The sequence below is a fragment of the Micromonospora sp. LOL_021 genome, from assembly GCF_048060215.1.
Classification (GTDB): Bacteria; Actinomycetota; Actinomycetes; order Mycobacteriales; family Micromonosporaceae; genus Micromonospora_E.
Genome location: NZ_JBHMIN010000024.1, coordinates 1 through 56097, shown reverse-complemented (window position 1 = coordinate 56097; position 56097 = coordinate 1). Strand labels below are relative to the sequence as shown.

Annotated in this window: 50 protein-coding genes, 2 tRNA genes, 1 pseudogene and 1 riboswitch (1 of these 54 only partly in view); of the genes and pseudogenes, 24 read left to right on the top strand and 29 right to left on the bottom strand. The window is 70.9% G+C overall.

From position 1 onward, the window contains the following. Positions 1 to 933, top strand: partial view of a cation:proton antiporter gene (locus ACFHWT_RS17220; protein WP_416595659.1) — the 3' portion only. 297 nt of this gene lie to the left of the window's left edge; only the last 933 of its 1230 coding nucleotides appear in the window; its start codon lies beyond the left edge, outside the window; its stop codon occupies positions 931 to 933. A 117-nt stretch (positions 934 to 1050) separates the two neighbouring features. Then, on the top strand, positions 1051 to 1482 hold the full coding sequence (locus tag ACFHWT_RS17215) for a hypothetical protein (RefSeq protein WP_416595658.1): 432 nt from the start codon (positions 1051 to 1053) through the stop codon (positions 1480 to 1482). Positions 1483 to 1928: 446 nt separating this feature from the next. Here ACFHWT_RS17215 and ACFHWT_RS17210 read toward each other — a convergent pair whose 3' ends face one another. The 4 genes from ACFHWT_RS17210 to dnaK all read right to left on the bottom strand — a co-directional run bounded on the left by ACFHWT_RS17210 (position 1929) and on the right by dnaK (position 6755). Beyond that, positions 1929 to 2396, bottom strand: a complete 468-nt coding sequence (locus ACFHWT_RS17210; protein WP_416595657.1) for a heat shock protein transcriptional repressor HspR — start codon at positions 2394 to 2396, stop codon at positions 1929 to 1931. 7 nt (positions 2397 to 2403) lie between these two features. Next, positions 2404 to 3624, bottom strand: coding sequence for a molecular chaperone DnaJ (gene dnaJ / locus ACFHWT_RS17205; protein WP_416595656.1), 1221 nt, complete (start codon positions 3622 to 3624; stop codon positions 2404 to 2406). Between the two features lie 181 nt (positions 3625 to 3805). Next, entirely contained in the window at positions 3806 to 4759 is a 954-nt protein-coding gene (gene grpE, locus ACFHWT_RS17200) for a nucleotide exchange factor GrpE (protein WP_416595655.1), read from the bottom strand. A 67-nt stretch (positions 4760 to 4826) separates the two neighbouring features. Further along, positions 4827 to 6755, bottom strand: coding sequence for a molecular chaperone DnaK (gene dnaK, locus ACFHWT_RS17195; RefSeq protein WP_416595654.1), 1929 nt, complete (start codon positions 6753 to 6755; stop codon positions 4827 to 4829). A 344-nt stretch (positions 6756 to 7099) separates the two neighbouring features. Between dnaK and ACFHWT_RS17190 the strand changes: the two genes are divergently transcribed. The 3 genes from ACFHWT_RS17190 to ACFHWT_RS17180 all read left to right on the top strand — a co-directional run bounded on the left by ACFHWT_RS17190 (position 7100) and on the right by ACFHWT_RS17180 (position 11958). Further along, positions 7100 to 8836, top strand: coding sequence for an ABC transporter (locus tag ACFHWT_RS17190; protein WP_416595653.1), 1737 nt, complete (start codon positions 7100 to 7102; stop codon positions 8834 to 8836). After that, positions 8833 to 10593 carry a GTPase gene (locus tag ACFHWT_RS17185; protein WP_416595652.1) on the top strand — a complete coding sequence of 587 codons (1761 nt, stop codon included), beginning with the start codon at positions 8833 to 8835 and terminating at the stop codon, positions 10591 to 10593. Before ACFHWT_RS17190 ends, ACFHWT_RS17185 begins: the two co-directional genes overlap by 4 nt. A 135-nt stretch (positions 10594 to 10728) precedes the next feature. After that, positions 10729 to 11958: a hypothetical protein gene (locus ACFHWT_RS17180; RefSeq protein WP_416595651.1), complete on the top strand. Its 1230-nt coding sequence runs from the start codon at positions 10729 to 10731 to the stop codon at positions 11956 to 11958. 14 nt (positions 11959 to 11972) lie between these two features. Here the strand turns inward: ACFHWT_RS17180 and ACFHWT_RS17175 are convergent, their stop codons facing one another. Beyond that, positions 11973 to 12749, bottom strand: a complete 777-nt coding sequence (locus tag ACFHWT_RS17175; protein WP_416595650.1) for a hypothetical protein — start codon at positions 12747 to 12749, stop codon at positions 11973 to 11975. A 449-nt stretch (positions 12750 to 13198) separates the two neighbouring features. Here ACFHWT_RS17175 and pdhA point away from each other — a divergent pair, with 449 nt between their 5' ends. The 6 genes from pdhA to ACFHWT_RS17145 all read left to right on the top strand — a co-directional run bounded on the left by pdhA (position 13199) and on the right by ACFHWT_RS17145 (position 21217). Next, positions 13199 to 14377 (top strand): pyruvate dehydrogenase (acetyl-transferring) E1 component subunit alpha, encoded by a 1179-nt coding sequence (gene pdhA / locus ACFHWT_RS17170; RefSeq protein WP_416595649.1) that lies wholly within the window; start codon positions 13199 to 13201, stop codon positions 14375 to 14377. Further along, on the top strand, positions 14374 to 15363 hold the full coding sequence (locus ACFHWT_RS17165) for an alpha-ketoacid dehydrogenase subunit beta (RefSeq protein ID WP_416595699.1): 990 nt from the start codon (positions 14374 to 14376) through the stop codon (positions 15361 to 15363). The genes pdhA and ACFHWT_RS17165 overlap by 4 nt, the downstream gene beginning before the upstream one ends. A 6-nt stretch (positions 15364 to 15369) precedes the next feature. Beyond that, positions 15370 to 16800, top strand: a complete 1431-nt coding sequence (locus ACFHWT_RS17160) for a 2-oxo acid dehydrogenase subunit E2 (protein WP_416595648.1) — start codon at positions 15370 to 15372, stop codon at positions 16798 to 16800. Positions 16801 to 17022: 222 nt separating this feature from the next. Beyond that, positions 17023 to 17160, top strand: coding sequence for a hypothetical protein (locus tag ACFHWT_RS17155; RefSeq protein WP_199758042.1), 138 nt, complete (start codon positions 17023 to 17025; stop codon positions 17158 to 17160). 335 nt (positions 17161 to 17495) lie between these two features. Next, positions 17496 to 19385: an LppU/SCO3897 family protein gene (locus tag ACFHWT_RS17150; RefSeq protein ID WP_416595647.1), complete on the top strand. Its 1890-nt coding sequence runs from the start codon at positions 17496 to 17498 to the stop codon at positions 19383 to 19385. Then, on the top strand, positions 19382 to 21217 hold the full coding sequence (locus ACFHWT_RS17145) for an NHL domain-containing thioredoxin family protein (RefSeq protein WP_416595646.1): 1836 nt from the start codon (positions 19382 to 19384) through the stop codon (positions 21215 to 21217). The genes ACFHWT_RS17150 and ACFHWT_RS17145 overlap by 4 nt, the downstream gene beginning before the upstream one ends. A gap of 7 nt (positions 21218 to 21224) precedes the next feature. On the opposite strand, the gene ACFHWT_RS17140 is transcribed toward ACFHWT_RS17145, so the two are convergent. From ACFHWT_RS17140 to ACFHWT_RS17130, 3 genes are read right to left on the bottom strand one after another with little or no spacing between them, the layout of a single operon-like run. Continuing rightward, on the bottom strand, positions 21225 to 21974 hold the full coding sequence (locus tag ACFHWT_RS17140) for a LamB/YcsF family protein (RefSeq protein WP_416595645.1): 750 nt from the start codon (positions 21972 to 21974) through the stop codon (positions 21225 to 21227). Beyond that, on the bottom strand, positions 21949 to 22818 hold the full coding sequence (locus tag ACFHWT_RS17135) for a biotin-dependent carboxyltransferase family protein (RefSeq protein WP_416595644.1): 870 nt from the start codon (positions 22816 to 22818) through the stop codon (positions 21949 to 21951). The genes ACFHWT_RS17140 and ACFHWT_RS17135 overlap by 26 nt, the downstream gene beginning before the upstream one ends. Further along, positions 22815 to 23552 (bottom strand): 5-oxoprolinase subunit B family protein, encoded by a 738-nt coding sequence (locus ACFHWT_RS17130; protein ID WP_416595643.1) that lies wholly within the window; start codon positions 23550 to 23552, stop codon positions 22815 to 22817. Before ACFHWT_RS17130 ends, ACFHWT_RS17135 begins: the two co-directional genes overlap by 4 nt. Before the next feature lie 96 nt (positions 23553 to 23648). Between ACFHWT_RS17130 and trhA the strand changes: the two genes are divergently transcribed. Next, complete coding sequence (gene trhA, locus ACFHWT_RS17125) at positions 23649 to 24326, top strand: PAQR family membrane homeostasis protein TrhA (protein WP_282232933.1); 678 nt, start codon at positions 23649 to 23651, stop codon at positions 24324 to 24326. Positions 24327 to 24435: 109 nt separating this feature from the next. Here the strand turns inward: trhA and ACFHWT_RS17120 are convergent, their stop codons facing one another. Further along, the gene (locus ACFHWT_RS17120) at positions 24436 to 24723 is read right to left on the bottom strand and encodes a DUF6458 family protein (protein WP_416595642.1); all 288 of its coding nucleotides are present in this window, start codon (positions 24721 to 24723) and stop codon (positions 24436 to 24438) included. A gap of 116 nt (positions 24724 to 24839) precedes the next feature. On the opposite strand from ACFHWT_RS17120, the gene ACFHWT_RS17115 reads away from it, so the two are divergent. Further along, entirely contained in the window at positions 24840 to 25340 is a 501-nt protein-coding gene (locus tag ACFHWT_RS17115) for a SixA phosphatase family protein (protein WP_416595641.1), read from the top strand. 61 nt (positions 25341 to 25401) lie between these two features. Here ACFHWT_RS17115 and ACFHWT_RS17110 read toward each other — a convergent pair whose 3' ends face one another. The 4 genes from ACFHWT_RS17110 to ACFHWT_RS17095 all read right to left on the bottom strand — a co-directional run bounded on the left by ACFHWT_RS17110 (position 25402) and on the right by ACFHWT_RS17095 (position 29952). Then, positions 25402 to 25662: a DUF6458 family protein gene (locus ACFHWT_RS17110; protein WP_123606537.1), complete on the bottom strand. Its 261-nt coding sequence runs from the start codon at positions 25660 to 25662 to the stop codon at positions 25402 to 25404. 102 nt (positions 25663 to 25764) lie between these two features. Next, positions 25765 to 27624 (bottom strand): acyl-CoA dehydrogenase, encoded by a 1860-nt coding sequence (locus tag ACFHWT_RS17105; RefSeq protein ID WP_416595640.1) that lies wholly within the window; start codon positions 27622 to 27624, stop codon positions 25765 to 25767. Between the two features lie 357 nt (positions 27625 to 27981). Then, positions 27982 to 29112, bottom strand: a complete 1131-nt coding sequence (locus ACFHWT_RS17100) for a PP2C family protein-serine/threonine phosphatase (RefSeq protein ID WP_416595639.1) — start codon at positions 29110 to 29112, stop codon at positions 27982 to 27984. Between the two features lie 201 nt (positions 29113 to 29313). Further along, entirely contained in the window at positions 29314 to 29952 is a 639-nt protein-coding gene (locus ACFHWT_RS17095) for a septal ring lytic transglycosylase RlpA family protein (RefSeq protein WP_416595638.1), read from the bottom strand. A gap of 175 nt (positions 29953 to 30127) precedes the next feature. On the opposite strand from ACFHWT_RS17095, the gene ACFHWT_RS17090 reads away from it, so the two are divergent. Then, on the top strand, positions 30128 to 30721 hold the full coding sequence (locus tag ACFHWT_RS17090) for a phosphoribosyltransferase family protein (RefSeq protein ID WP_416595698.1): 594 nt from the start codon (positions 30128 to 30130) through the stop codon (positions 30719 to 30721). Between the two features lie 19 nt (positions 30722 to 30740). Here ACFHWT_RS17090 and ACFHWT_RS17085 read toward each other — a convergent pair whose 3' ends face one another. Next, positions 30741 to 31184: a hypothetical protein gene (locus ACFHWT_RS17085; RefSeq protein ID WP_416595637.1), complete on the bottom strand. Its 444-nt coding sequence runs from the start codon at positions 31182 to 31184 to the stop codon at positions 30741 to 30743. A 74-nt stretch (positions 31185 to 31258) separates the two neighbouring features. On the opposite strand from ACFHWT_RS17085, the gene ACFHWT_RS17080 reads away from it, so the two are divergent. After that, a complete protein-coding gene (locus tag ACFHWT_RS17080) occupies positions 31259 to 32038 on the top strand; it encodes a glycosyltransferase family 2 protein (protein WP_416595636.1) in 780 nt (259 codons plus the stop codon). Between the two features lie 338 nt (positions 32039 to 32376). Here the strand turns inward: ACFHWT_RS17080 and ACFHWT_RS17075 are convergent. Then, positions 32377 to 32447, bottom strand: a tRNA-Gly gene (locus tag ACFHWT_RS17075). Between the two features lie 146 nt (positions 32448 to 32593). Further along, positions 32594 to 33109: a pyridoxamine 5'-phosphate oxidase family protein gene (locus ACFHWT_RS17070; RefSeq protein WP_416595635.1), complete on the bottom strand. Its 516-nt coding sequence runs from the start codon at positions 33107 to 33109 to the stop codon at positions 32594 to 32596. 129 nt (positions 33110 to 33238) lie between these two features. Between ACFHWT_RS17070 and dcd the strand changes: the two genes are divergently transcribed. Next, positions 33239 to 33817, top strand: a complete 579-nt coding sequence (dcd, locus tag ACFHWT_RS17065; protein WP_416550984.1) for a dCTP deaminase — start codon at positions 33239 to 33241, stop codon at positions 33815 to 33817. 160 nt (positions 33818 to 33977) lie between these two features. Here dcd and ACFHWT_RS17060 read toward each other — a convergent pair whose 3' ends face one another. Together ACFHWT_RS17060 and ACFHWT_RS17055 are read right to left on the bottom strand one after the other, a co-directional pair. After that, positions 33978 to 34916 (bottom strand): NlpC/P60 family protein, encoded by a 939-nt coding sequence (locus ACFHWT_RS17060; protein WP_416595634.1) that lies wholly within the window; start codon positions 34914 to 34916, stop codon positions 33978 to 33980. A gap of 98 nt (positions 34917 to 35014) precedes the next feature. After that, positions 35015 to 35157, bottom strand: a riboswitch (cyclic di-AMP (ydaO/yuaA leader). A 257-nt stretch (positions 35158 to 35414) separates the two neighbouring features. Continuing rightward, on the bottom strand, positions 35415 to 36374 hold the full coding sequence (locus ACFHWT_RS17055; protein WP_416595697.1) for an NlpC/P60 family protein: 960 nt from the start codon (positions 36372 to 36374) through the stop codon (positions 35415 to 35417). A 316-nt stretch (positions 36375 to 36690) separates the two neighbouring features. Here ACFHWT_RS17055 and ACFHWT_RS17050 point away from each other — a divergent pair, with 316 nt between their 5' ends. Next, entirely contained in the window at positions 36691 to 37422 is a 732-nt protein-coding gene (locus ACFHWT_RS17050) for a GOLPH3/VPS74 family protein (RefSeq protein WP_416595633.1), read from the top strand. Here ACFHWT_RS17050 and ACFHWT_RS17045 read toward each other — a convergent pair. From ACFHWT_RS17045 to ACFHWT_RS17035, 3 genes are all read right to left on the bottom strand, one after another. Continuing rightward, a complete protein-coding gene (locus tag ACFHWT_RS17045; protein ID WP_416595632.1) occupies positions 37419 to 38003 on the bottom strand; it encodes a VanZ family protein in 585 nt (194 codons plus the stop codon). The two genes, ACFHWT_RS17050 and ACFHWT_RS17045, sit on opposite strands and share 4 nt — an antisense overlap. Positions 38004 to 38013: 10 nt before the next feature. Beyond that, complete coding sequence (locus ACFHWT_RS17040) at positions 38014 to 40272, bottom strand: heterodisulfide reductase-related iron-sulfur binding cluster (RefSeq protein ID WP_416595631.1); 2259 nt, start codon at positions 40270 to 40272, stop codon at positions 38014 to 38016. Between the two features lie 265 nt (positions 40273 to 40537). Beyond that, positions 40538 to 40801, bottom strand: a complete 264-nt coding sequence (locus tag ACFHWT_RS17035; RefSeq protein WP_123606549.1) for a cell division protein CrgA — start codon at positions 40799 to 40801, stop codon at positions 40538 to 40540. Positions 40802 to 41032: 231 nt separating this feature from the next. Between ACFHWT_RS17035 and ACFHWT_RS17030 the strand changes: the two genes are divergently transcribed. From ACFHWT_RS17030 to ACFHWT_RS17015, 4 genes and pseudogenes are all read left to right on the top strand, one after another. Beyond that, complete coding sequence (locus tag ACFHWT_RS17030) at positions 41033 to 41845, top strand: DUF881 domain-containing protein (protein WP_416550977.1); 813 nt, start codon at positions 41033 to 41035, stop codon at positions 41843 to 41845. Positions 41846 to 41955: 110 nt separating this feature from the next. Beyond that, positions 41956 to 42996: pseudogene (locus tag ACFHWT_RS17025) on the top strand (class E sortase); the annotation flags it as partial. Between the two features lie 3 nt (positions 42997 to 42999). Then, on the top strand, positions 43000 to 43332 hold the full coding sequence (locus ACFHWT_RS17020) for a hypothetical protein (RefSeq protein WP_416595630.1): 333 nt from the start codon (positions 43000 to 43002) through the stop codon (positions 43330 to 43332). Positions 43333 to 43346: 14 nt separating this feature from the next. After that, entirely contained in the window at positions 43347 to 43997 is a 651-nt protein-coding gene (locus tag ACFHWT_RS17015; protein WP_416595629.1) for an aminodeoxychorismate/anthranilate synthase component II, read from the top strand. A 35-nt stretch (positions 43998 to 44032) separates the two neighbouring features. Here ACFHWT_RS17015 and pknB read toward each other — a convergent pair whose 3' ends face one another. The 7 genes from pknB to ACFHWT_RS16980 all read right to left on the bottom strand — a co-directional run bounded on the left by pknB (position 44033) and on the right by ACFHWT_RS16980 (position 53159). Continuing rightward, the gene (gene pknB / locus ACFHWT_RS17010; RefSeq protein WP_416595628.1) at positions 44033 to 45868 is read right to left on the bottom strand and encodes a Stk1 family PASTA domain-containing Ser/Thr kinase; all 1836 of its coding nucleotides are present in this window, start codon (positions 45866 to 45868) and stop codon (positions 44033 to 44035) included. Next, a complete protein-coding gene (locus tag ACFHWT_RS17005; protein ID WP_416595627.1) occupies positions 45865 to 47379 on the bottom strand; it encodes a protein kinase domain-containing protein in 1515 nt (504 codons plus the stop codon). The genes pknB and ACFHWT_RS17005 overlap by 4 nt, the downstream gene beginning before the upstream one ends. A 1-nt stretch (position 47380) precedes the next feature. Beyond that, positions 47381 to 48889 (bottom strand): penicillin-binding transpeptidase domain-containing protein, encoded by a 1509-nt coding sequence (locus ACFHWT_RS17000; RefSeq protein ID WP_416595626.1) that lies wholly within the window; start codon positions 48887 to 48889, stop codon positions 47381 to 47383. Next, on the bottom strand, positions 48886 to 50328 hold the full coding sequence (locus tag ACFHWT_RS16995; RefSeq protein ID WP_416595696.1) for an FtsW/RodA/SpoVE family cell cycle protein: 1443 nt from the start codon (positions 50326 to 50328) through the stop codon (positions 48886 to 48888). Before ACFHWT_RS16995 ends, ACFHWT_RS17000 begins: the two co-directional genes overlap by 4 nt. A gap of 73 nt (positions 50329 to 50401) precedes the next feature. After that, positions 50402 to 51874 (bottom strand): PP2C family protein-serine/threonine phosphatase, encoded by a 1473-nt coding sequence (locus ACFHWT_RS16990; RefSeq protein WP_416595625.1) that lies wholly within the window; start codon positions 51872 to 51874, stop codon positions 50402 to 50404. Next, positions 51871 to 52353: an FHA domain-containing protein FhaB/FipA gene (locus ACFHWT_RS16985; protein ID WP_278172744.1), complete on the bottom strand. Its 483-nt coding sequence runs from the start codon at positions 52351 to 52353 to the stop codon at positions 51871 to 51873. The genes ACFHWT_RS16990 and ACFHWT_RS16985 overlap by 4 nt, the downstream gene beginning before the upstream one ends. 2 nt (positions 52354 to 52355) lie before the next feature. Continuing rightward, positions 52356 to 53159, bottom strand: coding sequence for an FhaA domain-containing protein (locus ACFHWT_RS16980; protein ID WP_416595624.1), 804 nt, complete (start codon positions 53157 to 53159; stop codon positions 52356 to 52358). A gap of 248 nt (positions 53160 to 53407) precedes the next feature. Between ACFHWT_RS16980 and ACFHWT_RS16975 the strand changes: the two genes are divergently transcribed. The 3 genes from ACFHWT_RS16975 (at position 53408) to ACFHWT_RS16965 (ending at position 55506) form a co-directional block, all read left to right on the top strand. Then, positions 53408 to 53493 (top strand) — tRNA-Leu (locus ACFHWT_RS16975). Between the two features lie 136 nt (positions 53494 to 53629). Next, positions 53630 to 54703: an NAD-dependent epimerase/dehydratase family protein gene (locus ACFHWT_RS16970; protein WP_416595623.1), complete on the top strand. Its 1074-nt coding sequence runs from the start codon at positions 53630 to 53632 to the stop codon at positions 54701 to 54703. Beyond that, complete coding sequence (locus ACFHWT_RS16965) at positions 54700 to 55506, top strand: WecB/TagA/CpsF family glycosyltransferase (RefSeq protein ID WP_416595695.1); 807 nt, start codon at positions 54700 to 54702, stop codon at positions 55504 to 55506. The genes ACFHWT_RS16970 and ACFHWT_RS16965 overlap by 4 nt, the downstream gene beginning before the upstream one ends. A 158-nt stretch (positions 55507 to 55664) precedes the next feature. On the opposite strand, the gene ACFHWT_RS16960 is transcribed toward ACFHWT_RS16965, so the two are convergent. After that, the coding region (locus ACFHWT_RS16960; protein WP_416595622.1) for a transposase at positions 55665 to 56097 on the bottom strand (433 nt) is incomplete at its 5' end.

Sequence of the window (56097 nt, the reverse complement as noted above, 5' to 3'; positions counted from 1 at the left end):
AACGCGGTGCCCGGCGCGGCGTTCGCCCTGCTGCTCGGCTGGGGGCCGACCGCCGCCGTGGTGCTCGGCGGGATCACCTGGATCTCGTCGTCCGGCGTGATCGCCAAGATGCTCGGCGACCTGGGCCGGCTGGGCAACCGGGAGACACCGGTCATCCTGTCGATCCTGGTCGTCGAGGACCTGGCGATGGCGTTCTACCTGCCGGTGCTCAGCGCGGTGCTGATCGGCGCCGGGCTCGCCGCCGGCAGCGTCGCGGTCGCGGTGGCGGTCACCACGGTCACCGTCGTGCTGCTGGTCGCGGTCCGGTTCGGCCACCGGATCTCCGCCCTGCTGTCGGTACGCGACCCGGAGGCGCTGCTGCTCGGCGTACTCGGACTGACTCTGCTGGTCGCCGGGATCGCCGCCGAACTGCAGGTCTCCGCGGCGGTCGGCGCGTTCCTGGTCGGCATCGCGTTGTCCGGGCCGGTGGCGCACAGCGCAACCGAACTGCTCACCCCGCTGCGGGACGTGTTCGCCGCGGTCTTCTTCGTCTTCTTCGGGCTGGTGACCGACCCCCGGGACATCCCGCCGGTGCTGCTGCCGGCCCTCGGGCTGGCGGTGGTGACGATGGGCACCAAGGTGCTGACCGGTTACCTGGCCGCCAAGCGGGCCGGCATCGCCGCTCCCGGTCGATGGCGGGCCGGGCTGGCGCTGATGCCGCGTGGGGAGTTCTCCATCGTGATCGCCGGCCTGGCGGTCGCCAGCTCCGGTATCGAGCCGGCGCTCGCGCCGCTGGCCACCGCGTACGTGCTGATCACGGTGGTAACCGGACCGGTGCTGGCCCGGATTCCGGATTCCCGCTGGTTCAAGCATCGGCTGCGGGGGCGGCCCGCACCCCTCGCGGCCAGCGGAGATCACCTGACGGGAGCGGACCAACACGTACCGGCTTCGTGAAAGGCATTACCAGGGACTTCCCCGATCACCCTCCGACACGCTACCGTGGCGCGGCAGTAGCTAGTGGTAGGCCCAGGGCCGGCTGTGCCCTGTCGGCCGCGAACGGGAGGGTCCCCGTTGAGCGTGCAAGAGTCGGCGTTCCGCGGCTTCGCCAACCCGGTGGACCCGTCGCCCGCCGAGCTGCGCGCCTGGGCGTACCAGCCGGACTCGGTCCCGCTGCAGTCGATGCCGCAGGACTGGGACCTGCTCGTCTCCGGTGACCGGCTGATCACCACCCTGTTCGACCTGGCGATGGATCCGACCTGTCCGGCCCGCCGGTTCGCGCTGCACTGCCTCTACATCTACGCGGCGGACGGCATCCGGACCAACTTCCGCGCCCACCCGAAACGGCGGCTGCGCAAGCTGGTCGAGCAGGCCGAGCAGGACGGCGACGAGCTGATGTCGGTCTGGGCGCACAACACCCGGGTGCTGCTGGCCAAGCCGCAGCTGTTCGACTACCACGACTGGTGCGAGGGCGGCCTGGTCCGCAAGTCCCGCCGGCTGAGCTAGCATCCGCGAGTCCCGCGACCGCCACCGGCGAGCCGGGTGGCACCGCCGGCGAGGCTGCCGGTGCCACCGGCAGCTGACCGGCGTGTGGGCGCCACGTCGAGCGCCACCGGCTGGCGTACGCCGTCGGTGCGACCGTGCTGCTACTCGTCGTCACCGCTCCGGTGTTCACGCTGCGGCTCGGCACCCCGGACGACGGCAACCAGCCGGCGCACTGGCCGCAGCGGCAGGCGTACGACCGGGTGGCCGCCGCTTTCCGGCCGGGCTGGAACGGGCCGTTGGTGCTCGCCGTACCGGTCCCGGCGGCGCTGCCGGCGACGGAGGCGGCCGACGTCGGCCGGCACCGGTCGGGTGACAACCGCCGCGGCGACGATCATGGCGGTGGTCTTTCTCAGCTTCGTGTGGATCGACGACACCCTGGTCAAGTTGGTCGGCATCGGGCTGGCCGGCTAGCCGGTCTGCTCGGAACCTGGGCGGGCCGGCCGGTCCCGGCGCTGGGGCCGCCACACCACCAGGGCGGTCGAGGTGCGGCTGGTCGGGACCAGGTCACGTCGCGGGTACGGGCCGACCGACTCCAGCTCGGCGATCCGCTGGTACGCCTCGGCCAGCTCGGCGCGCAACCCGTCGACCTGCTGCTGCAGGTCGCCGACGAGCTGCCCCAGCCCGATGATCCGCTTGATGCCGGCCAGGTTGACGCCGTCGTCCTGGCTGAGCCGCTGGACCTCGCGCAGCAGCACCACGTCCCGGACGCTGTACCGGCGGCCGCCGCCAGCCGCCCGGCCGGCCTGCACCAGGCCCAGCCGGTCGTACTGGCGCAGCGTCTGCGGATGCATGCCGGCCATCCGCGCCGCCACCGAGATGATCAGAACCTTGGCGTCGGAGGCGGCCTCGAACGTGATCAGCAGCTCCTCGTCCACCCCTCACTCACCTCCCGTCTGTCCCTCGCCGCGACCCGGCGGCCTGCTCCTCGTTGCGACGCAGCCGGGCGGCGAGACGTTCCCGGTCGGCAGCGGGGGTGTGCTCCGCGAAGGTCCGCAGGGCGGCCTGTGCCGACTCGTCCACGGTAGCCGGAACAACGACCTCGACGGTCACCAGAAGATCGCCGGCGGTGCCGTCCCGGCGGGGCACGCCCTTGCCACGCGCCCGTAAGGTACGCCCACTCGGCGTACCTGGTTGCACCCGCAACGTCACCGCCCCGTCCATGGTCGGGACCCGCAGGTCGGTGCCGAGCACCGCCTCGGCGTAGGTGATCGGCACGGTCAATGTGAGATCGTCGCCGGTCCGCCCGAACAGCTCGTCGTTGCGGACCTTGACCAGCACGAACAGGTCACCGGCCGGGCCGCCCCGGTCGCCCGGCTCGCCCCGCCCGGCCAGCCGGATCCGCTGGCCGTCCGCCACGCCGGGCGGGAAACGGACGTTCAGCGTCCGGGTCTTGGTCACCCCGCCGGAGCCATGACATTCCGGGCACTTCTCGTCGACGATCGTGCCCACCCCCTGGCAGTCCCGGCACGGCTCGGAGAAGCTGAACGACCCCTGGTTGCGGGTGGTCAGCCCGGACCCGGCACAGGTCGGGCAGGTCCTCGGCACCGAGCCCGGCTTGGCACCGTTGCCGTGGCAGGTGTCGCACACCCCGGGTGCCCGCAGGCTCAGCGGCAACGTCGTGCCGCGTACGGCGGCGCCGAAGTCCAGCACCACCTCGGCCTCGACGTCGCGGCCCCGGGCCGGTCCACGGGTACGCATCCCGCTCCCGGCCCCGCCGCCGGAGAAGATCGAGCTGAAAATGTCGGAGAACCCGGCCCCACCGAACCGACGGTCCCCGGCACCGCCGGCACCGGCGAAGCCACCGAACAGGTCGGCCGGGTCGAAGCCCGGCCCGCCGCCACGCGCCCCCCGGCGGAACGCACCCGAACCGAACAGCGAGCGCATCTCGTCGTACTCCTTGCGCCGCCGATCGTCGGCGAGCACGTTGTACGCCTCCGACACCGCCTTGAACCGCTCCTCGAAGGCCGAGTTGCCGGGGTTGTGGTCGGGATGCAACTCGCGGGCCAGCTTGCGGTACGCCTTCTTGATCTCGTCGGCGGAGGCTGTCTTGGGCACCCCCAGCACGGCGTAGAAGTCCTTTTCCAGCCAGTCCTTGGAACTCACCCTGTCCTCCTCCTGTCCGTCACCGGACCCCGACCCTGACCGCCCTGGTGCCAGGTGGACGGCCGGCCGTCCACTGCGGGCCCGACCCACGCGCGGCGGCCGGTACCGCGGTGCCGGCGGCGGGACGCACTCCGCGTCCCGCCGCCGGCCGTGATGTGCGCCGGTGGACCACCGGCGGCGGTCATTCCGGGTCTGCGACAGCGACCAGTGCCGCCCGCAGCAGCCGGTCCCCGAGCAGGTAGCCCCGCCGCATCACATCGACGCAGGTGGGTTCGGTGACCTCGGCGGAGGTCAGGTGGGCGACCGCCTCGTGCTGGGTGGGATCGAACGGGTCGCCCTTCTCACCGAACGCGGTGAGCCCGAACTTGCCCAGCGCCGCGCCGAGTTGCTCGGCCACGGCACCGAACGGGCCGACCAGGTCGCCGTGCTCCCGCGCCCGGTCCAGGTCGTCCAGGATCGGCAGCAGCGCGGCGAGAACCGCACCGGTGGCCTGCTCTGCGGCGACCCCTTTGTCCCGCTCGACCCGCTTGCGATAGTTGGCGTACTCGGCGGTCACCCGCTGCAGGTCGCGGGTGCGTTCGTCGAGATCGGAGCGAAGCGCCTCCAGCTCGGCGCCGAGCGGACCGGAACCGGCCGCGCCCCCGGCCGCCTCCTCGGCGTCCGACTCCGGCACCTGCTCCACCACCTCGCCGACCACCGGCTCGTCGACGACGGCGGTGTCCGACGAGTCGGGCTGAACGGCCCGGTCGCTGTCGGACCCGCTGCCGGTCGCCGACCCAGTACTTCTCGCGGATCGGCTCTCCGTCGCGGACCGGGTCGGCTCGTCCTTTCCGGTGTCGCTGGCGGCCGACCTGTCAGCGGACCTGTCGTCGGCTTTCCCGCTCACTGGCTCCTCCTCCGTGCCCGACCGGGCGTGCCGCCCGGTCGGACGATGGTCGGTGGGGGGTGCCGCACCCGTCGGCTCGGCCGCAGCGTGCCGCGCGGTCCGGGGCCGCGTCCCGGTCGGGTCGATCCGGCGTCTGTCCCGGATCACCAGGCGCTCGGTGGTTTCACCGTCAGCCTGCCCGGCCGGTGCCGAACGGCGTCGCGGCCGGCCGGTGCCGTCCGGATCAGCGGCCCGTGACTTCTCCGTCATGTGGCTACCTCGCTCGGTGCGGCAGTTCGAGGGAAGATCATCGCTGGTCCTCGGCCTCGACGGCCAATCACTTCTTGTCGTCCTCGATGATCTCCGCGTCGACCACGTCGTCCGGGCCGCCAGCGGCACCACCCGACGCGGACGCCCCAGCGGCACCCGGCCCGGCGGCACCCGGCCCGGCCTCGCCCGGCCCGGCGGCACCCGGCCCGGCGGCACCGCCCGGCTGACCCGGCTGCTCGGCCTGCTGGGCGTAGAGCTGCGAGCCGGCCTGCTGCGAAACCTGAGCCAGCTTCTCGTGTGCGGACTTGATCGCCTCGATGTCGCTGCCGGCCAACGCGCCACGCAGTTCGCCCAGCGCGTCGTTCATCTGGTCGCGGGAGTCCGACGGCAGCTTGTCGCCGCTCTCGGCGAGGAACTTCTCGGTCTGCCACTGCAGCTGCTCGGCCAGGTTGCGGGTCTCCGCCTCCTCGCGACGCCGCTTGTCCTCGTCGGCGTGGTCCTGCGCGTCGCGCATCATCCGCTCGATGTCGTCCTTCGGCAGCGCCGAGCCGCCGGTGATCGTCATCGACTGCTCCTTGCCGGTGCCCAGGTCCTTGGCGTTGACGTGGACGATGCCGTTCGCGTCGATGTCGAAGGCGACCTCGACCTGCGGCACGCCCCGCGGCGCCGGCGGAAGCCCGGTCAGCTCGAAGGTGCCGAGCTTCTTGTTGTACGCGGCGATGTCCCGCTCACCCTGGAAGACCTGGATGAGCACCGACGGCTGGTTGTCGTCAGCCGTGGTGAACACCTCGGAACGCTTGGTCGGGATGGTGGTGTTGCGCTCGATCAGCTTGGTGAAGATGCCGCCCTTGGTCTCGATGCCCAGGCTCAGCGGGGTCACGTCGAGCAGCAGGACGTCCTTGACCTCGCCCTTGAGCACACCGGCCTGCAGCGCGGCACCGACCGCGACCACCTCGTCCGGGTTGACGCCCTTGTTCGGCTCCCGGCCGGTCAACTGCTTGACCAGGTCGGAAACGGCCGGCATCCGGGTGGACCCGCCGACCAGAATGACGTGGTCGACGTCGGCCAACTTGACGCTGGCGTCCTTGATCGCCTGCTCGAACGGGCCCTTGCAGCGGTCCAGCAGGTCCTGGGTCATCCGCTGGAACTCGGCGCGGGTCAGCGTGACGTCCAGGTGCAGCGGCGCCGACGGGGCACCGTCCGACCCGGCCGGGCCGGCGGTGATGTACGGCAGATTGATGCTGGTCGTGGTGGCGGCGGACAGCTCGATCTTGGCCTTCTCTGCGGCTTCCCGCAGCCGCTGCATCGCCATCTTGTCCTGGGCGAGGTCAACGCCGTGCTGGCCACGGAACGTCTTCACCAGGTGGTCGATGATCCGCTGGTCCCAGTCGTCACCACCGAGCAGGTTGTCACCACTGGTCGACTTGACCTCGATCACGCCCTCGCCGAGCTCCAGCAGCGAGACGTCGAAGGTGCCGCCACCGAGGTCGAAGACCAGGACGGTCTGCTCCTTGGAGCCCTTGTCCAGGCCGTACGCCAGGGCCGCCGCGGTCGGCTCGTTGACGATCCGCAGCACGTTGAACCCGGCGATCTCGCCGGCTTCCTTGGTGGCCTGACGCTGCGCGTCGTTGAAGTACGCCGGGACGGTGATCACCGCGTCGGTGATCCGCTCACCGAGGTAGGCCTCGGCGTCCCGCTTGAGCTTCATCAGGGTACGGGCGGAGATCTCCTGCGGCGTGTACTTCTTGCCGTCGATGTCGACGGTCCAGTTGGTGCCGATCTCCCGCTTGACCGACCGGATCGTCCGGTCCGGGTTGGTCACCGCCTGCCGCTTGGCGACCTCGCCGACGAGCACCTCACCGTTGCGGGCGAACGCGACGATGGAAGGAGTGGTCCGGGAGCCCTCCGCGTTGGCGATGACGGTAGGCTCACCACCCTCCAGCACACTGACGCAGGAGTTCGTCGTGCCCAGGTCGATACCGACCGCACGTGCCATGGTCGCTTCCTCGCTTCGTTCGTAGAGCAGGTGCCGGGGCACCGCCCCGCCGTACACCCACCACAAGTTGAGTGGACTTGGCTCAATACTGCCACGATCGCAGCCACCGTCAAGTCAGGTTGAGTCGGAGTCGCGCAACTCATGCCCCCACCAGCACCGATACCCCCTCCGACCCCGTCGCACACAGTGTCATCGGCAGCCACGCCGGGCCGGTTCAGGTTGTCTGGCATGCATTGATCAGGCACGCTTTACCCGTGACCACGCAGGGCGGACCGGCCGCGCCCAACCCCGGCGCACCCGAACTTCCCGCTGCGCTCAGACGACTACGCTCCGCAATTGCGGCGATGGCGTACCCCCTGGTGCTGCCCTCAGCCGAGGAGGGCCGCGAGGTCGGTGCCGGCCTGATCGCCCAGTTGGACGACTATCTACTGCCCCGGCTCGCCCGACTCGACGCACCGCTGCTGGTGGTGGTCGGCGGCTCCACCGGTGCGGGCAAGTCGACCCTGGTCAACAGCATGGTCCGGGCCCGGGTCAGCGCCACCGGCGTACTGCGGCCCACCACCCGGTCCCCGGTGCTGGTCAGCCATCCGGCGGACGCCAGCTGGTTCCGGCAGGGCGAGCTGCTGCCCGGCCTGACCCGCACCGCCGGCCCCACCGACGCGCCGGACGCGCTGCAGCTCGTCGCCGCGCCAGCGCTACCCCCCGGGCTGGCCTTCCTCGACGCGCCGGACATCGACTCGGTGGTCGACGCCAACCGGGCGCTCGCCGTCCAACTGCTCGCCGCCGCCGACCTGTGGCTGTTCGTCACCACCGCCGCCCGGTACGCCGACGCGGTCCCCTGGCAGCTGCTGCAGACCGCGCAGCTGCGCGGGACCATGGTCGCGCTCGCCCTGGACCGGGTGCCGACCGAGGCGGTCGACGAGATCACCGCGCACCTGCGGGAGATGCTCACCGACCACGACCTCGGCGACGTACCGATCTTCGTGGTGCCGGAGACGGTGGTCGGCGGCCAAGGGCTGCTGCCGGAGATCGTCGCCGCGCCGCTGCGCGAATGGTTCGGCCGGCTCGCCGGGGACGCCGCCGCCCGTGCCGCGGTGATCCGGCAGTCCCTCGACGGGGCGCTGAGCGCGCTGGCGCCGACCGTCGAAGGACTGGCCGTCGCCGCCGACGACCAGCTCGACGCGGCCCGCACCCTGACCGACCGGGTCCGCGCCGCGTACCGCAGCGCGAGTCGCAACGCCGAGCAGGCGGTGCAGGACGGCCGGCTGCTCCGCGGCGAGGTACTCGGCCGCTGGCAGGACTTCGTCGGCACCGGCGAACTGTTCCGTTCACTGGAGGCCAGGGTGGGGCGGCTTCGCGACCGGGTACTCAGCGCCGTCACCGGGCGGCCGGCACCCGCCAACCAGCTGCGGACCGCGATCGAGTCACAACTGGTCACCCTGATCAAGGGCGCGGCGACCGAGGCCGCCGACGCCGCGCACCTCGCCTGGCGGACCCACCCGGCCGGCGCCGCGCTACTCACCCCGGACCTCGCCCAACCCTGCGCCGACCTGCCGGAGCGCGCCGAGCGACTGGTCCGCGACTGGCAACGCGACGTGCTCGAACTGGTCCGGGCCGAGGCCGGCGACAAGCGGTTCGTCGCCCGCACCGCCGCGTACGCGGTGAACGCCACCGGGCTCGCCGTCATGATCGCCGTCTTCGCCTCGACCGCCTTCATCCCGACCGGGCTGGAGGTCGCCGCCGCCGGCGGCACCACCGTCGCGGCGCAGAAGGTCCTCGAGGCGATCTTCGGCGACCAGGCGATCCGCAACCTCGCCAACCGGTCCCGGGAGGGTCTGCTGCGCCGGATCCGGGAACTGCTCGACGAGGAGGCCGGACGCTACCTGCGGCTGATCGAAGCGGCCGGCGTACCGCCGCAGGCCGTCGACGCCACGGCCACCGCACCCGGCGACCTGCTGCGCGCCGCGGCCGTCGAGGTCGAGCAGGCCCGGGCGGCCGCCGGGTTGAGCGGCGGTACGCCGTACCGATTGCCGGACACGCTGCCCGGCGCGACCGGACCGCTGCCGGGAGCGGTCGCGTGACCGGCTTCGTCGACCGGGTCCGACACCTGGTCCGAGGGGACTCACGGGTGGACGCCGACCTGCTGGTCGACCGGCTCGACGCGCTCGGGCGGTTCCTGCGCGCCGCCGACGGTCGGATTCCCGACGACCGGCTCGGAGCCGCCCGCACCCTGGTCGAACGGGCCGGGGCCCGGCTGGCGCTGTCCCGGGAGCACACCGTCGTGGCGCTGGCTGGCGCCACAGGCAGCGGCAAGTCCAGCATCTTCAACGCGCTGGCCGGGCGGGACCTCTCTCCGGTCGGCGTTCGCCGGCCCACCACCGGGTACGCGCACGCGTGCGGGTGGGGCGCGGTCGACGGGGCGAGCGGGCTGTTGGACTGGGTCGGGGTCCTGCCCCGACACCGGTTCGTCCGGGAGAGCGCCCTGGACGGCACCGACGAGGCCGGGCTGCACGGTCTGGTCCTGCTCGACCTGCCCGACTTCGATTCAGTCGAATTCGGACACCGGCTGGAGGTCGACCGGCTACTCGGCCTGGTCGACCTGGTGATCTGGGTGGTCGACCCGCAGAAGTACGCCGACCGGGTGATCCACCGCGGCTATCTGCGGGAGTTCCACCGCAACCGGGACGTCACCGTGGTGGTGCTCAACCACGCCGACCGGCTGGACCGGACCGAACTGCCCCGGCTGCTCGCCGACCTGCGCCGGCTGCTCGACGCCGACGGGCTCGACGGAGTCCCGCTGCTGGCCACCTCGGCGCTGGTGCCCGCCGCGATGACCGAGCTGCGCCGGCTGTTGGAAAGCACGGTGACCGAGCGGCAGGCGGCGCTACGTCGACTCTCCGGTGACCTGGACTCGGTCACCGACGGCCTGGCGGAGCTGGTCGGCCCGGCCGGCGAACGCGCCGAGGAGGAGATCAACCGTGGCACGGTGCGCCGGCTCAGCCTGGCGCTGGCAGCGGCGGCCGGGGTGCCGAGCGTGGTCGACGCCGTCGAGTCGGCGTACCGGCACCGGGCCGGCGCCGCGACCGGCTGGCCGCTCACCCGGGCCTGGCGCAGGCTGCGGCCGGATCCGCTGCTGCGGTTGCACCTGCTCGGCTCCCGCCGGGCCGGCGGGAGCGACCCGGCCGACCAGCCAGCGCCGGTGACCGCGGCCGATCGACCGGGGCCGCCGCCGCTGACCGGGGCTGGTGGACCGGTGCCGGTCACCTCGTTGCCGGCGCCGAGTGCCGCACAGCGCGCCGCGGTCGACCTGGCCGTACGCGGCCTCGCCGAGCAGGCCGGCAGTCGGCTGCCGACCCCCTGGTCGGCGGCGGTCACCGCCGCCGCCCGGTCGCAACGGGCCGAGCTGCCGGACGCTCTCGACCAGGCGATCGGCGGTGCCGACCTGGGCCTGGACCGGCAGCCGATGTGGTGGCGGTTGGTCGGCGCGGTGCAGTGGGCGGTCACCGCCACCGCCGCCGCCGGGCTCGGCTGGCTGCTGGTCGGCTTCGTCATCCGGACGCTGGGTCTGCCGGCCCTCGACTATCCGACGGTCGGTGTCCTGCCGGTGCCGACCGCGATGCTGCTCGGCGGCCTGCTCGGCGGGATTCTGCTCAGTCTGCTGATCCGGCCGGTGACCGGGTGGGCGGCACGGCGGGTCCGCAGACGGGCCGAGGACCGGCTGTACGACGTGGTGGCCGGGACTGCCCACCGGCTGGTCGTCGCCCCGGTCCGGGCGGTACTGCAGGCGCACGCCGACGCCCGCGACGCGCTGGACCGCGCCCGTTCGTCCCACCGCTGACGAACCCCGTCCGGTCTCCCGGAAGGAGTACGGCCCACCGGCTGGCTGGACGGGGCCGGAGTCCGCCCGCCCGGCGTACCCGACATGTGACGCACAGGTGATGCCACCCGGCGCAGCACGGCGTAGGGTCGATTCATGGCCACGCCTGAAACCCCCTACGAAGCGGTGCTCGCCGCCGCCCGTGACGTGACCAAGTTGGAGTGTGCCCTCGACGCGGAGATGCTCGGCGCCGCCCTGCTCGGCAGCGTGTACGCGGTGGCGGAGACGGACCGCGCCGACGCGGTCCGGGAGTTCGTCGGCGGTTTCCTCTCCGCCACCACCCGCCGGCGCGCCGCCGCCGCGACCACCATCCGTACCGTCTTCGCCCGGCTGGTGCCGGAGGCGGCGGGCGCCGCCGCGGTGAAGGTCGGCAAGACCGCGCCGGCCTGGTCGGACCGGTTGGGCCGGGTCCGGCTGACCGGCAGCTACGCGTACGGCGACGTGTACGGCGACCAGACCTCGTACCTGGCCACCTTCGCCTACGACGACGAGCTCGGCGGCCCCGAGCACGCGATGGTGGCCTTGGTCGACCACAACATCGGCATCACCAAGGACGTCTTCGTCGGCGGTCCGGCCGAACGGGTCCTCGGTCAGGTCCGGCAGATGTGCGCCAACGACGAGCTGACCTGGTTCCGCGAGGAGGATCCGCGGGTCCTGCGCGGCGAGGTGAGCCGGCACCTGGCGATCACCGACGGGCTGGGCGAGTTGCCCGGCGAGGGGTCGCTCGCCACCGACCGGGCGTTGGTCGGCGCGCGGCTCACCGTACTGCCCGCGCCGCTGCGGACCGTGGCGCCCGCGCCGGACGACCCGCTGCCCGCCGACCGGCGGACCGTCCTGGTGCGGGAGTTCCTCGCGTCACCCGAGGCCAAGCGGTTCGGGCTGGACGCGGCCGGCGACGCCGACCTGGCCTCGCTGCACTTCTGCCTGAGCCTGGTGCTCGACCACTCGGCAAGCCTGCTCGACCCCAACCCGATGCGCTGGAGCCCGGCGGTGGCCGGCATGTTCCTGCTGGACTGGGTGCACCGCCGGGCGGTGCTGGACATCGACGACGCGGCCATGCTGCCCGGCGTGGTCCGCGGCTGGTCCGCGTACGCCGGCCGGCAGCGCGGTCTACCGGCGGCGGCATTCAGCCAGACGGACGCCGCGATCGCCGAGATGGTGCCGGAGTTCGTCCGCCTCTACACCACCGGGGAGCGCCGCAGCCCGGCCACAGCCGCGGTCGCCCAGCTCCTTGCCGAGGGTGTCGACCTCAACGATCCGCAGGCGCTCGACGCCTGGATGGAGGCCAACCGGCAACGACTCGCCGACGAGCAGGGCGGGTCCTGACGGGTCGACCCCGGTTATGCCGCGTCCGATGGGTGCGGGCTGCAGGTCGGATCCGGCGTCGGGTCCGGATCGACGTCGGGGTCCGGCGAGGGCGTCGGCGTCGGATCGGGGTCCGGCGTCGGATCGATGTCCGGATCGATGTCCGGATCCACACCGGGGTCCGGCGACGGCGTCGGCGTCGGATCGGGGTCCGGCGACGGATCGATATCCGGATCGATGTCCGGATCCACACCGGGGTCCGGCGACGGCGTCGGCGTCGGATCGGGCTCCGGGTCGATGTCGGGGTCGACGTCGGTGACGGGCGGCGGGTCGTCAGGATCCGGAGCGTCGGACGGTGGCTGTTCGGACCCCGGGTCGCTGGGGGTAGTCGGTGCCGGACCATCGGAGTCGGCCGGTGCGCCCGGGGCCGGCCGGTCACGATCGGACGACCCGCTCCCGCTGTCGCGCGTCGTGCCGGTGGAAGGTCCGTCCCGGCCGCCGGCGCGACGGTCCGTCGACGCGTCCTGGTCCGTACCGTCTCCGCCGGTCGGCTCGACCGGACCGGACGGGGTCGGGTGCGGCAGCGGATGCACGATGATCGGTCCGCCGCCCGGCTGACCGATCAGCGGCAGCACCGTGGCGGGACCACCTCCGGCCACCGTCGCCGAACCCGCGCCGAGCGTCGCCAGCAGCGGCAACGAGGCGGTCAGTACCAGCAACGCCACGATCAACGCGAACCGCCGGGCAGGTCCGTCCACCCCGGTGGGCCGGGCCACGCGATCCTGCGGCAGCAGCACGGCTCGTCTCCTCATCGGTATGGCCTCCGGTCGATCCACGGTCCCACAGATCACCGCCTCTGGATACATCGTGAAGCAGTGACAGAAAGTTTTCCAGTTCAATACATCGTGTTATCAGAACCGGACGGATGAGTCACACTCGGCCGAACGCAGCGCGAGGCTACAAGTTCCGCGCAACGCGGACATCGCACCTGCATGCCCGGACCGACCTATGACACCCCTCACCTCCAATGCGAATATGGACCGGACGGCACCGCAGCCGCTGCCTCCGCCTCTACCGCGGCGGGCACGACTCGATGACGTCCCTCCCGGACCGGGTCCAGCCAGAACCCGGCCCGTGCCGCGCGGCAACCCTGACCCGGGCCAGGCGCGGTGAGAGGACCTGCACCGGCAGCAGCCGGCAGCAGGACGAGCTGCGCGGTCGGGACACCCCCGCTGCCACGCACGAACGATGGGAGAGACGGATGGCGAAAGGCGAGCGCGGGACAGCGACCCGTGCCAGACCGGCCGCGGCTCGACGGCGCGTCAGCAGGAACGCCGCCGATCCGGAGTTGGTGCAACTGCTGACTCCGGACGGCGAACGGATCGACCGGGTGACCGGCCCCGACGGCACGCAGTACACGGTCGACTTCACCGACGCCGAGTACCGTGCCCTCTACCGGGACCTCGTCGTGGTGCGGAAACTCGACGCCGAGGCGACCGCCCTGCAGCGCCAGGGTGAGCTGGGCATCTGGGCGAGCCTGCTCGGTCAGGAGGCCGCGCAGGTCGGCTCCGGGCGGGCGCTGCGCGAGCAGGACATGGCGTTCCCCACCTACCGCGAACACGGTGTGCTCTACTGCCGTGGCATCGACCCGATCATGCCGCTGGGGTTGTTCCGCGGGGTCGACCAGGGTGGCTGGGATCCGAACGAGTTCAAGTTCAACATGTACACGATCGTGATCGGCGCCCAGACGCTGCACGCCACCGGCTACGCCATGGGCATCACCATGGACGGCAAGGTCGGCGGCGACGACGGCGAGGCGGTCATCGCGTACTTCGGTGACGGGGCGTCGGCACAGGGCGACGTCAATGAAGCCTTCGTCTGGTCCAGTGTCTTCAACGCGCCGATCGTCTTCTTCTGTCAGAACAACCAGTACGCGATCTCCGAACCCCTCGAACGACAGACCAGGATCCCGCTCTACCAGCGGTCGTCCGGCTTCGGCTTCCCGGGCGTCCGGGTGGACGGCAACGACGTGCTGGCCAGCTACGCGGTGACCCGGACCGCGCTGGACAACGCCCGGCACGGGCAGGGCCCGACGCTGATCGAGGCGTACACGTACCGGATGGGGGCGCACACCACCTCCGACGACCCGACCCGGTACCGGATCGCCAGCGAGGTGGAGGCGTGGCAGGCCAAGGACCCGATCGCCCGGGTCCGCGCCTTCCTGGAGAAGCAGCAGATCGCCGACGCCGATTTCTTCGCCGAGGTCGACGCGCAGGCCAAGCGAGACGCGGCGCACCTGCGGGAGCGGGTGCTGAGCATGCCCGATCCGCAGCCCGGCGCGCTCTTCGATCACGTGTACGCGCACGGCTCGCCGCTGCTCGACACCGAGCGGGCCCAGTTCGAGCGGTACCTGGCGTCGTTCGAGGGAGGGTCGCACTGATGGCTGAGACACTCACTCTCGGCAAGGCGCTCAACGCCGGGCTGCGCAGGGCGCTCGACAGCGACAGCAAGGTCGTCCTGATGGGCGAGGACGTCGGCAAGCTCGGCGGCGTCTTCCGGATCACCGACGGGCTGCAGAAGGACTTCGGCGAGGACCGGGTGATCGACACCCCGCTGGCCGAGTCCGGGATCATCGGCACCGCCGTCGGCCTGGCCATCCGCGGCTTCCGTCCGATCTGCGAGATCCAGTTCGACGGCTTCGTCTACCCGGCGTACGACCAGATCGTGTCCCAGGTGGCCAAGATGCACTACCGGTCGCAGGGCAAGGTGAAGCTGCCGATCGTAATCCGGATCCCGTTCGGCGGCGGCATCGGCGCGGTGGAGCACCACTCGGAGTCGCCGGAGGCGTACTTCTCGCATACCGCCGGGCTGAAGGTCGTTGCCTGCTCCAACCCGCAGGACGCTTACACGATGATCCAGCAGGCGGTGCTCTCCGACGATCCGATCATCTTCCTGGAGCCGAAGCGGCGGTACTGGGAGAAGGCGCCGGTCGAGCTGGAGGCACCACCGGGTACGGCGTACCCGCTGCATGCCGCCCGCACCGTACGGCCCGGCGGCGACGCGACGATCCTGGCGTACGGGCCGATGGTGCGCACCGCCCTGGACGCGGCGACCGCCGCCGCCGAGGAGGGCCGCGAACTCGAGGTGATCGACCTGCGGTCGCTGTCCCCGCTGGACCTGGCCGGCACGTACGAGTCGGTCCGGCGGACCGGCCGTTGCGTGGTGGTGCACGAGGCGCCGACGAACCTCGGTCTCGGTGCCGAGATCGCCGCCCGGATCACCGAGGAGTGCTTCTACTGCCTGGAAGCGCCGGTCCTGCGGGTGGGCGGCTTCAACACGCCGTACCCGGCTGCCCGTCTGGAGGAGGAGTACCTGCCGGACCTGGACCGGGTACTCGACGCCGTCGACCGCGCATTCGGTTGGTGAGCGCCGATGTCTCGGATCAAGCAGTTCGACCTGCCCGATCTTGGCGAAGGCCTCACCGAGGGCGAAATCCTCAAGTGGCTCGTCCAGGTCGGCGACGTCATCGAGCTGAATCAGCCGATCGTCGAGGTGGAGACCGCGAAGGCCGCGGTGGAGATCCCCGCCAAATGGGGTGGGCAGGTACAGGCCATCTTCCACCCGGAAGGCGCCACGGTCGAGGTCGGCACGGCGATCATCGCGATCGACACCGAGCCGGCCGCCGGCCCCGCCGCTGAACCGACCGGCCCGGTGCCGGCGCCGTCCCGATCCGAATCGCCACAGCCGGAGATCCCGCCGCCCGGCGGTGCGATCGAGCCGGGCATGATCGGCGGGCCGGCCCCCGGTGGTCGGACCGCCGTGCTGGTCGGCTACGGCCCGCGGACCACGGCGGCCAAGCGCCGGCCGCGCCGCACCGTCGGCGAACTGGCCCAGCCCGCCGTACCGGTGGCGGTGTCGACCGGCCCGCTGACGGCCGAGCCTGCCCCGACTGAACCGGCACCGGCCGGACCAGGCCCAGCCGGTCCGGCGGCGAAAGCGCTGGCCAAGCCGCCGGTGCGCAAACTCGCCCGGGACCTCGGTGTCGACCTGGCCGGGCTGCGCGGCAGCGGTCCGCTCGGCTCGGTGACCCGGGACGACGTGCTGCGGGCCAGCGAGCAGGCCGGGTCGGCGCAGGCCGGGTCGGCCGCACCACTGTCCGGCTCCGACCGCGAACAGCGGATCCCGGTCAAAGGGGTACGCAGGTTGACTGCGGAGAACATGGTCGCGTCGGCGTTCACCGCGCCGCACGTCACCGAGTTCCTCACCGTCGACCTGACCCGATCCATGAAGGCACTGGACCGGATCCGGAGCCAGCCCGACTGGCAGGGGATCAAGGTCTCGCCGTTGCTGATGGTGGCTCGGGCGATGCTGCTGGCGGCACGCCGGCACCCGTTGGTGAACTCCACCTGGGCCGGCGACGAGATCGTGGTCAAGGAGTACGTGAATCTCGGCATCGCGGCTGCGACCGAGCGGGGCCTGATCGTGCCGAACATCAAGGACGCTGGGCGGCTGACCACTCGGGAACTCGCCGAGGCGATGGCCGATCTGGTTCGGACCGCGAAGGCGGGGCGGACCGCGCCGGCCGACATGGCCGGCGGCACGATGACCGTGACCAACGTCGGGGTGTTCGGAGTGGACAGTGGCACTCCGATCCTCCCGCCGGGCGAGTCGGCGATCCTCGCGATCGGCACGATCCGCAAGGCACCCTGGGTACACAAGGAGAAGATTCGGATACGCCAGGTAGCGACCCTGGCGCTGTCGTTCGATCACCGGATCATCGACGGCGAACTCGGCTCCGCGTTCCTGCGCGACGTCGGAGCGTTCCTGACCGACCCGGAGGCGGCACTGCTCGCCTGGACCTGACCGCCGATACCCGACGCGACTACGAACGGCGTCGCCACCATCACTGGTGGCGACGCCGTTCACCGTAGTTGCCCTAATCATCCTCGGGTCACGTCCGTCCAGATCATGGATTCTTAGGCAAGTGGCGGCTCTCACCTAAGAATCATTGGCCACCGGAAGCTTGGTGCGCTTCACTTGAGTTGACCGCCAAAGCGGTCGACAAGAGATCCACAGGAGAGCACCATGTCCATGATCGATCGCATCCGCCGCCACCGGGAAGCCAGCCGACGGACCCGCGCCCTGGAGCGGGCACTGCGCTCCACCGACTCGGCCGCCGTACGCGACGAGATCCGCGCCATCGCACAGCGCTACCACAGCTGAACGGACCGCCGTCACGGTCCGCTGTCCCGCGACACCTCCGCCACTTCGACGGCACCAGGATTCCTCCGTTGCGGGATCGCCCGGTACGGTGGGCTCGGTCGCCGTCAGGTCGATCCGGCGCGCTGGAGACCAGAACCGGTCGGCAGCCGCCGGACGGCCAGCCGGCACACCCAGGCTGGTAGTGCAGACAGCCAGCCGGGCCCGCCCGGCCACGGTGGCAGCAGAGCCACCGCAGGTCGGGTGAGCCCGCCCGGCCGGTCCACCGGTGTCCCTGGTCGACCGACCAGCCAGGTCGGCGGCACCGGCGCGGCTGACATGTCATGGAGGAGGCGCACATGACGTCCGAGGGCACGCAGCATCCCGGCCAGGAGCCGGAGGAGGCGGGTGTCGGCGGACCCGCGCCATACGGCAGCAGCCAGCCGCAACGCGGCGCGGCACCCGATCCCGGCGACCCAGGTGCCGGACACCAGTCCGAGCAGTGGGCACCGGCCGGTGGCGGTTGGCGCACCGGATTCGGTGACCAGCCGGGCGGTGCCGGCTACCCGGCGCCGCCGCCCTACCCAGCCCCACCCGGCATTCCGGCGCCCAGCATTCCGCCGGCCGAGCCCTGGTCGCCTCAGCAAGCCTGGCGGACCGACCCGGAGCGGCCGGCGACGCCGGCTCCCGCTCCGCCTCCCCCCGCCGTGCCGCCGGCCGCCGGAGGGTTCGGCGAACTACCGCAGCGTCAGCCGGAGCCGCAACAGCAGCCCGAGCGGCCGGAACCACCGCGATTCGCTCCGGGTCCGCCGTCGGAGTCGCCACGGCCCGGCGGGGCGCTACCGTTCTCACCGTCCGGCCCGACGCCACTACCGCCCCAGGAGACCCGGGTGCCCGGTGCGTCGCTGGCCGCCGCGCTTGGCGGCGCTCCGATGCCGCCCGATCCGCTGCAGGCTCCGCACGTACCGCCGCAGCAGGCTCCGCACCCACAGCAGCAGGCTCCGCACGTACCGCAACAACGTGGTCCGTACCCCGACCCGGCACCGGCCGACGCCCACCCGGGCTTCCCCGGGCCCGGGCAACCTGGCGGCGAAGCCGGCGGCCCGGTGCCGGCCGCCGACCGCCCGGCACCGGCCGCCGGGCCATCGGTACCGGCTGGTCCCGGGGGCGAGCAGCACCTCCCATCGGCCGCGACAGCCGGCGGCACCGGCCGAGCGGTGACCGCCACCGCAGCCGTGCCCAGCACCAGTCGGGTCGCCCCGCCGACGGATCCGGCGGCGCTGCCCACCGGTCGGGCGCCGGCTCAACCCCGCGTCTACGGCCGGCCGGTCGGTGGCGCCGTACCGGCTGCCGAACAGCAGCCCGAACCGTTCGGCCAGCGGCCCCAGCAGTCCGGCCAGAACGGCGTCCCGTTCGCACCACCCGGCTCGCCGGTCCCCATGCCGGAGCACAACCCCGGGCTGCCGCCGCTGACACCGCGCCGTCCCGGACAGGTCGCACCTCCGTTCGGTGCCCGGCCGACGCCGGACGGGGCACCGGACGGCCCCGGTCCCGACGCTGCTGCGCTCGCGCTGCCACACCTGAGCGCCGGGGCGCACATCCAGCCAAGCTCACCGCCGGAGCCGGCGCAGGGCTACCGACCGGCCGGTGCGCAGCCGTACGGTGATCTCGTCGACTCCGGCAACGCCGGAGCGGGTCACTGGAACCACCCTGACCTGGCCGGCCGGCAGCACCCGCCCGGCCCCGGCCAGCCAGGAGCGGCACCGGCTGCCGACGGCGCACCGCCGGCCGGCCAGTGGGAGCCGTCCGATCCGGAACAGAACCGGTTCGACGCGTTCCGGCCGGACGCGGCCGAACCAGCAGCCGACGAGGCCAAGCCGGAGCCGACCCCCCAGGTCCGCAACGGACGCGTACTCGTCGCGGTTTTCGTCGCCGCCGTGCTGCTGGTGGGAATCCCGATGTCCCTGGTCTGGCTCATCACCCGGCCCGGGGAGCAGCCGTTCAACCCGGCCGTCGGCGACTGTGTGAAGCAGTCGGGCAACACCGCCGCACCGGCCGACTGCGCCGAACCGGGCGCGTACCAGGTGATCGCCAAGGTCGACCAGCTCGACCAGTGCGACGACCCGACCGCCCCGCACATCGAGATCCCGGCGGACTCGGGCCGGGCCCAGGTCCTCTGCCTGCAGGCAGCCGCGACCGAACCGGCCCCGGAGGACAGCGCCGACACCGGCGAGGAAGCCACCGAGTGACCGCACCCCGCGTCCGGGCACCCGAGCTGAACGGTCGACAGTGGCTGAACACCGACGGCCGTGAACTCGGCCTACGGGATCTGCGTGGGCGGGTCGTCCTGCTGGACTTCTGGACCTTCTGCTGCGTCAACTGTCTGCACGTGCTCGACGAACTGCGACCACTGGAGGAGAAGTACACCGACGTCCTGGTGGTGATCGGGGTGCACTCGCCGAAGTTCGCCCACGAACGGGATCCGGCGGCGGTGGCGGCCGCGGTGGAGCGGTACGGGGTGAGCCACCCGGTGCTCGACGACCCGGACCTGGACATGTGGCAGCAGTACGCCGCCCGGGCCTGGCCGACCCTGGTGCTGGTCGATCCGGAGGGTTACGTCGTCGCCACCATGGCCGGCGAGGGACACGCCGACGGTCTGGCCAGGGAGATCGACCAGCTGATCCGGACGCACGAGGCGAAGGGCACGCTACGCCGAGGCGACGGCCCGTACCTGCCGCCGGTGCCGGCCGACACCACCCTGCGCTTCCCCGGCAAGGCGGTGGCGCTCGATGACGGTGCCCTGCTGGTCTCCGACTCGGCCCGGCACCAGCTGGTGGAGCTGGAACCGGACGGCGAGACCGTCCGTCGCCGGATCGGCGCTGGCGAGCGCGGCCGCGCCGACGGCCCAGCCCGGTCCGCGACGTTCAGCGAACCGCAAGGGCTGCTCCGGCTACCGGCCGACGTCGCCGCCGTGGCCGGGTACGACATCGTGGTCGCGGACACCGTCAACCATCTGCTGCGTGGCCTGCGGTACGACACCGCAGAAGTGCGCACGGTCGCCGGCTCCGGCCGTCAGTGGCGCTCGACGGTGGACTACCACCCGCACGACGCCCGAGCCGTCGACCTCTCCTCGCCCTGGGACCTGGCCTGGTACGACGGCAAGGTGATCGTCGCCATGGCCGGCATTCACCAGCTCTGGTGGTTCGACCCGGTGACCCGCACCGCCGGCATGTACGCCGGCACCACCGTGGAGTCGCTGCGCGACGGCCCGATTCCGGACGTCTGGCTGGCTCAGCCGTCCGGCCTCGCCACCAGCGTCGACGGCCACCAGCTGTGGATCGCCGACAGCGAGACCAGTGCGCTGCGCCGGCTCGCTGACGGCGAGCTGCGTACCGTCGTCGGACAGGGCCTGTTCGACTTCGGCCAGGTCGACGGGGCGGCGACCGACGCGCTGCTGCAGCATCCGCTCGGTGTGTGCGCGCTCGCGGACGGCTCGGTGCTGGTGGCGGACACCTACAACGGCGCGGTCCGCCGCTACGACCCGGCCACCGACCGGGTGTCCACGGTGACCGACGGTCTGGCGGAGCCGAGTGACGTACTGGTGACCGCGGACGGCACCGTGTGGGTGGTGGAGTCGGCGGCGCACCAGCTCACCCGGCTGGCACCGGGTGCCCTGTCGGCGGCCGGCGCCACGGTCGTCGGTGCCCGGCGCCGCACCGAGCGTCCGCCGACGCTGATCGCACCGGGTGAACTGTCGCTCGAGGTGGTGTTCACTCCGGCACCCGGTCAGAAGCTGGATGCCAGTTTCGGCCCGGCGACCCGGCTGGAGGTCTCGGCCGACCCACCGGAACTGCTGCTCGACGGGGCAGGCAGCGACACCGGGCTGACCCGGCGGCTGGTCGTCGACCCGACGGTGGCCGCCGGCGTGTTGCAGGTGGTCGCCCAGGCTGCGACATGCGACGCAAACGCCGAGCACGCCGCCTGCCACCTGACCCGGCAGGACTGGGGAGTGCCGGTCCGGATCGACCCGGCCGGGGCGGGTCGGTTGCCGCTGATCCTGCGCGGAGTCGACGCACACTGACGGGCGGTCAGACGAAGGCGGCGAGGCGCTGACCGTCCGCGCGCAGTGCGGCGCGGATCCGTCCGGCCAACTCGACCGCGCCGGGAGTGTCACCGTGCAGGCAGATCGACTCGACCGGGCAGGCCAGCGTGCTGCCGTCGGTCGCGGTGACACGGTGTCGCCGGGCCAGGGACACCGCCTGCCCGACGACCCTGTCGGGGTCGCCGAGCAGCGCGCCCGGGTCCGATCGGGGCACCAGCCGCCCGTCGGGCAGATAGCCACGGTCGGCGAAGCCCTCGGCGACGGCCCGCAGCCCGGCACCTGTGGCGAGCTGTCCGAGGACCGAGCCTGGCAGGCAGAGGACCGGCAGCGCGGGGTCGTAGTCGGCCACCGCTGCGACGACGGCGGCGGCCTGCGTCTCGTCCACGCAGGCCGTGTTGTACAGCGCGCCGTGCGGCTTGACGTAGCGGACCCGGGTCCCGGCCACCCGGCAGAAGCCGTCCAACGCGGCGATCTGGTAGAGCACGTCGTCGCGCAACTCGTCAAAGCGGTAGTCGATCCGCCGCCGCCCGAAGCCGGCGAGGTCGCGGTAGCCGACCTGGGCTCCGACGGCGACGGCCCGCTCGGCGGCGGCCGTGCAGATGCGGCGCATCGTCACCGGGTCGCCGGCGTGAAAACCGCAGGCGACGTTCGCGGAGGTCACCACGTCCAGCAACGCCTCGTCGTCGCCGAGACGCCAGACGCCGAAGCCCTCACCGAGGTCCGCGTTGAGATCCATGGAACCGCACAGTAGTACCGGGCCGTGCCTGGGCCAGCGGGGTGACGTCGTCGACGACGCCGACCACCGGGTATCCGCCGGTAGTCGGATGGTCGGCGAGGAAAACCAGTGGCTGTCCGTCGGCGGGCACCTGGACCGCGCCGAGCACCAGCCCTTCACTGGGTAGTTCGTCGCGGACGGACCGAGTGAGCGGCGCGCCGATCAGTCGGACACCGATCCGGTTGCTCAGCGGGCTGACCTCGTACCCGGTGGTGAGCAGCCGCTGGACCCCCTCTTCGGTGAACCAGTCCGCCCGTGGCCCGAGCCGGACGGTGAGCCGGACCGGGACGGCCGGCGCGGACCAGGGCACCGCGTCGGCCGCGACCCGGCTTAGCGCCGCCGGCGGCGGTGCGGTGCCGACCGGCAGTACGTCGCCGTCGCGCACGGTCGGCGGTCCGATGCCGGCAAGGGTGTCGGTGGACCGGCTACCGAGCACCGCCGGCACGGCGATCCCACCGGCGACCGCGAGATAGCTGCGTACGCCGTACTGGGCCGGGCCGACCTGGACCACGGCGTTCGGCGGCACCGGCGTCGGGGTGAGGAAGCCACCGGACCGGCCGGCGATGCGGACCGTGGCCGGTGCCCCGGCGAGCGCGACCCAGCCGCCGGTGCGCAACCGCAGCGTGCAACCGGTCAGGGTGACCTCCAGGCCGGCAGCGTCGGGCCGGTTGCCGACCAGCCGGTTGGCCAGCGCCAACGCCGGCTGGTCGAGCGCACCGGCCCGGGGTATGCCCAGGTGCGCCCAGCCGTACCGGCCACGGTCCTGCACAGTGGTGAGCGCGCCGGCCCGGATCACCTCGATCATCGGTCCGCCCCGGTTCCGGCCGGTGCCTGCGGTGCGGCCGGCCCTGGTGTGGTCGGCCCGGTGGCGGTCAGCCGGACCCGGGTGCCGGGGGTCAGCGTCGCGGGCGGCTCCCGGTCCAGGTCGAACAGCACCAGATCGGTACGCCCGACCAACTGCCAGCCGCCGGGCGACGCGGTCGGGTAGATGCCGGCGTGTTCACCGGCCAGGGCCACCGAGCCGGCCGGTACGGCGGGGCGGGGCGTGACTCGCCGGGACACCTCCCACTGCCTGGGCAGGCCGGTCAGGTATCCGAAGCCGGGCGCGAAGCCGCAGAACGCCACGGTGAACTCGATCCGGGTCAGCCGGTCCACGACGTCGGCCACGGCGACCCCCCACTGCCCGGCGACGTCGGTCAGGTCGGGACCGTCGAACCGGACCGGTACGGTGATCCGCTGTCCGGTGTCGTTGACGGCTTCGGCCGCCGCCGGTTGCCAGCCGGCCAGTTGGCTCGCAGTCAGTGCGGGGTCCGGCAGGCCGTCGAGCAGGATGGTCCGGGCTCCGGGGACGATCTCGGCTACCCGTAGTTCGCCGAGTTCACGGCGCCGGCCCAGCTCGGCGCGCCAAGCGTCGACGGGGCCGCGTTCGCTGCCCCCGAGTTCGCTGTCTTCGAGTTCGCTGTCTCCGGGTAGCACGGTGCCAGCCGGCGCCGCCCATTCGAGCAGAAGCGCGTGCCGGCCGACCGGGTGGATCCGCATGGGTCCATTGTCGGCCGCCGGGCGTCAGCCGGTAGTGAGGCGGACGTGAGGCGACTCACTACCAGTGGGTAACCTACGGTGCCGTAGCCTTGTCTGGTGACCACCGAAGCGCCCCTTCGCCTCAAGCCGGTCGACATCGGCAAACCCCGGATGCGCGGCTGGCTGCACACGTACGCCTTCTTCGTGGCCCTGGTCAGCGGCATCGTGCTCTGCGCGCTGGCCGCCACCCGACCCGGCTGGACCGCGCTGGTCAGCTGCGTCGTCTACAGCCTGACGGTGTGCGGCCTGTTCGGCACCAGCGCGCTCTATCACCGCCGGGTCTGGTCGGAACGGGCGTACCAGATCATGCGCCGCCTCGACCATTCGATGATCTTCGTCTTCATCGCCGGCACCTACACACCGTTCTGCCTGCTTCTGCTGCCCGGGCGCAGCGCCGCCACCCTGCTCACCGTGGTCTGGGTCGGTGCGCTGGCCGGGGTGGCGATGAAGCTGATCTGGCCGCATCTGCCGCGCTGGGCCGGCGCCCCGCTCTACATCGCCCTCGGCTGGGTCGCGGTGGTGGTACTACCCGACATCCTGCAGCACGGTGGGGTCACCGCGCTGGTCCTGCTGATCGTCGGCGGCGCAATCTACAGCGTCGGGGCGATATTCTATGCGCTGCGCCGCCCCAACCCGTGGCCCACCGTCTTCGGCCACCACGAGTTCTTCCACGCCTGCACCCTCGTCGCCGCGCTGTGCCATCACATCGCGATCTACTTCGCGCTCTACGCCTGACCCGCCACCACCCCGGCGGGGACCGCCCGGTTCGGGATCGTCGGCGATCCTGTTCCGTTCGGGGCAGATCCTGATCCGTCGGGGGGTGGCGGTCTGCTCGGGGTCCGGATCACCGCCGCACCGGGCCGCCCGGGCGACGCGCCTCCCGGTACTGCTCCTCCACAACCCGGTCCGACTCGACCGGGGCAGCCGGTGCCGGCTCGTCCTGCGCGGTCCGGGACACCACCGTACGGCGGCGGCTCTGCCAGAACCACAACGTCAGGGCCAGCCCGAACACGCCGGCCACCATCAACACCCAGCCGACCGTGGTCAGGTCGAGAAAGCCCATTTCGGCCTCGACCGCGAAGGCCAGGATGGCGCCCAGGGCGATGAGGAAGATGCTTCCGCCGATGCCCACTTCGTACCTCCTTGGCTGTTGCCGGCACCGTCGTGCCGGCCGGATGCCGCTTGTGAGGTAGCGGCGGGCACGGATGTACCCAGGCGCTTGCGAACTCAATCAGGCAAGCTGAACCGATGACCCGACGCAGCATCGTGCTGCTCCGGCACGCAAAAGCGGAGCAGCCCGAACAGATGGCAGACGAGCGACGCGGGCTCACCCCGCGCGGACACTCGGACGCGGCGCACGCCGGGCAGTGGCTGGCCGAACACCAGCTCTGGCCTCAGCTGGTGCTCTGCTCGCCGGCCCGGCGCACCCGGCAGACCTGGCAGGAGGTGTCGGCGGCGGGTCCGCCGGCACCCGCCCGCTTCGAACCCCGGTTGTACGGCGGGACCGCGATCGACCTGCTCGGACTGGTGCGGCAACTGGACGACTCGGTGCTCCGGGTGCTGATCGTCGGGCACAATCCGACGGTTTCCTACGCTTCGGCGCTGCTCGATCCGGCCGGTGCCGGCGACAGCGGACTGCGCACCTGTGGGATCGCCGTTCACGAGTTCACCGGCGAGTGGACGGCGTGTGGGCCGCAGGCGGCACCTGCGACCCACACGTACACCGCCCGGGCGGCCCGAACCAACTGACCGCGCAGCCCGAGCAGGGGCAGCGCGGTCAGTCGGGCTGCGGTCAGTTGGGCTCCTGCGGTCAGTTGGGCGGCTGCGGCGGTTCGGCCGGCGGTGGCACCATCTGCGCCGGATGGGCCAGTTTGTTCTCCTCGACGATGACCGTCCGGGCCCGGCGGCGGCGATCGTTCCAGAACCACAGCACGGTGAGCAGGATCGCCAACCCGGCCAGGATCAGCACCCAGCCCACGGCCCGCACGTCCAGCCACCAGACGTCGGCCCGGACGGCGTACGCCAGGATGGCGCCGATTGCGATGAGGAAGATTCCACTGCCGATACCCATGCGTGCACTCCTTGTGCGGTGGCTACAAGTTGTGCGGTCGCCTGCTGATCTACCCGCCGGGGAGGGCCCGAAACGGTGGCGGCGGAACCTCCGGTTGTCTGCTCAGAAGGCGTCCTCGGGTAGGTCCATGAGGTCGAGGCCGGTTCCAGCGATGATCCGACGGTCGGCACCGATCCGGGGCAGCACCTCGCTGGCGAAGAACCGGGCGGCGGCTACCTTGCCCTGGTAGAAACTCCGGTCGGCGTCAGAGACCCCGTCGCCGCCCAACGCGGTCAGGGCGACCTCGGCCTGCCGCTGCAGCAGCCAGGCGATCACCACGTCGCCGAGCGCCAGCAGCAGTCGCCGGCTGCTCAGACCGACCTTGTACAGCGAGCGCGGCTCGCCGCTCTGCACCTCACCGAGCCAGCCGGTCATCACGCCGAGGATGTTCTGCACCTCGCCGAGCGCCCGGCCGAGCGCGGCGCGTTCCTCCTTGAGCTGGCCGTTGCCGCCTTCGGCGGCGATGAAGGCCTGGATCTCGCCGGCGATCGCCATCAGGGACTGGCCGTTGTCCCGGACGATCTTGCGGAAGAACAGGTCGAGGCTCTGGATCGCGGTGGTTCCCTCGTACAGGGTGTCGATCTTCGAGTCCCGGACGTACTGCTCCAGCGGGTAGTCCTGCAGGTAGCCGGAGCCGCCGAAGGTCTGCAGCGACTCGTGGCCGAGCAGCTCGTACGCCCGTTCCGAGCCGCACCCCTTGACCAGCGGCAGCAGCAGGTCGTTGACCCGTTTGGCGAGCTGCACGGTCTCCTCGTCGCCGGCCGCCCGGGCGATGTTGATCTTGTCCTGCCAGCTGGCCGTGTAGCAGACCAACGCGCGCAGGCCCTCGGCGTACGACTTCTGCAGCATCAGCGACCGACGGACGTCGGGGTGGTGGGTGATGGTCACCCGCGGTGCCGACTTGTCGGTCATCTGCAGCAGATCGGCGCCCTGGACCCGGTTCTTCGCGTACTCGAGGGCGTTGAGGTAGCCGGTGGAGAGGGTGGCGATCGCCTTCGCGCCGACCAGCATCCGGGCGTACTCGATGATCAGGAACATCTGCCGGATTCCGTCGTGCACGTCGCCGAGCAGCCATCCCTTGGCCGGCACGCCGTGCTCACCGAAGGTGAGCTCGCAGGTGGTGGAAACCTTCAGCCCCATCTTGTGCTCGACGTTGGTGGCGAAGACGCCGTTGCGCTCGCCCAGCTCACCCGTTGCCCCGTCGAAGTGGTACTTGGGCACGACGAACAGCGACAGGCCCTTGGTGCCCGGACCGCCGGCACCCTCGACGCCGACCGGACGGGCCAGCACGTAGTGGATGATGTTCTCGCTGAGGTCGTGCTCGCCGCTGGTGATGAAGCGCTTGACGCCCTCGATGTGGTACGTGCCGTCCGGCTGCGGGATCGCCCGGGTGCGCCCGGCGCCCACGTCGGAGCCGGCGTCCGGCTCGGTCAACACCATCGTCGACGCCCAATACCGCTCGACGAAGAGCTTGGCCCACTCCTTCTGCTCCGGCGTGCCCTCGACGTAGAGGGTATGCGCGAAGGACGGCCCGGAGGCGTACATCCAGACCGGTGCGTTGGAGCCGAGCACCAGGTCGGCCAGCGACCACCACAACGCGCGTGGCGCGTTGGTGCCGCCGAGCTCCTCCGGCAGGTCCAGCCGCCAGAACTCGGCCGACATGAAGGCCTCGAACGAGCGGTGGAACTCGGGTGGCAAGGTCACCGAGTGGGTGGCCGGGTCGAAGACCGGCGGGTTGCGGTCGCCCGGCGCGAAGCTGGGCGCGAGCTCCTCGCGGGCCAGCCGCTCGACCTCGCCGAGGATGCTCCGGGCGGTGTCGACGTCCAGGTCGGCGTAGGGCGCCTGGCCGAAGGTGCGGTCGGCGCCGAAAACCTCGAACAGGTTGAACTCGAGGTCCCGAAGGTTGCTCTTGTAGTGGGTCATCGCGTGGTGGCCCCGCTTCCGGACAGCTGTTACTGGTCAGTAACCACAACTGTATTACTCCCGGGTAGCCAACGACAAGCACGTTGTCTGGCAAACCGAGGACAGCGACCGGGCAGTCGACGTCCCGCCAGCCGTCACTTGTCCGGAATACGGTCGTTTTGCCCGGTGCAAGAGGCCAAGAATTGGGCAAAACCCAAGAAGCGCCGCAGTTGCCATCAGGAGGCACAGATGTCCGTCACCCGCCTGCTCAACGCACTGGTCGAACCGATCGCCAGCCGTCGCTACGTCGGCCGGCACCGGGCCCCCGGCGGCACCAGTGCCCTGTTCGCGATCGCCCAGCCGGTCTGATCCGGCCGGTCAGCCGCCGGGTGCGCCGACCTCCCAGCTCGGCACGGACGGGGCGGGCACCGCCCCGGAGCCCGAGTACTCCATCAGGACCAGGGCGATGTCGTCGTCGAGCCGCCCGTACACCCACTCGACCAGCGCCGTCTCCAGCGATGCCAGGCCGTCGCCAACGGTGCCGTGACCCAGCAGCCGCCAGGCCCGGTCCGCGGTGGGGAAGAAGGCACCGTCCCGACGTGCCTCGCCCAGTCCGTCGGTGAACAGCAGCAATCGGTCACCCGGCTCGAGACGTTCGACCCGGGGACGTACCACCGGCATGAAACCGAGTGGCGGCGCCGGAGCCGGCGGTTCCAGCGGGATCACTTCGCCTCGGCGCAGCAGCAGCGGAGCCGGATGCCCACAGTTGACGATGGTCAGCGTTCCACCGCGCTCCTCGACCAGGGCGGCGGTGACGAAATCCTCGTCGCCCACGCTGCGCGCCACCGCCCGGTCCAGGTCCGCCACGATGGCCCGCAGGTCGGCCCGCTCATAGGCGACGTGCCGGTACGAACCCAGGACGATGCTGGCCAACCGGACCGCGTCCAGGCCTTTGCCCCGTACGTCTCCGATGATCATGCGTACGCCGTACGGCGTGTCGAGCGCCTCGTACAGGTCACCGCCGATGTCCGCGGCGGCGGTGGCGGAGATGTAGCGTCCCGCCACGGCGAGCGTGCCGACCTGTGGTCCGAGCGGACGCAGCACCGCCTGCTGGGCCACCGACGCCAGCCGCGAAAGCTCGGCGATCTGCTGTGCCTGCCGTTCCCGGATGACCGCGACCGCCGCCGCCAGTCCGGTGGCCAGCGCGATGCCGACCACGTTCACCGCGGTCGCCAGCGAGAGCATCTGACCGGTCAGCGCGAAGATGCCGCCGACCAGGGTGGCCAGCACCCCGGTGGAGAGCACCACCCGCCACGTCGCGAAGGCCGCCGCGAGGAACGGGGCGGCGGCGACCAGACCGACGTAGTTGACCCCGGACCCGTCCGCGATCTCCACCACGGAGACGAGCGCGAGCAGCACGAGGGCCGCGCCGAGGCCGACGCGGGAACCAGCGCTGAGTGGGCGGCGGCCGCCCATCGGAAAGATGTGCATGGGTACGCGAAACAGCATGACTCATCGGTGGCGGTGGCCCAACGGAGTTGGCCTGTCGTCTGATCCGGATATGGCCACCCGGAGTATTGGACAACCTTGGCACCCTGGCTATCCCCCGGGCGGGCGGCGAGCGGTTGCTCAACCTGTGGGCAAACCTGAAAATGGCACATCACGCCGCTGACCAGCAGCTCGACACTGAGTGGCAACTCAGGATTGCGGTCAGTCGCCGAGAATCTCGTAGCGAACCTGCAGGTGACCCAGGTCAAGAGCCGCAATCTTCGCGAAAGCGGCAGGGGCCAGGTCGAGGCACCGCCCGTCGATGAACGGTCCCCGATCGTTGATCCGGACCACCACGCTGGCACCGGTCTGCGGGTTGGTCACCCGCACCTGAGTGCCGAACGGCAGAGTACGGTGCGCGGCGGTCATCCCTGACGGGTCGAACGGCTCGCCGTTCGCGGTGACCTGTCCGCTGGCGTAGTACGACGCACCGCAGGTGCCGCTCTCCACCACCTGGCCACCGGACTGGGCCTCGTTCTGGGTCTGGGACGGCCCGCCGGTCGGGGACCGTTCTGGCGTCGGGGACGGTTTCGGCGTCGAGGCGGCTCGGTCGGCCCCACGTGCCGCCCGGGTCGACGCGGTCGAGCGGTCCGGCACAGGGGAGCCGGACGCCGTGGTCGTGGACGGCGTGTTCGTAGGCGGTGTGGCCGTGGACGCCGCACGCGATGTTGTCGACGTACCGGCGGTCAGTTCGAACGCCATGGCCGTTCCGCCCGCCAGCACACCGGCCAGCAGGACCACCGCCAACCACGGTGCCAGCCGCAGACGGTACGGACGCGGGTTGCGATGGCGCGCGGCCATGACGTCTCCTGACGAGCTGACAACATAATTTAGCCGCCGCAACGTAGCCGGAGCAGGCCGTGTCGTGTCAAGTGTGCCCGGCAGATTCACCGGCGCGGAGTCCCGGCATACTCGGCCGGTGACCGACGCCGCAGCCGCTCACCCGCACCGGTCCCGCGCGGCCGCAGCCGGCAATGTGCCACGCCCGGCCGCATCCGGCGACGCGCCGGACCCGGTTGAACTTCGGCGGCTGCTGATCGACACCTTCGTCTGGCACGACCCCGGCCCGGCCAGCAGCCATCTGGTGAGCGACCTGTCCGGGTGGTGGCGACACCCCCGGATTCTCGCCGGGATCGGCCCGGCCCTCGCCGATCTGGCCAGCGCCAATCTGGCCGACGCGGACCGACCGAGCACGGTGATGACCCCGCAGGTCACCGGGCTGCTTGTCGGCCCGCTGGTGGCGACAGCGCTCGGCGTTGGCGTCGTACCCGCGTACAAGGAGGATCTGCAGCGGGCAATCGCGGACGCGACCACCTGGACCACGACGGCGCCCGACTACCGGGGCCGCACACTGCGGCTCGGTGTCCGTGACCGGCACCTCGGCCCAGGCGACCGGGTCCTGCTGGTCGACGACTGGGTCACCAGCGGCGCGCAGCTGCGGGCCATGGCGCAGCTCGCCGCAGCTCGCGGGGCGGTCGTCGTCGGCAGCGCGGTGATCGTCGCCGACTGTCCGCCCCCCGTCGTCGACGAACTCCGGATCCGCAGCCTGATCCACAGCGAGGACCTGTGAACCACCAGGGTCGGATCGGCTACGGGGTCGCCTCGTGTCCCGGTCGGCCGACGGTACGCCGGGCCTGCTTCATCTCCGCCTCGTGGATGTGCCGGCGGCCGCCCACCAGCGCCTCCCGGGCCGCCCGCTCGACCGCCTGGAAGGTCGCGTAGTAGCCGTCGTCGAACTCCTCGACGATCTGGAACGTCCAGCGGCCCGGCAGGACGTTGCGACCGATCAGCTCCGTCTCGACCCGGTCAGCCATGTGCCGGTGACCGGCCCCGCGCAGCAGCTGGACGACCCGGTCCAGGGTCGCATCCGCGCCGCCGATCAGCTGGTGCATCGAGTAGAGGTGGCCACGGGCCCGGTGCACCGTCTCCAGTGCCTTGCTCAACTCGCCGAGCGCCGCGACCGTGGCGTCGTCCACCCCGGCGGGGCGGGAGTGAGCGGCGTCCGTCGAGCGCGGGTCCGACGATTCCGGCATGGGACATTCGTACCAGAGATCGGCGCACCGCAACGTAGGGTCAAGGATCAACAACCCATAGTAGAGTCGGAGCGATGCGCCGGCCCCCGCAGACCATCTCGGTGGTCACTCCTGTCCATCCCGCGAGCATCCCGTACCTCGCTGACGCGTACGCCTCGCTGCGGGCGCAGCGGATACCGCCTGGCTGGCAGTGGCGCTGGCTGGTGCAGGAGGACGGGCAGACCGGTGAGGTCGCAACCGCGCTGCCCCAGGACCGACGGATCAGCGTCGGCCACAACCGCCCTGGTGGCCCCGGCGTCACCCGCACCATGGCGCTGTCCCGCGTCGACGGGCCGCTGGTCAAGGTGCTCGACGCCGACGACCGGCTGACCTCCGACGCGCTGGCCCGCGACATCGCGGTCCTCACCGCCGACCCGACGGTCGACTGGACGACGGCGGCGGCGCTCGATCTGCTGAGCGACCACAGCACGGTACGGATGGCCACCGATCCACCGGGCGGCCGGTTGCCCGCCGGCACGGTCCACCGGTGCCGGCAGGAGGACGCCTACCGACTGCCGGTGCACCCGGCGACGCTGTGCATCCGTACGGACCTGCTGCTGGCCCTGGGCGGCTGGCTGGCGCTGCCCGCCTCCGAGGACACCGGGCTGCTCCTCGCCGCGAGCACGGTCAGCGACGGTCACTTCATCGATGAGCCGGGGTTGCTCTACCGGAAGTGGCCCGGGCAGGTGACCAACCAGCAGGCCCACTGGTCCCCGACGGAACGGGCCGACCGGATCCAGGTGATCGAAAGCCGGGTCGCCGCGCTGGCGCGGCTGGGCATCGGTCCGACGTCGTCCACACCACAAGGTCGGTGATGACGCGCGGCGGTCGTCGCACGCAGCGTGACCCCCCGGGCCAGCGGTTACCTGTTCAGCTTGATGCCAGAGGTGCATCAGGATGCACCTGCGGCATCACGTCCACCGAGGCAGCATGGGTTCCGAGGCGGGCAACGCAGGCAGTTGGATTGATGACCAAAGCTACGAAATGATCAAAAAGGTGGCAGAGCTGACCAATCGCAGCCCCAGCGAGTTGATCCGCGAAGTGCTGCAGGCCTCGTACCCACGGAAGTAGGAACCTAGCGGCGACCCCGCGTACGTACAGTGCAAGCCCTGGTTGGGAGTGTGGTCACGACCAAGGCTTTCGTGTGTTGGAGAGCGGGTGACGGGAATCGAACCCGCACTGTCAGCTTGGGAAGCTGATGTTCTGCCATTGAACTACACCCGCGAGCGGCCCCACTTTACCCGGTCCGCCCGGTCACTGCGCAACAGGCCCGGCCGCCAACCGAGCACCAGCATGGGTACGGCTCGACACCCGTCGACCGAGCGTCAACGGGTAGGGCGTCGACGCGTCGGCCGGTGCCGCACGGCGGATCAGCAGGCGACCGGGGTCGGCACCGGGTGGGAGACGCTGCCGCTGGTCGGGTCGAGCCAGACCTGGACGGCTGGTTGCCGTGGCGCCGCCGCCGCGTAGTGGCCGGTGCTGCCACCGCGTTGCGCCACCATCGCCACGTCGACGGTGAACTCGAACAGCCGCCAGTCGACGTGCGGCACGGCCCCGAGATCGCTGGCCAGCCGACCCACCTTGGTCGGATCGGTGACCGGATGCGCCCGACCTGCCAGGTACGCCTCGTCGTCGCTCTCCTCCGGCGGGAACGAGTGCAGCGCGTACCGACCGTCCCGCTCCAGGTCACGCCGCTTCGGCGAATCGATGATGAAGCAGAACAGCCCACTGTCGGTGATCACCGGGGAGACCGGGTGCACCCGGGGACCGCCGTCGGCTCGGACGGTGGCGAGGTAGCCGAGGCCGGGGCCGTACTGCTGCATGAGGAGTCGGATCGCCGTGGCCAGGCGGGGCTCGTCGGCTGCGAACTCGGACCAGGTTGCCATGCGATCATTCTATCGAACATGTGTACGAAGAGATAGTGGGATCGCCCGGCCACGCCGATCCGGGTACGTTCCGGCCAGGACACCCGCCGCACGGTCGCACCGCCGGCCGCACGTCGCTATCGTGTGACGATGCTCCTCTCCGACCGGGACATCGTCGCGGAGACCAAGACCGGCGGCCTCTCCCTCGAGCCGTTCGAACCCTCGCTCGTCCAGCCGTCGAGCATCGATGTCCGGCTCGACCGATACTTCCGGGTCTTCAACAACCACCTTTACACCCACATCGACCCGGCCACCCGGCAGGACGATCTGACGTCCCAGGTCGAGGTGCCCAGCGGCGACCCGTTCGTGCTGCACCCCGGTGAATTCGTCCTCGCCTCCACGCTCGAGGTCGTCTCGCTCGGCGACGGCCTGGCCGCCCGGCTGGAGGGCAAGTCGAGCCTGGGTCGGCTGGGCCTGCTGACCCACTCCACCGCCGGCTTCATCGACCCCGGCTTCTCCGGCCACGTGACGTTGGAGTTGTCCAACGTGGCGAACCTGCCGATCAAGCTCTGGCCCGGGATGAGGATCGGCCAGTTGTGCATCTTCCGGCTCTCGTCGACGTCCGAGCATCCGTACGGGTCGGCGGTCTACGGATCCCGGTACCAGGGGCAGCGTGGCCCCACTCCGAGCCGGTCCTGGCAGCGGTGGCGCACCTGGCCGACCAGCTGAACCGGCAGGGCTGCCGGAGAGCCGGCGTACCGGCGACGGGGAGGCGAAAGGCGCCCTCCCAAGCCGGGGGGAGACATGGGAGGGCGCCTTTCCGGTGGCCGGTGCTGCCGCTTGACGGGGGGATCAGCGGCACGCGCCAGGCCATGGGGAGGAGTCAGGTCTAACCAGGCCTGCCGTAACTGTGCACACTCGAACCGATCTTGCGCATCTGCACCGGTTCGCCCGCCTGGGAGGCGTGCACGATCCAGCCGTCACCCACGTACATGCCAACGTGGGAGAGCCCGCTGTAGTAGAAGATGAGGTCGCCGGGGCGCAACTCGTCCCGGCTGACGTTGGCGGTCACCTGACGCTGCCGAGCGGCGTTGTGCGGCAGCGAGACGCCGGCCTGCGCCCAGGCGGCCAAGGTGAGACCCGAACAGTCGTAGCTGCCCGGTCCCGCTGAACCCCACACGTACGGCTTGCCGATCTGCGCACAGGCGAAGGTGACCGCCTTGCCGGCCGCACCGCCGGGGTAGGTCGCCGGGCAGGGCGCGGGACGCAGCGAGCCGAGGGTGTTGGTCGAGCCGTACGCCTCCAGTCGCAGGTCCTGCAACCGGTCGACCTCGGCGTCGATCTCCTTGGCCTTCGCCGCCAGCTCAGCCTCGGTGCTGGTCAGCTCGACGATCAGATCGTCGAGTGGGGCTTTCTTCGCGGCGTACTCGTTCTTGAGGTCGACGACGGCCTGGACGTCGCGGGCCTGCCGCCGGGCGAACTGGTCCAGCAGCTCGAGCTGGTCGGCGAGGTGGGTCGGCTTGCCGTTGGTCAGGATCGCGTTGAAGACCGACGGACTACCGCCCTTGTACGACCGGGCGGCGAACTCGCTTACCCGGTCCATCGCCAGGTCGATCTGGATCTGCAGCGGCTTGATCTTCTTTTGCAGTTCGTCCGCCTGCTTCTTCTTGGCGGCAAGGTCCTGCCGTACGGCGTTGTGCCGTTCGATCGTCGGTTCGAGCTCGGCCCAGACCTCGTCGATCTGCGACTCGATCTCGGCGACGGTCGGCTGCGCCTGCGCCGGAGCTCCGACCAGCAGCAGACCGACGCCGGTCGTGGCGGCGATCAACGCGTTGAGTATTCGTCGAGGGTCGTGCGGCGTTTTTCGCCGATGGTCGCGGCTGGACCACCGGAGGTACCGCCGAGGGGCGCTCGTAGCCACCGGACTCCTTCTCCCCAGACCGCCTACCGGGTTAGCTGACGGGTTCGGGCGGAAAGGAGACGCCCTACCGCAGTGGCCTGCGGATTCACCCCGGGAGTGCCGTGGGTCCCCGGCTCGCCGTCAGGCGGCGATTAGGCGGTGTCAGGCCGAGGTCAACCCGGTTGGTTGACGTCCTCCCGACTCGACGATCCCCAAGGGTAGAGAGCGGTGTTCTCGCTACGCAAGCGAGAACACGGACTATCTCTTTGCGTACACATCCGATTGCGTATCGTGCATAGGCTGTCGTCGTTCAAGCGTTCGAATCTTGCTGGGCGGACCGGCCCGTTCATACCGGTCCGCCCATACGTTCGGCCCACCGACGCGCGTCACTCAGATCGCCTCGGCGAGCGTGCTGACCTGCCGCGATCAGCCGACCCGCTTGAATCCGGCGAGCGGCATGTTGTCGATGTTCTCCATCTGCACGGGTTGACCCGCGCGTGGAGCGTGCACCATCAGGCCATTACCGATGTAGATCCCCACGTGATGCAGATCACTAAAGAAGAATACGAGATCCCCTGGTTTGGCGTTGGCGCGGCTGACCGAACTGCCCTGATTCCACTGAGTTCCGGTGTAATGCGTGAGGCTGACACCGGCACTTGCCCAGGCGTACTGGGTCAGGCCGGAACAGTCGAAGGCGTTCGGCCCGGTGGCACCCCAGACGTACGGCTTACCGAGCTGTGCGCACGCGGTGCGGACCGCGGTTCCGGCGGCTCCGCCGACCGACACCGCCGGGCACGGGCCGGAGGCACCGGATCCGCCGGTGTAGCCGGTTGACTGGTACGCGGCGTTTCGCGCCCGTTCCAGCCGCTTGATTTCGGCGTCGATGGCCTTGCGCTGCTCGGCGAGCGTCTTGTCCTGTGCCTGCTGCTTCGCGATCAGCTCGTCCAGCGCCTGCCGCTCGGCGAGATAGCGGTCCCGGGTGTCCAGAACGGCGGTGATCTTTTCCTGCCGACGCTTGGAGATCCGGTCCAGCACCACGAGCTGATCCGCCAGGCTGGTCGGTGATCCGGTCCGGAGCAGGGCGTTCAGTTCGCTCGACGGCCCGGTCCGGTAATAGCGGTTGGCCACCTCGCCGATCTCGTCCGCCGCCAGGTTGGCCTGCAGCGACAGGGGGCGGATCTTCTCGTCGAGCGCGGCCGCCTTCTTCTCGTTGGCCTTGAGCTCGCTGTGCACCTTGTTGTACTGCTCAATGACCGGTTCCAGTTTCAGCCACTGGGCGTCCAACTCGGCTTCGATCTCAGCCAGCGTCGGCTCGGCGTGGGCCGGCCCAGCCGGGGAGACCAACGCGGTTACGGCGAGCAACAGCGCAATCGCACTGCGCCGCATAAAGCGCATGGGTCGACGCTCTCCGCATCGATATCGGGACCCACTGTGACGATGGATGTGCGAATTTGCGAGCGCACGTGCCATTGGCAGCGACTCCTTCAATGGTTCGATCGCTGGGGCCTCACGGGCGGGGGTACGGAGGCCGACATCCGCAGCGGTCGGTGCATCACCTTATTGGAAAGCGCGGTGTTCGTTCAAGACCGCCTGCTGTCCCTGCTTCATCCGAAGCAACCGCTCGTCGCCGCCCGCAGCCGCTGCTTCTCCCGCAGCCACCGCTTCTCCTGCAGTCACCGCTCTGGGCGGTTAGCGTGACGGTATGACGTCGCTCAGCATCGCGGAAGAGCTGGTCCTGCTCAGCTATGACGATTCCGGAACCGCGACCGTCGCATCCCCCGAGCTCGACTACGCGGTCGCCGGGGCAGTGTTGTGCGACCTCGCCGTAGGCGGGCAGCTTTCGATCGATGCGGACGGCCGGGTGCAGGCCAGCGGCAACCCGGCCGAAGACAGCCAGGCCAGCGACAACCCGGCTCACGGTGTCCCGGCCGAGGACGACCCGGGTCGAGGGCAGGGTCGGAAGCTGCTCGACCGGGCACGGACCAGGATCCAGGCCGAGCCCGGCCGCGCGACCCGCGACTGGGTGGTCGATCTGTCCCACGGTGTAGTCGACGAGGTGCTCGACGGGCTGGTCGCCTCGGGAGTGCTCCGCCGGGAACGGGACCGGGTGCTCTGGGTGCTGCCCCGGACCAGGTTCGCTCCGCCGGACGGCGTCGAACCGCCCGCCGAGACGGCGACCCGGCGACGGCTGGCCGCCGCCGAGCGCGGTGCCGGACCGGTCGAACCGCGTACCGCCGCATTGGCCTGCCTGCTGAACGCACTCGACGTACCTGACACCGGTGCCGCACAGCCCTTGGACGCGCAGCGCCACCTGTCCGCTGTGCTCGGGCCGGCGACCTGGCCGATCGCCGCGACCACCGACGTCGTCGACGGGTACCGGGCAACGGTCGCCCGCGGCGTCGTCACCGCCACCGATGTCGCGACTGGTAGCTAGCTGACCCTGGTACGCGCCGGTGCGAACCGCCGCCACAGCAACCGGACGATGCCGCCGCCGACCGCCCCGATCAGCACCCCGGTCGCATTGTTGACCCAGTCGTAGCCGACACACTCGCGGCCGACGCCGAGCACCGCCTGGGCGACTTCGACGCCGGCCGGGGCCAGCAGGAGCAGCCCAGTGGCCAGCGCTGGCCGGCGGACCGCCAGGACGGCACAGAACGCCAGCGGCACGAACATCACCACGTTGCCGACCCGTTCACCGAGCGAATCGACGGTGACCAGCCCGGACCACAGCACCGCCGGATCGGTGAGTGACCGGAGGCACGCGGTCAGGACCTCCCCGTTCGGGCCGGAAACGGAGGCCCCGGGAGCGAGCGGTACGCCGGTACCGGCCGGTGCCGGCGGCAGGGTGAGCGCGGTGATCGCGGCGGCGCCGAGGAGCATCCCGAGCGTCGGCCAGCGTGCCCAGCCGAGCCGTACGGCGACCGGCCGGTGCACCAGCAGGCTCACGCCGGCCAGCACCGCCAGGGTGAGGAACGGCCAGGGCTGGGCGAGGAACTCGCGGGCCCAACCCAGCACCCGCTTCTCCCTACTCCTCGGCCGACGCCGACGCCGACGCCGAAGATGACGATGACGATGACGCCGAAGATGCTACCGCCGGCTTGACCGACCTGAGCAGCACCGTCGCCACATCGACGACCTCGACGTTCTCGTCCGCCGCGCCGCTGGACTGCTTGCCGGTGACCCCGTCGCCGAGCATGGTGTAGCAGAACGGGCAACCGACCGCGATGGTCTGCGCCCCGGTGGAGAGCGCCTCCTCGACCCGGTCGACGTTGACCCGCTTGCCGATCCGCTCCTCCATCCACATCCTCGCCCCGCCGGCACCGCAGCAGAATGAGCGTTCGGAGTTGCGCGGCATCTCCCGCAGCTGGGCCGGGTCGCCGCCCGCCTCGGCACCTGCGGTCAATGCGGCGCCGAGCACCTCCCGGGGCGGGCTGAACACCCGGTTGTGCCGGCCCAGGTAGCACGGGTCGTGGTAGGTCAACCCACCGTCGACCGGGGTGACCGGGGTGAGCTTGCCGGCGGCGACCAGGTGGGCCAGCAGCTGGGTGTGGTGTACGACGTCGAAGTGGCCGCCGAGCTGGCCGTACTCGTTGCCGAGGGTGTTGAAGCAGTGCGGGCAGGTCGCGACGATCTTGCGTCTCGCCGGCTCCCGGTCGCCGAACGCCTCGTTGAGGGTCTCGACGTTCTGCTGGGCCAGCATCTGAAAGACGAACTCGTTGCCGATCCGGCGGGCCGGGTCGCCGGTGCAGGTCTCGCCCTCGCCGAGGATGGCGAAGTCGACGCCAGCTTCGTGCAGCAGGGTAGCCACCGCGCGGGTGGTCTTCTTGGCCCGGTCCTCGAACGCGCCGGCGCAGCCGACCCAGAACAGGTACTCGAAGTCGTCCACCTCGCCGACTCGGGGGACCGCGAAGTCGAGCCCCTTGGTCCAGTCCTCCCGGGTGTTCGGCGGAGCACCCCACGGGTTGCCCTTGTTCTCGAGGTTACGCAGCATCACGCCGGCCTCGCTGGGGAAGCTCGACTCGATCAGCACCTGGTAGCGGCGCATGTCGACGATGTGGTCGACGTGTTCGATGTCCACCGGGCACTGCTCCACGCAGGCCCCGCAGGTGGTGCACGACCAGAGAACGTCCGGGTCGATGACGCCGCCGTCGTCGGCACCGCCGATCAGCGGGCGGTCGGCCTCGGCCAGCGCCAGGGCGTCGACCTTGGCGAGTTGTTCGGCCGTACCCTTCTCCTCGCCGGTGAGGTCCTTGCCGCCGCCGGCGAGCAGGTACGGCGCCTTGGCGTAGGCGTGGTCGCGCAGCGACAGCACGAGCAGCTTCGGTGACAGCGGCTTACCGGTGTTCCAGGCCGGGCACTGCGACTGGCAGCGGCCACACTCCGTACAGGTGGTGAAGTCGAGCAGGCCCTTCCAGCTGAACTGTTCGACCTGGGCGACCCCGAACTGATCGGACTCCGGGTCGGCCTCTTCGAAGTCGAGCGGCTTGCCGTCGCTCATCATCGGCCGCAGCGCGCCGAGGCCGGAGTTGGGCCGGCCGGGGTCCCGCTTGAAGTAGATGTTGAAAAAGGCGGCGAACCGGTGCCAGGCCACCCCCATGGTCAGCGTCAACGCGATGACGATCAACCAGGTCATCGAGATGAGGATCTTGACCAGGGCGGTGATGCTGATCGCCGACTCGGAGGCGGGCAGGACGGCACCGAGCGCGTGGCTCACCGGGGTGGCCCAGACCGGGAAGTCGAAGTGGTCGGTGGCCACCCGGAAGCCGCGGATCAAGAACCCGCAGATCAGTACGGCCAGCACGACGGCTTCGACGAAGTAGCCCTGCCACATCGTCGAGCCGGTGAACCGTGACCGGCCGCCGGTCCGGGTCGGCCGGTTCGCCAGCCGGATCCCGATCAGCACGCCGATACCCAGCATGCCGAGGATCGAGATGAGCTCGGTGACCAGCCCGTACGGCAGCCAACCGCCGATCACCGGAATGCCGCCGCCGGCGTCGACCACCTCGAAGTACGCCTCCAGTACGAGGATGGAGAGCACGATGAAGGCGACCATGACGAACCAGTGGGCCGCCCCGACGACGCTCCATTTGAGCATCCGGGTGTGGCCGAGGGTCTCGCTCAGCATCACCTTCGCCCGGGTGGCCGGGTCACCGGTGCGGTGCGGGTCGGCCTCACCGAGTCGGATGATCGAGACGAACTGCCAGACCGCCCGGCCGGCGAGCACCACCGCGACGGCGGTGACGATGGCGGCGACCACCGTGGTGACGATCTGGACCGTACCCATTCGTTGGCCTCCCGGTGTGCTGCGGACGAGCGGCAGAGTGACCGGAAGGCCGGCCACGGAGCTTCAGCCTACCGCCAAGTTACCCATGGGTAATGTGACGAGCGTCGCACCGCACCGGCGACCGGTACTCGCCACCCTATGGCAGCGTCGCCGCCACGCCAGCGCCCGGCTCCCGACAAAACAGCAGGTCGGCCGGCATCCTCGGGGACACCGACCGACCTTGGGTGGCACTGACGGGCCGACTGCGGACCGACTGTGAACCGGGTCAGCGCCAGCGGGAGAGCAGGATCAGCGAACTCACCATGGCACCGAACCCGATCGCCAGGTTCCAGTAGCCCCAGGAGGCGACCGGGTAGGCGGTCTCCGACAGGTAGTAGACGACCAGCCAGCCGATGCCGAAGACGATCAACGAGACGGCGCTGATCGGCAGCCAGACCGGACTCGGCTTGCGGGTGGCAGCCGTCTGGGTCGGGCGGACGTCGGTCGGCGGGGTGTAGACCTTCTTCTTGCGAACCTGCGACTTGGGCACGACGCTCTCCTGGTGGCTATCATCCGGCCCGGCAACCGGACGCAGCGGCGACGGTCCATGGCCAATAATGTTCAAGAGCTAGCGTAGTCAAGTTGCCGCGATCCGGCCACGGGCCGCAGCACGGCAGCAGCGACATTTGGGCACAACCAGGTCCACCAGGTGCGATAGACCGCTCAGGTGGTCCATTATGCGGACACTTGTCGATGGCTGGCAGGCGGAGAGGGGGCCGAGGTGGAGTACACCTCCGGCAGCGCGTCCTGGCGGGACGTGGTCCGGCGCGCCGTTCGCGGGCTGCTGCGTCGCCGGCGCGGCGCGGAGCAGCCCGGCTGGTCCGCCGGCGTACCGCTGATCGCGCTGCTCGCCGGCCTACTGTTCACCACGACCGCCACCACCGCCAGCGGCACCAGTCTGCGGGAGGACCGTCGACCACAACTCGCGCAGCTGATCGACGACCGACGTACCCAGCTGGCCGCCGCCGAGGAACGCGCCGCCCAACTGCGCGACCAGGTCGACCAGCAGACGGAGCTGGTCGCCGGGTCGGACGAGCCGATCGCCCGGCAGCAGGCCCGAATCGACGCGAACCGGTCGGCGGCCGGCTTCACCGCGCTGGCCGGCCCGGGCGTCATCATCGAACTCGACGACGCGCCGCGGCTGACCGACCTGCCGGACGGTGCCAGCAACGACGACCTGGTGGTGCACCAGAGCGACGTACAGGCAGTGGTCAACGCACTGTGGGCCGGCGGCGCCGAAGCGATGTCAATCATGAATGTACGGGTGTTGGCGACCAGCGCGGTACGCTGTGTCGGGAACACGCTGTTGTTGCACGGCGGGGTCTACTCGCCCCCATTTCGGATCGCCGCGATCGGTGACCCCAGCGCCCTGCAGCAGGCGCTGGCCGACTCCGAAGGGGTGCAGTTGTTCAGGGACGCCGTGACCCACTTCCAGCTGGGCTACCAGGAGACGATCGAAGCCGAGCTGACCGTGCCGGCGTTCGACGGCTCGGCAGCGCTGCGGCACACCACCGTTCCGGAGTCGGCGCGATGACCCGGCCCGGGGTGCCTGGCTATCCCGACCAACCGGATGATTCGGGCCGGCACCGCGCGTACCACACCGACGACTCGACCACCGTGCTTCCCCGCTTCAGTGGGCCAAATCCGGCAACAGCCCCGGCCCCGACGTCCCCGGCGCATCAACACCCGCCCGGCTACTCGCCGCAGCAACTGGCCCAGTACCAGCGCCCCCGACAGCCGGAGCGCGACGATGCCGCCCGCACCGCTGTCATCCCGGCCTACCCGGCCGAGCCGGCCGCCTCCACCACGGTGCTACCGGTCGTGATCAGCAGCTACCAACCGCCGCCGAGTGGTGAGTCACCGGCCGGCGCCGGTCAGGGCCCTGGCCCCGGCGAGCGCCCCGGTGCCGCACCCCGCCGCGGTGAGCGGGTGGTCAAGTTGCGACCGGAGCGTACCGACACCGGTTACAAGAGCGTGTACTCCGAACTGACCCGGCCGACCATCTGGACCGCGCTGCGCACCACCGCCCGGATCACCGGGGAGTTGCTGATCACCTTCGGCATGGTGGTGCTGCTCTTCGCTGGCTACGAAATCTGGGGCAAGTCGGTCATCGTCAACGCCCACCAGGACGAGCTCAGCGAACAGCTCGCCCAGCAGTGGGCCGAAGTGCCCGAGCCGGTCGTCAGCGACGGCCCCACGCCCGAGCCCGAGGCGTCCCCCACCATCCAGGTGCAGGGCACCCCGGTCGCCGGGCTCTACATCCCTAAGCTGGACAAGAACTGGATCGTCGTCGAGGGCGTCGGCCAGGACGACATCCGGTACGCACCGGGTCACTACCCGGACAGCGCCGGCCCCGGGGAGATCGGCAACTTCTCGGTGGCCGGGCACCGCAACCGGGCCACCTTCTGGCGGCTGGACGAGCTGGGTGACGGCGACACGATCGTCGTCGAGGACCGGGACACCTGGCACGTGTACGCGGTCACCCGCAACCACATCGTGCTGCCCAACCAGACCGAAGTGGTCGCCCCCGTGCCCGGCGACCGCCGGGCGCAGCCGACCGAGGCGATGCTGACCCTGACCACCTGCCACCCGAAGTTCGACAACTACCAGCGGCTGATCGTGCACGCGGCGCTGGTCCGCAGCCAGCCAAAGGCCGATGGCCGACCGGCGGAACTCGGCGGCTGAGCCATGTACGCCTGGATCTGGCGCAAGCTCCCGTTCGGCACGCCCGGCAAGCTGATCGGTTCGGCGCTGCTCGCCGGGCTGACGGTCGTCCTGCTCTGGTACGTGGTCTTCCCGTGGGCGGAGCCGCTGCTGCCGTTCGACGACGTCCAGGTGACCGAGGACGGCGGCGGCACCGGTACCGACCCCGGTGACGGTGGTCCGGCCGACGGTGGCACCGACGGCGACGGTGGCACCGACGGCGACGGTGGCGACCCGGACGGTGGCAGCGCCGACGACTACGAGCTGCCGTACGACACCGAGACGAACAACCCCGTACCCGATGTGAACGGCGACTAGAACTAGGTGTCCGCGTGCGCGTACTGGTGATCGACAACTACGACTCGTTCGTGTTCAACCTGGTTCAGTACCTCGGCCAGCTGGGTGCCGACTGCGACGTTCGGCGCAACGACGAGATCTCCGTCGACGAGGTCGGCCGGCTCGGCGCGGCCGGCGTGCTGCTCTCCCCCGGGCCGGGTGCGCCGGACAGCGCCGGCATCTGCCTGGAGGTCATCGAGCGGTACGCCGGGCAGCTGCCGATCCTCGGCGTCTGCCTCGGCCACCAGGCGATCGGAGCCGCGTTCGGTGGGGTCGTCGAACGTGCTCCCGAGCTGCTGCACGGCAAGACCTCGCTGGTCGAGCATCGGGGCGTCGGGGTGCTGGCCGGGCTGCCGGACCCGTTCACCGCCACCCGCTACCACTCCCTCGCGGTACGCGAGGACAGTCTGCCGGCCGAGATCGAGGTCACCGGCCGTACCGCGTCCGGGGTGGTGATGGCGATGCGGCACCGGAGCCTGCCGGTCGAGGGTGTGCAGTTCCACCCCGAGTCGGTGCTCACCGAGGGCGGCCATCTGATGCTGGCGAACTGGCTGGCCGGGTGCGGTCTGCCGCAGGCCCGGCAGCGGGCACCGCAGCTCGCCGCCGAGGTGGAGACCCGGCGGCGGGCCGCGTTCGTGTCGGCCTGAGCGCAGGCCCGGCCGCTAGGACCGCAGACCGCGACTCAGTCGAACAGCCGGGAGACAGGCGCGGTGGGCAGCAGGCCGCTCACTCCGCTGCCTGGGGTGCTGGAGCCACCACCACCGCCCTCGCCATCACCGTCGCCCGGTGGCGGGCTGGTCGTCGGGGGTGAGCCGGTCGGCGACGGGCTGCCGGTCGGGTCCGGCGACGGCTCCACCTCCTGCCGGGGCTGGGAGACGACGATCTCCACCCGGGAGTTGACCCGGTGCTCGCCGTTGTTCGGACTCTGGCTGGTGACGATGCCGGCATCGGCCGGGTCGACTTCCTCCCCGTCGATCACCCGCGGGTCGAAGCCGCGGTTTTCAAGCGTCGCGACGGCCTGGGCTTCGGTGTAGCCGACGACGTTCGGCATGTCCCGCAGATTGTTGAGCGAGACGTGCACCTCGACCTCGCTGCCCACCTCCACCAACTCGCCGGCGCTGGGCACCTCGATCACCTGGTCCTTCGGTGCCGAGCTGTCCACCTCCTCGAAGACGGCGATCAGCTTTCGGTCGGTGAGCTGCTGCTCGGCGGCGCTGCGGGTGAAGCCTTTCATGTCGGGCACCTGGACCTTGCCCGGGCCGGAGCAGACGACGAGGGCCACCTCGGAGCCCCGCTCGACGGCGCCCGGCTCCGGTGACTGCTCGATGACGGTGTTGACCGTACAGTTCGCGTCGTCGCGAGGGGTGACGTCCGCTGTCAGCTGCAGGTCGGTGAGGGTCAGCTGGGCCTGTTCGATCGGCTCGTTGACCAGGTTGGGCAGATCGACGGTGACCGGCTCGTCGGGGCCGGAGTTCATCCAGATCAGCCCGGTGGCCAGGGCGATCACCGCGAAGACGCCCAGCGCGCTGAGGCCGGCGATGACCGCCGGCGAGGTCCGCCTCGGCGGCGGGCCGCCGACGCCGCCGGGGATCCGCTGGGTCGAGCCGGTACGCCCGGTGGCGCCCATCGCCGCGGTTTCGTCGTCGCGCAGCACCGGGGTGGCCAGCACCGGCCGGCCGGAGGCGGCGCGCAGCAGGTCGGCGCGCATCTCGCCGGCGCTCTGGTAGCGGTTGACCGGGTTCTTGGCCAGCGCCTTCAACACGATCGCGTCGATCGCCGGGGTGACGTCCCGGTTGATCTCGCTCGGCGCCCGCGGGTCCTCCCGGACGTGCTGGTAGGCGACGCTGACCGGGCTGTCCCCGACGAACGGCGGATGGCCGCAGAGCAGCTCGAACAGCACACAGCCGGCTGCGTAGACGTCGGATCGAGCGTCCACCGACTCGCCGCGGGCCTGCTCCGGGGAGAGGTACTGCGCGGTGCCGATCACCGCCGAGGTCTGGGTCATCGTGGTCGCGCCGCTGGCCAGCGCGCGGGCGATGCCGAAGTCCATCACCTTGACCTGGTCGGTCTGGGTGAGCATGACGTTGCCGGGCTTGATGTCCCGGTGGATGATGCCGTGCCGGTGGCTGAACTCCAGGGCGGCGCAGACGTCGGCGCAGTATTCCAGGGCCCGACGCGGGTGCAGCCGGCCCTCGGCGGCGAGCACCTCCTTGAGGGTGCGGCCGTTGACGAACTCCATGACGATGAACGGCAGCGGCTCGCCGGTGGCGGCGTACTCCTCGCCGGTGTCGTAGACCGCGACGATCGCCGGGTGGTTGAGCGACGCGGAGTTCTGCGCCTCCCGCCGGAACCGTTCCTGGAAGGTCCGGTCCCGGGCCAGGTCGGTGCGCAGCATCTTGATCGCGACGTCACGGCCGAGCCGCAGGTCACGGCCGCGGTGAACCTCGGCCATACCGCCGTAGCCGAGCAACTCGCCGACCTGGTACCTGCCGCCTAGCAGGCGGGCCTGCGCGGTCATCGTCCTTGTCGTCCTTCGCTCGTCTGGTCGTCATCGGGTCGGACCAAGTCGGGTGCTTCTATCGACGGTACGGGTCCCACGCTGATTTCGACGTGTCCGGCTGCCATCTGGTTCTCAGCCGTAACCAATCGCACCACGGGTTGCCCCAGAGCGGCCGAATTGCTGGCGCTGTCGATGATCCGGTAAGCGACCAGCCCGGTGCAGAGCAACACGATCAACGCTCCGAGGATGATCGCCAGGACGGTGAACACTTGCCGGTGCAGGCCACCGGACCGCTGGGGCGGGGCTGGTGGCCGGTTGTAGCCGTACGGGTTGGGTGGACGACCCGAAGCGGGAAGGGGCTGCCGCGTCGGGGTGGCGGGGTGATGGTAGCCGGCCGGATACCCGCCTGGCATCATCGGCGTGGTGGCGGGCAGGTAGCCGGGTGGTCCGGGCATCGGCTGCCCCGGCGGCGGCCGCTGACCGGGCGGCACCGGATTGGGCGGCACCGAGCCGGGGTGCATCGGCCCCGGAGACATCGGCCCGGGGGACATGGGTGCGGGGCCGGACGCCATCGGCGAAACCGGCGCTGCCGACGTGGGCCGGGGCGCGGCCGGGTGCTGGCCGGGGTGCTGCTGGCCAGGATGTTGCTGGCCCGGGTGCTGCTGAGCGTGTGGTGGCCGGTGCGGGCCGGCCGGTGGCCGGGCCTGGCCGGCGAGCGTGGTGGCGGCCTGCCGGGAGACGGCGGCCATCGTGGCGGCGGTCTGCCAGCGTGCCGCCGGATCCTTGGCGAGCGCGCGTTCGACGAAGCTGCGGACCACCGGTGGGATGTCCGACGGCAGCGCGCGCGGCACCTCACGCACGTGCTTCATGGCAATTTCCAGCGGATTGTCGCCCTCGAACGGCCGCCGACCGGACAGACACTGGTAGGCGACCACGCCGAGCGCGTACACGTCGGAAGCCGGCGTCGCGACCGAGCCGGACGCCTGCTCGGGAGAGATGTACGAGGCGGTGCCGAGCACCGAGCCGGCGGCGGTCAACTGGCCGACGATCTCTGAGCGGGCGATGCCGAAGTCGGTCAGCACCAGCGTGCCGTTGGGCCGTACCAGCAGGTTGCCCGGCTTGACGTCGCGGTGCACGATGCCCTTCTCGTGGGCCGCGTGCAGCGCGTCGGCGGCCTGGGCGATCAGCGCCATGGTGCGGGCCGGGGTGAGCCGCCCGACCCGGGACAGGGTGCGCGACAACGCGTCGCCCTCGACGTACTCCATCACCAGGAAGGCGATGTGCTTGTCGCTGCCGTAGTCGTAGACGTCGACCACGCCGGGATGGTTGATGGTGGCCATGGTCCGGGCTTCGCCGCGGAACCGTTCGGCGAAGCCGGGCTCCTCCAGCAACGCGGGGAGCAGGCTCTTGACCGCGACGGTACGGCCGAGCACCTCGTCGGTGCCGCGCCACACGTCGCCCATCCCGCCGCTGGCGATCCGCTCGTCGAGCCGGTAGCGGCCGCCGAGCAGGACTCCGGAACTCAGCATCTCATCGCCCCTCACGCTCGGCGACGAGGGCCCGCATGATCTGCCCGGCGATCCGGGCCGCTTCCGCGCTCCCGCCGCCGCCGGCGCCTTCCAGCAGTACGCAGACGGCCGAGATCGGCTCACCGTCCTCGGACGTCACGAAGCCGATGAACCACCCGTGGTCCTCGTCGCCCTCGCCGGCCTGCGCGGTGCCGGTCTTGCCGCCGACGGTGTAGCCGTCGATCCGGGCGTTGCGGCCGGTGCCGTTGCGCACCACGCTGACCATCATCTCCTGCAGGTCGGCGGCGACCGACCCGCTCACCGACTGGCGCAGCTCCCGCGGGTCCGCGGTGTAGTAGCTGCTGGTCCGGTCGGCGTGCAGCAGCTGCTGGATCACGTACGGACGCATCTGGCTGCCACCGTTGGCCACCGCCGCCGCGATCATCGCGCCTTCCAGCGGGGTCATCCGGACGTTGTTCTGGCCGATTGACGACTGGGCCAGCGCCGCGCCGTCCTCGCTGCCGTCCGGGTTGGCGATGTCGCCGGTCCGGCTGGCCGCGACCGGCAGGCCGTCGTCACCGCTGGTCCGTCCGACGACCAGCTCCTCGTCCTCGAAGCCGAAGTCGCGGGCCTTCGCCTTGACCGTCTCGGCGCCGAGCTCCACACCCAACTTGGCGAAGCCGGTGTTGCACGAGTCGGTCAGGGCGGTGATCAGGGTGACCTCGTCCTGGGGGCAGATGGAGTCGACGGCGTTGCGGATGTCGGTGCCGGAGTCAGGGTGCCGGTAGACCGGGCCGGCGGAGATCGGCGTCTCGACGGTGGTGCCGTTCTCCAGGGCCGCCGCCGCGACGACGACCTTGAAGGTGGAGCCGGGTGGCAGCACCTCGCCGAGGGCCCGGTTGTTCAGCGGACGGTTCGGGTCGCTGTCCAGCTCGTTGTAGGCCTCCTGGGCCGCCCCGGTGTCGTGGCTGGCCAGCGGGTTCGGATCGAAGCTGGGCAGCGAAACCAGGGCCTGCAGCGCGCCGGTACGCGGATTGAGCGCCACCGCCGCGCCCACGTCGACCCCGACCCGGTTGTCCAGCAGCTGCCGGTACGCGGTCTCCTGCGCCCGCCGGTTGATGGTGAGCAGCACGTTCCCGCCGCCGGTCTCCTCGCCGGTGAACAGGTCCCGGACCCGGTCGGCGAAGAGTTGGTCGCTGGTGCCGGCGAGGAACTCGTTTTCGGCCTTCTCCACGCCGGTGGCGGCCAGGTTGACCGGCTTGTAGCCGATCACGTGCGCGTAGAGCTCGTTGTCCGGGTAGGTCCGCAGGTACTGCAGCTCGCCGTCGGTCGGCGTGCTGGTGGCCAGGGCTCGGGCGCCGGCTTCGATGTTGCCGCGTTGCCGGTCGTACTCGGCGACCTGCACCCGGCCGTTGTAGTCGCTGGTGCGGTACTCCTCGGCCTTGTAGCCCTGGACCCAGTTGAGGTTGACGAAGAGCAGGCCGAACAGAACCATGATGACCACGCCGACTCGGCGCAGTGGGGCGTTCATCGGCGGATCACCTCCGTCGGCGCGCCGTGCAACTGGGCAGGTGGTCCGGTCGGCGTACCGGGCGGCCGGGGCTCGGCCCCCACCACCGGCCGGCGGCCGGCGTCGGAGATCCGCAGCAGCATCGCCACCAGCAGCCAGTTCGCCATCAGCGACGAGCCACCGGCGGACAGGAACGGTGTGGTCTGACCGGTCAGCGGGATCAGCCCGCTGATCCCGCCGACGATCACGAAGACCTGCAGGGAGAGGGTGAACGCCAGGCCGCCGGCGAGCAGCTTGCCGAACGAGTCGCGTACCGCCAGGCCGGCCCGCAGCCCGCGTTGCGCGACCAGCAGGTAGACGACCAGCAGCGCGGAGAGCCCGAACAGGCCGATCTCCTCGCCGAGGCCGGCGAAGATGAAGTCGTTGTGCACCTCCGGCACCTTCAACGGCTGGCCGCCGCCGGGTCCGGCGCCGAACAGCCCGCCGGTGCCGAGCCCGAGCAGCCCTTGGACCAGTTGGTAGCCGTCGTCGTACGGGTCGGAGAACGGGTCGAGCCAGATGTTCGCCCGCTGGTAGAAGTTGGCGAACGGGCCGCCGACGATGTTGCCCAGGTGGTACGCCAGGAACGCCCCGCCGAAGAACAGCAGCAGACCGATGATCAGCCAGCTGACCCGTTCGGTGGCGACGTACAGCGTCACCACGAACATGCCGAAGTAGAGCAGCGACGTCCCGAGGTCCTTTTGGAAGACCAGGACCAGGACGCTGAGCAGCCAGACCACCAGCACCGGGCCGAGGTCCCGGCCCCGGGGAAAGTCGATCCCGAGCACCCGCCGGCTGGCCAGCGACAGCACTTCCCGCTTGCGGACCAGGTAGTACGCGAAGAAGGACAGCAGGGCCAGCTTGGCGAACTCACCGGGCTGGATCGAAAAGCCGCCGATCATGATCCACAGCTTGGCGCCGTTGACCTCGGAGTACCGCGCCGGCAGCACCGCCGGGATCAGCACCAGCACGATCCCGGCCAGCCCGAGGGTGTACGCGTACCGGGCGACGACCTGGTGGTCACGGACCAGGACGAGCAGCCCGGCGGCGAGCACCACGGCGGCCAGGGTCCAGGCCAGTTGCCGCCCGCCGGTGCCGGCGAAGATCGGGTAGTCGATCCGTTCGGCGGCGGCCACCTGGGCCAGGTCGTAGCGGCGCAGGAAACCGACGCCGATGCCGTTGAGCAGGGCCACCGCCGGCAGCAGGGCCGGGTCGGCGTGCGGGGCGAAGAACCGGATGACCAGGTGCAGGCCGACGAAGACCGCGCCGACCACGGCGGTCGGCACCCAGAAGCCGGGCCGGATGGTGCCGAGCACGGCGGCTTCGGCCGCGGCCGAGTAGAGCGCGACCACGGCGAGCGCGAGGGCCAACAGGCCGAGTTCGGCGTTTCGCCGCGTCCTGATGGGGCGGATCCGCGGCATCTCACCGGTGATGGCCGGCGGGGCGGGTCCGACTGAAGCGGTCACTGGGTTTCCTTCACCTCGCTCGCCGGCCTCAGCCGACCGTCCGGCAACCGGCCGGGTTGGTGACCGGCGGGACCGGCTCGACCGGCGGGGCGTCCGGGGAGCTCTCCGGGTCACCGGACGGGCTCGGGGTGTCGCCCGGTGACGGGCTGTTCGCCGGGCCGGTCGGTGATCCGGAGACGAGGCCGTCGGGCGCGGCACCCGGCGAACCGGTCGCGTCGACCTCCGCCGACGGCGTGGGCGTCGGGGTCGGGGTGGGCGTCGGCGGGCAGATCGGCTTCAGGTTGGGGTTGCCCGGGTCGTCCCGGGTGAGTTCCAGCAGGTGCCGCTGCGCCTCGGCTTCGCTGCCGGCGTGGATGCCGCGCTTGACGCGGTCCTGGGCGACGGAGGTCAGGTCGTCCAGGGCGAGGTCGCTGGTCTGGTGCACGGTGGAGAGGCTGACGCCGGCCACCTCGCCCGGCATGCCCTGGAAGATCGCCAGCTGACCCTCGCCGGTGGCGCCGACGTAGTACTGCCGTTGGGTGTAGGCCCAGCCGGCCCAGACCCCGCCGCCGAGGATGCCGACCAGCACGACCAGCACGATCGCCGCGCGCAGCGGCCGGCGACGGGGGCGTTGCGGGTCGTCGTCCGACGCGGTGCCGGCGGTGTCGGCCGGCCCCGGTACGGCGGCCCGGGGCGCGGACAGGGCGGAGGCCCGGGCGGCCGGGGTGGAGTCGTCGGCGGCGGTGGCCATGCCCCGGTCGCGGGCGGCGGCACCGCCGACGATCGGTGCCTGCTCGCGGATGCTCTGGTCGGTGGCGTCGGCGACGACGACGGTGATGTTGTCCGGGCCGCCGCCGCGCAGCGCCAACTGGACCAGGCGTTCGACGCACTTGCCCGGATCGGTGTACTCGCGCAGCGTCTCGGCGATGGTGTCCGGGCTGACCACGCCGGACAGCCCGTCGCTGCAGATCAGGTAGCGGTCGCCCGCGACGACCTGGCGTACCGAGTACTCCGGGTCGATGTCCCGGCCGTCCAGCGCCCGGGTCAGCAGTGACCGCTGGGGGTGGCTGCTGGCCTCCTCGGCACTGATCCGCCCCTCGTCGACCAGCATCTGGACGTAGGTGTCGTCCTTGGTGATCTGCGCGAACTCCCCGTTGCGCAGCAGGTACGCCCGGGAGTCGCCGATGTGCACCATGCCGATCTTGCTGCCGGAGAAGAGCGTGGCGGTCAGCGTGGTGCCCATCCCCTCCAGATGGGGGTTGGCGTCGACGGTGTCCCGCAGGTGCTGGTTGGCCAGGCCGACGGCCCCGCGTAGGGCGTCGACCATGGCGTCGCCGGGGACGTCCTCGTCGAGCGGGGCCAGTGCCCCGATGACAATGTTGCTGGCGACGTCACCGGCGGCCATCCCGCCCATGCCGTCGGCCACGGCGAGCAGCCGCGGCCCGGCGTAGACGGAGTCCTGGTTTCCGTCACGGATCAGTCCGCGGTCACTGTGGGCGGCATAGCGCAGGGTCAGAGTCATGGCCGTAACTCAAGAGATGTGCGGCCGATTCGGATCGGCACGGCGAGGGGTACGGGGGTAGGTCCGGTGACCTTAGCGCGGTCCAGGTAGGTCCCGTTAGTGGAACCCGTGTCTTCGATGAACCACTGGCCGTCCCGGGGCATCAGCCGGGCGTGTCGCGCCGAGGCGTAGTCATCGGTGATGACCAAGGTGGAGTCCTCTGCCCGACCTATCGTAATCGGAGACTCACCCAAAGTAATTTTGGTGCCAGCCAGCTGACCTGCGGTCACTACGAGCTGATGAGCGGCCCGCCCCCGTTTGACCTTGGCCGGCCGAGCCGGTGCCGTACTGCTGCTGACCCCGCGCGGAGCCGCGACCAGGCGGCTGGACCGGGCACCGGCGAACAGATCCCGACGGATCACCCCCACCACCGTGAACACGAAGATCCACAGCAGGACGATGAAGCCGACCCGGGCGACGGCAACGACGAATTCGGGCAAGGTTAGCCATCCACTCGGAACGTGAGCGTGGTCGTCCCGAGCTGGATCATGTCACCGGGGTTCAGGGCCACCGCGGAGACCCGCTGCCCGTTGACCATGGTCCCGTTGGTCGACCCCAGATCGGTCAGCACCACTTGAGCACCGTCGAAGTCCAGCCGGGCGTGTCGGCGGGAGATCCCCACGTCCGGCAGTCGCAGATTGGCCTGGTCACCCCGGCCGATCACGGTCGAACCCATCTGCAGCGGATAGGTCCGCCCGTCACCCGAGACCAGCCGTACGTTGCGGACACCGGCCGGCGAGTGCGGCGGTTGACCGTACCCCCCGCCCTGCTGGTCGTACGGCGGATAGCCGCCCTGACCGCCGCCGGGCATGTCGTACCCGGGCTGCTGCACCGGCGCGACGTCGCCGCCGGTGAACACCTCGGCGGTCACCCGGAACATCCCGGTGTCAAGCCCGTCGCCCCGCTCGATCTCGACGATCACGTCGCCGTAGACCGTCCAGGCCTGCTCACCGATGAACTCGGCCTGCGACTGGGCGAGCTCCTGGGCCAGGGCAGCCGCGTACGGAGCCAGCCGGCTGTGGTCGTACGGCGAGAGATCGATCACGTAGCGGTTGGGCACCAGCGTGCGCCCGCCGGCCAGGATCGCCTTGTGGGCCTCAGCCTCCCGCTGCATCGCGTTGAGGATCTCCACCGGGTGCACGACACCCTTGAACACCTTGGCGAAGGCCCCTTCGACTAGGCCTTCCAGACGCTTCTCGAAGCGTTGCAGCACGCTCACCGGCTCCTCCTCGGGTTCCGAGGACATGATGGTATCCGGCCGTCGCCCGTGCCACCCGCACGCCGATCGACCACCGCTCCCGGCCTGTCCCGAACGACCGACCCGCCCCGTGCTACTCTTCGCCAGGCGTCGCGGGCGATATCCAGCTCGGGGCGACCAGGGACAGCGTAGTATGTCCCAGCACCTGCCAGCGGGTGGCCCCGACCGACACCCCCCACCGGGATCGGGACGGACCGGCCGGGTTAGTCTTCTACCGACTGTCCCGGACAGCATCCGGGGAAGTGGCGGAATGGCAGACGCGCACGGTTCAGGTCCGTGTGCCCGAAAGGGCGTGGGGGTTCAACTCCCCCCTTCCCCACCAGCAGGTCGGGCGGTGCTAGCCGCCCGGGCCAGCTAGTAACGATCAAGAAGGCTCCGCCCGACGGCGGGGCCTTCTTCACATATCGCCCGGATATCCTGTTGACCGTTTACTCCACCCCCCAGCTCAGGAGTGTCGTGTGAGCGTCGCGTTGGTTACCGGTTCCGGCGGTCTGATCGGATCGGAGGCGGCCCGGCACTTCGCCGGCCTCGGCCTGGACGTGGTGGGCATCGACAACGACATGCGCCGCGAGTTCTTCGGCCCCGAGGCGTCCACCGCCTGGAACGTCGAGACGCTGCGGCGCGACCTCGGTACGGCGTACACCCATGAAGCGGTCGACATCCGCGACCGCGACGCCCTGGCGGGCCTGTTCCGGCGGTACGGCCGGGACATCGCCGTGGTGATCCACACCGCCGCGCAGCCGTCGCACGACTGGGCGGTGCGCGACCCGTTCACCGACTTCGACGTCAACGCCGGCGGCACGCTCAACGTGCTGCAGAACGTCCGGGAGCACTGCCCGGAAGCACCGGTGATCCACTGCTCCACCAACAAGGTGTACGGCGACCGGCCCAACAGCCTGCCGCTGATCGAGCAGGAGACCCGCTGGGAGATCGCCTCCGACCACCCGTACGTCGGCGGGATCACCGAGGACATGTCGATCGACGCCTGCCTGCACTCGGTCTTCGGCGCGTCGAAGGTCGCCGCCGACATCATGGTGCAGGAGTACGGCCGCTACTTCGGCATCCGTACCGCCTGCTTCCGGGGCGGCACGCTGACCGGCCCGGCGCACTCGGCGACCGAGCTGCACGGCTTCCTCGGCTACCTGATGCGCTGCAACATGGAGCGACGGACCTACAAGATCTTCGGGTACGGCGGCAAAATGGTCCGCGACGCCATCCACAGCCACGACGTGGTCTCCGCCTTCGAGGCGTTCTTCCGCGACCCGCGCCCGGCGGCGGTCTACAACCTCGGCGGCGGCCGGCACTCCAACTGCTCGCACCTGGAGGCGTTCGCCATCGCCGAGCAGATCACCGGCGAAAAGATGATCACCGAGTACCAGGAGGCGAACCGGGTCGGCGACCACCAGTGGTGGATCGGCTCGAACGCCGCTTTCCAGCGGGACTACCCTGGCTGGAAGCAGGTCTACGACGTACCGATGATCCTGCAGGAGATCTACCAGGCCAACGTCGACAAGTGGGTGCCCGGGAAATGATCGACCAGGGCAAACGCAACCTGCTCGGGGTGCTGGTCGACGCCGTCGACTACGAGGCCGCCACCGAGCGGGTGGTCGACGCCGCCCGGGAGCGCCGGCCGCTGGCGCTGACCGCACTCGCCGTACACGGGGTGATGACCGGGGTCCTCGACCCTGCGCACAACGCCCGGCTCAACTCGTTCGACCTGGTCACCCCGGACGGCCAACCGGTGCGCTGGGGCCTCAACCTGCTGCACGGCGCAGGTCTTACCGACCGCGTCTACGGGCCGACACTCACCCTGCGGGTGCTGCAGCGCTGCGCCGACGAAGGGCTTCCGGTCTACCTGTACGGCTCCACCGAGGAGACGCTGGACCGGCTGGTGCCGAAGCTGGAGCAGATGTTCCCGGCGTTGAAGTTCGCCGGGGTCGAGCCGTCCAAGTTCCGCGCCGTCGGCCCTGGTGAGGATGCTGAGATCGCCGAACGTATTCGGGACTCCGGGGCCCGGCTGGTGCTGGTCGGGCTGGGCTGCCCCCGCCAGGAGATCTTCGCGTACGCGATGCGCCCGCTGCTGGACATGCCGCTGATGGCGGTCGGCGCGGCCTTCGACTACCACGCCGGCCTGCTGCGCAAGCCGCCGTCCTGGATGCAGCGGTACGCCCTGGAGTGGCTGTGGCGGCTCGGGCTGGAGCCGAAGCGGCTGTGGCGCCGGTACGTGATCCTCAACCCGGCGTACCTGAGCCGGCTGGGCGCACAGAAGCTCGGCGTTTGGCAAGCTACCCCGCCGAAGGCAGCCACCGACCGCCCAGCCGACTTCGCCGTCTGACCACTGCCTACCCGTACGCATTCCTTCACCTCACCCCTGACCTCGGGTTGGTCGAGGTCCGCCTGCCGCGCCGAGTCGCCCAGTTACCGGGTCGTCGCCGCGCAGAACGCTCACGAGTTGAGGGCTGGGATACCTAGACGAGTTGTTCCGAAGTCCGGTCAGTGGTCGTAGGCGATCAGGGACCGGGTGACGGGTGCGCCGGTCTTGTTGTTGTGCCAGATCGCGGCGGCCATCGCGAGGAGGCGTTGGGCCACCCGTACGGCGACGCCGACGAAGGTCCGCCCACCGTGTTCCTCAAGATCAAGCTGGCCCTTGAGGGTGTCGTTGACCGACTCGATCAACTGCCGGACCTTCTTGAGCATCGGTTCGCCGTAGCGGGCCTTCTCCCGCTTGCGGGACGGGCGTAGCAGGGTGATGCCCTGGTCGGCGAGGTGCCGCTCGAGTGGTCCGGACGCGAATCCCTTGTCCGAGATCAGCAGGATGCCGTCATGTTCTGCGACGACACCGGCCTCGACCTCCAGCATCGCGGCGAGGACCTCCCGCTCGCCGATCTTCGGGTTGGCCAGGGCCCACAGGATCGGCATCCCGGTC

What these genes read in the sequence shown, in the direction of transcription:
- ACFHWT_RS17070 (WP_416595635.1), bottom strand. Translation starts at nt 33,109, where the DNA reads ATGGCAACCTGGTCCGAGTTCGCAGCCGACGAGCCCCGCCTGGCCACG.
- ACFHWT_RS17180 (WP_416595651.1), top strand. Translation starts at nt 10,729, where the DNA reads ATGGCCACGCCTGAAACCCCCTACGAAGCGGTGCTCGCCGCCGCCCGT.
- ACFHWT_RS17085 (WP_416595637.1), bottom strand. Translation starts at nt 31,184, where the DNA reads ATGCCGGAATCGTCGGACCCGCGCTCGACGGACGCCGCTCACTCCCGC.
- ACFHWT_RS16990 (WP_416595625.1), bottom strand. Translation starts at nt 51,874, where the DNA reads ATGACTCTGACCCTGCGCTATGCCGCCCACAGTGACCGCGGACTGATC.
- ACFHWT_RS17110 (WP_123606537.1), bottom strand. Translation starts at nt 25,662, where the DNA reads ATGGGTATCGGCAGTGGAATCTTCCTCATCGCAATCGGCGCCATCCTG.
- ACFHWT_RS17100 (WP_416595639.1), bottom strand. Translation starts at nt 29,112, where the DNA reads ATGCTGTTTCGCGTACCCATGCACATCTTTCCGATGGGCGGCCGCCGC.
- ACFHWT_RS17175 (WP_416595650.1), bottom strand. Translation starts at nt 12,749, where the DNA reads ATGAGGAGACGAGCCGTGCTGCTGCCGCAGGATCGCGTGGCCCGGCCC.
- ACFHWT_RS17055 (WP_416595697.1), bottom strand. Translation starts at nt 36,374, where the DNA reads ATGCGGCGCAGTGCGATTGCGCTGTTGCTCGCCGTAACCGCGTTGGTC.
- ACFHWT_RS17150 (WP_416595647.1), top strand. Translation starts at nt 17,496, where the DNA reads ATGACGTCCGAGGGCACGCAGCATCCCGGCCAGGAGCCGGAGGAGGCG.
- ACFHWT_RS16980 (WP_416595624.1), bottom strand. Translation starts at nt 53,159, where the DNA reads ATGTCCTCGGAACCCGAGGAGGAGCCGGTGAGCGTGCTGCAACGCTTC.
- ACFHWT_RS17080 (WP_416595636.1), top strand. Translation starts at nt 31,259, where the DNA reads ATGCGCCGGCCCCCGCAGACCATCTCGGTGGTCACTCCTGTCCATCCC.
- ACFHWT_RS17115 (WP_416595641.1), top strand. Translation starts at nt 24,840, where the DNA reads ATGACCCGACGCAGCATCGTGCTGCTCCGGCACGCAAAAGCGGAGCAG.
- ACFHWT_RS17155 (WP_199758042.1), top strand. Translation starts at nt 17,023, where the DNA reads ATGTCCATGATCGATCGCATCCGCCGCCACCGGGAAGCCAGCCGACGG.
- ACFHWT_RS16965 (WP_416595695.1), top strand. Translation starts at nt 54,700, where the DNA reads ATGATCGACCAGGGCAAACGCAACCTGCTCGGGGTGCTGGTCGACGCC.
- ACFHWT_RS17050 (WP_416595633.1), top strand. Translation starts at nt 36,691, where the DNA reads ATGACGTCGCTCAGCATCGCGGAAGAGCTGGTCCTGCTCAGCTATGAC.
- pdhA (WP_416595649.1), top strand. Translation starts at nt 13,199, where the DNA reads ATGGCGAAAGGCGAGCGCGGGACAGCGACCCGTGCCAGACCGGCCGCG.
- ACFHWT_RS17140 (WP_416595645.1), bottom strand. Translation starts at nt 21,974, where the DNA reads ATGGATCTCAACGCGGACCTCGGTGAGGGCTTCGGCGTCTGGCGTCTC.
- ACFHWT_RS17105 (WP_416595640.1), bottom strand. Translation starts at nt 27,624, where the DNA reads ATGACCCACTACAAGAGCAACCTTCGGGACCTCGAGTTCAACCTGTTC.
- ACFHWT_RS17130 (WP_416595643.1), bottom strand. Translation starts at nt 23,552, where the DNA reads ATGCGGATCCACCCGGTCGGCCGGCACGCGCTTCTGCTCGAATGGGCG.
- dcd (WP_416550984.1), top strand. Translation starts at nt 33,239, where the DNA reads ATGCTCCTCTCCGACCGGGACATCGTCGCGGAGACCAAGACCGGCGGC.
- ACFHWT_RS17160 (WP_416595648.1), top strand. Translation starts at nt 15,370, where the DNA reads ATGTCTCGGATCAAGCAGTTCGACCTGCCCGATCTTGGCGAAGGCCTC.
- dnaK (WP_416595654.1), bottom strand. Translation starts at nt 6,755, where the DNA reads ATGGCACGTGCGGTCGGTATCGACCTGGGCACGACGAACTCCTGCGTC.
- grpE (WP_416595655.1), bottom strand. Translation starts at nt 4,759, where the DNA reads ATGACGGAGAAGTCACGGGCCGCTGATCCGGACGGCACCGGCCGGCCG.
- ACFHWT_RS16995 (WP_416595696.1), bottom strand. Translation starts at nt 50,328, where the DNA reads ATGCCGCGGATCCGCCCCATCAGGACGCGGCGAAACGCCGAACTCGGC.
- ACFHWT_RS17190 (WP_416595653.1), top strand. Translation starts at nt 7,100, where the DNA reads ATGGCGTACCCCCTGGTGCTGCCCTCAGCCGAGGAGGGCCGCGAGGTC.
- ACFHWT_RS17135 (WP_416595644.1), bottom strand. Translation starts at nt 22,818, where the DNA reads ATGATCGAGGTGATCCGGGCCGGCGCGCTCACCACTGTGCAGGACCGT.
- ACFHWT_RS17000 (WP_416595626.1), bottom strand. Translation starts at nt 48,889, where the DNA reads ATGAACGCCCCACTGCGCCGAGTCGGCGTGGTCATCATGGTTCTGTTC.
- ACFHWT_RS17095 (WP_416595638.1), bottom strand. Translation starts at nt 29,952, where the DNA reads ATGGCCGCGCGCCATCGCAACCCGCGTCCGTACCGTCTGCGGCTGGCA.
- ACFHWT_RS17005 (WP_416595627.1), bottom strand. Translation starts at nt 47,379, where the DNA reads ATGCTGAGTTCCGGAGTCCTGCTCGGCGGCCGCTACCGGCTCGACGAG.
- pknB (WP_416595628.1), bottom strand. Translation starts at nt 45,868, where the DNA reads ATGACCGCGCAGGCCCGCCTGCTAGGCGGCAGGTACCAGGTCGGCGAG.
- ACFHWT_RS17020 (WP_416595630.1), top strand. Translation starts at nt 43,000, where the DNA reads ATGTACGCCTGGATCTGGCGCAAGCTCCCGTTCGGCACGCCCGGCAAG.
- ACFHWT_RS17040 (WP_416595631.1), bottom strand. Translation starts at nt 40,272, where the DNA reads ATGGGTACGGTCCAGATCGTCACCACGGTGGTCGCCGCCATCGTCACC.